Annotated in this window: 37 protein-coding genes (1 of these 37 only partly in view); 24 read left to right on the top strand and 13 right to left on the bottom strand. The window is 73.6% G+C overall.

Annotated features, from left to right (window positions below; genetic code table 11):
- Positions 1-14 precede the first annotated feature (14 nt).
- Positions 15-614 (bottom strand): hypothetical protein, encoded by a 600-nt coding sequence (locus tag V2S66_RS24400; protein WP_330798429.1) that lies wholly within the window; start codon positions 612-614, stop codon positions 15-17.
- A gap of 265 nt (positions 615-879) precedes the next feature.
- Between V2S66_RS24400 and V2S66_RS24395 the strand changes: the two genes are divergently transcribed.
- A complete protein-coding gene (locus V2S66_RS24395) occupies positions 880-1,134 on the top strand; it encodes a hypothetical protein (RefSeq protein WP_330798427.1) in 255 nt (84 codons plus the stop codon).
- Between the two features lie 181 nt (positions 1,135-1,315).
- On the opposite strand, the gene V2S66_RS24390 is transcribed toward V2S66_RS24395, so the two are convergent.
- Positions 1,316-2,521: a hypothetical protein gene (locus V2S66_RS24390; RefSeq protein WP_330798426.1), complete on the bottom strand. Its 1,206-nt coding sequence runs from the start codon at positions 2,519-2,521 to the stop codon at positions 1,316-1,318.
- A 585-nt stretch (positions 2,522-3,106) separates the two neighbouring features.
- On the opposite strand from V2S66_RS24390, the gene V2S66_RS24385 reads away from it, so the two are divergent.
- Positions 3,107-3,868, top strand: coding sequence for a DUF4232 domain-containing protein (locus tag V2S66_RS24385; RefSeq protein WP_330798424.1), 762 nt, complete (start codon positions 3,107-3,109; stop codon positions 3,866-3,868).
- A 114-nt stretch (positions 3,869-3,982) separates the two neighbouring features.
- On the opposite strand, the gene V2S66_RS24380 is transcribed toward V2S66_RS24385, so the two are convergent.
- Complete coding sequence (locus tag V2S66_RS24380; protein ID WP_330798422.1) at positions 3,983-5,173, bottom strand: hypothetical protein; 1,191 nt, start codon at positions 5,171-5,173, stop codon at positions 3,983-3,985.
- A gap of 261 nt (positions 5,174-5,434) precedes the next feature.
- Between V2S66_RS24380 and V2S66_RS24375 the strand changes: the two genes are divergently transcribed.
- Both V2S66_RS24375 and V2S66_RS24370 read left to right on the top strand, forming a co-directional pair.
- Positions 5,435-7,060, top strand: a complete 1,626-nt coding sequence (locus tag V2S66_RS24375) for a glycoside hydrolase family 43 protein (RefSeq protein ID WP_330798421.1) — start codon at positions 5,435-5,437, stop codon at positions 7,058-7,060.
- Positions 7,061-7,465: 405 nt separating this feature from the next.
- Positions 7,466-8,599, top strand: coding sequence for a MerR family transcriptional regulator (locus tag V2S66_RS24370; RefSeq protein WP_330798419.1), 1,134 nt, complete (start codon positions 7,466-7,468; stop codon positions 8,597-8,599).
- A 63-nt stretch (positions 8,600-8,662) separates the two neighbouring features.
- Here the strand turns inward: V2S66_RS24370 and V2S66_RS24365 are convergent, their stop codons facing one another.
- Complete coding sequence (locus tag V2S66_RS24365; protein WP_330798417.1) at positions 8,663-9,883, bottom strand: hypothetical protein; 1,221 nt, start codon at positions 9,881-9,883, stop codon at positions 8,663-8,665.
- Positions 9,880-10,293: a polysaccharide biosynthesis C-terminal domain-containing protein gene (locus V2S66_RS24360; RefSeq protein ID WP_330798412.1), complete on the bottom strand. Its 414-nt coding sequence runs from the start codon at positions 10,291-10,293 to the stop codon at positions 9,880-9,882. Before V2S66_RS24360 ends, V2S66_RS24365 begins: the two co-directional genes overlap by 4 nt.
- Before the next feature lie 222 nt (positions 10,294-10,515).
- On the opposite strand from V2S66_RS24360, the gene V2S66_RS24355 reads away from it, so the two are divergent.
- The 6 genes from V2S66_RS24355 to V2S66_RS24330 all read left to right on the top strand — a co-directional run bounded on the left by V2S66_RS24355 (position 10,516) and on the right by V2S66_RS24330 (position 19,104).
- A complete protein-coding gene (locus V2S66_RS24355) occupies positions 10,516-12,348 on the top strand; it encodes a trypsin-like peptidase domain-containing protein (protein WP_330798410.1) in 1,833 nt (610 codons plus the stop codon).
- Positions 12,349-12,351: 3 nt separating this feature from the next.
- Positions 12,352-14,526 (top strand): tetratricopeptide repeat protein, encoded by a 2,175-nt coding sequence (locus V2S66_RS24350; protein WP_330798409.1) that lies wholly within the window; start codon positions 12,352-12,354, stop codon positions 14,524-14,526.
- Between the two features lie 227 nt (positions 14,527-14,753).
- The gene (locus V2S66_RS24345) at positions 14,754-16,325 is read left to right on the top strand and encodes a vWA domain-containing protein (RefSeq protein ID WP_330798406.1); all 1,572 of its coding nucleotides are present in this window, start codon (positions 14,754-14,756) and stop codon (positions 16,323-16,325) included.
- A complete protein-coding gene (locus V2S66_RS24340) occupies positions 16,322-17,320 on the top strand; it encodes a hypothetical protein (RefSeq protein ID WP_330798405.1) in 999 nt (332 codons plus the stop codon). Before V2S66_RS24345 ends, V2S66_RS24340 begins: the two co-directional genes overlap by 4 nt.
- 71 nt (positions 17,321-17,391) lie before the next feature.
- Positions 17,392-18,639, top strand: coding sequence for an ABC transporter substrate-binding protein (locus V2S66_RS24335; RefSeq protein WP_330798402.1), 1,248 nt, complete (start codon positions 17,392-17,394; stop codon positions 18,637-18,639).
- A 42-nt stretch (positions 18,640-18,681) separates the two neighbouring features.
- Positions 18,682-19,104: a CU044_2847 family protein gene (locus V2S66_RS24330; protein ID WP_330798400.1), complete on the top strand. Its 423-nt coding sequence runs from the start codon at positions 18,682-18,684 to the stop codon at positions 19,102-19,104.
- A 206-nt stretch (positions 19,105-19,310) separates the two neighbouring features.
- Here V2S66_RS24330 and V2S66_RS24325 read toward each other — a convergent pair whose 3' ends face one another.
- Both V2S66_RS24325 and V2S66_RS24320 read right to left on the bottom strand, forming a co-directional pair.
- Positions 19,311-20,876: a glycoside hydrolase family 88 protein gene (locus V2S66_RS24325; protein ID WP_330798398.1), complete on the bottom strand. Its 1,566-nt coding sequence runs from the start codon at positions 20,874-20,876 to the stop codon at positions 19,311-19,313.
- A 200-nt stretch (positions 20,877-21,076) separates the two neighbouring features.
- Positions 21,077-22,435, bottom strand: coding sequence for an MFS transporter (locus V2S66_RS24320; protein WP_330798397.1), 1,359 nt, complete (start codon positions 22,433-22,435; stop codon positions 21,077-21,079).
- 369 nt (positions 22,436-22,804) lie between these two features.
- Between V2S66_RS24320 and V2S66_RS24315 the strand changes: the two genes are divergently transcribed.
- From V2S66_RS24315 to V2S66_RS24285, 7 genes are all read left to right on the top strand, one after another.
- Positions 22,805-24,157 (top strand): condensation domain-containing protein, encoded by a 1,353-nt coding sequence (locus V2S66_RS24315; protein ID WP_330798395.1) that lies wholly within the window; start codon positions 22,805-22,807, stop codon positions 24,155-24,157.
- A 495-nt stretch (positions 24,158-24,652) separates the two neighbouring features.
- Complete coding sequence (locus V2S66_RS24310; RefSeq protein WP_330798439.1) at positions 24,653-25,054, top strand: DoxX family protein; 402 nt, start codon at positions 24,653-24,655, stop codon at positions 25,052-25,054.
- 336 nt (positions 25,055-25,390) lie between these two features.
- Complete coding sequence (locus V2S66_RS24305) at positions 25,391-28,261, top strand: alpha-L-rhamnosidase-related protein (protein ID WP_330798393.1); 2,871 nt, start codon at positions 25,391-25,393, stop codon at positions 28,259-28,261.
- Positions 28,262-28,480: 219 nt separating this feature from the next.
- Complete coding sequence (locus V2S66_RS24300; RefSeq protein ID WP_330798392.1) at positions 28,481-28,921, top strand: VOC family protein; 441 nt, start codon at positions 28,481-28,483, stop codon at positions 28,919-28,921.
- A 1,062-nt stretch (positions 28,922-29,983) separates the two neighbouring features.
- Positions 29,984-30,457 (top strand): hypothetical protein, encoded by a 474-nt coding sequence (locus V2S66_RS24295; RefSeq protein ID WP_330798390.1) that lies wholly within the window; start codon positions 29,984-29,986, stop codon positions 30,455-30,457.
- Between the two features lie 231 nt (positions 30,458-30,688).
- The gene (locus V2S66_RS24290) at positions 30,689-31,972 is read left to right on the top strand and encodes an FG-GAP repeat domain-containing protein (RefSeq protein WP_330798388.1); all 1,284 of its coding nucleotides are present in this window, start codon (positions 30,689-30,691) and stop codon (positions 31,970-31,972) included.
- 151 nt (positions 31,973-32,123) lie between these two features.
- Entirely contained in the window at positions 32,124-34,715 is a 2,592-nt protein-coding gene (locus V2S66_RS24285; RefSeq protein WP_330798386.1) for an FG-GAP-like repeat-containing protein, read from the top strand.
- A 165-nt stretch (positions 34,716-34,880) separates the two neighbouring features.
- On the opposite strand, the gene V2S66_RS24280 is transcribed toward V2S66_RS24285, so the two are convergent.
- The gene (locus V2S66_RS24280; RefSeq protein ID WP_330798384.1) at positions 34,881-35,381 is read right to left on the bottom strand and encodes a P-loop nucleotide/nucleoside kinase family protein; all 501 of its coding nucleotides are present in this window, start codon (positions 35,379-35,381) and stop codon (positions 34,881-34,883) included.
- 65 nt (positions 35,382-35,446) lie between these two features.
- Positions 35,447-36,085: an HD domain-containing protein gene (locus V2S66_RS24275; protein WP_330798382.1), complete on the bottom strand. Its 639-nt coding sequence runs from the start codon at positions 36,083-36,085 to the stop codon at positions 35,447-35,449.
- Positions 36,086-36,217: 132 nt separating this feature from the next.
- Between V2S66_RS24275 and V2S66_RS24270 the strand changes: the two genes are divergently transcribed.
- Positions 36,218-36,598, top strand: a complete 381-nt coding sequence (locus V2S66_RS24270; protein ID WP_330798380.1) for an MmcQ/YjbR family DNA-binding protein — start codon at positions 36,218-36,220, stop codon at positions 36,596-36,598.
- A 72-nt stretch (positions 36,599-36,670) separates the two neighbouring features.
- On the opposite strand, the gene V2S66_RS24265 is transcribed toward V2S66_RS24270, so the two are convergent.
- Positions 36,671-38,269, bottom strand: coding sequence for a hypothetical protein (locus V2S66_RS24265; protein WP_330798379.1), 1,599 nt, complete (start codon positions 38,267-38,269; stop codon positions 36,671-36,673).
- A 134-nt stretch (positions 38,270-38,403) separates the two neighbouring features.
- Here V2S66_RS24265 and V2S66_RS24260 point away from each other — a divergent pair, with 134 nt between their 5' ends.
- Together V2S66_RS24260 and V2S66_RS24255 are read left to right on the top strand one after the other, a co-directional pair.
- On the top strand, positions 38,404-38,898 hold the full coding sequence (locus tag V2S66_RS24260; RefSeq protein WP_330798377.1) for a WD40 repeat domain-containing protein: 495 nt from the start codon (positions 38,404-38,406) through the stop codon (positions 38,896-38,898).
- Between the two features lie 119 nt (positions 38,899-39,017).
- A complete protein-coding gene (locus V2S66_RS24255) occupies positions 39,018-39,272 on the top strand; it encodes a hypothetical protein (protein WP_330798375.1) in 255 nt (84 codons plus the stop codon).
- 61 nt (positions 39,273-39,333) lie between these two features.
- Here V2S66_RS24255 and V2S66_RS24250 read toward each other — a convergent pair whose 3' ends face one another.
- The gene (locus tag V2S66_RS24250; RefSeq protein WP_330798373.1) at positions 39,334-41,871 is read right to left on the bottom strand and encodes a tetratricopeptide repeat protein; all 2,538 of its coding nucleotides are present in this window, start codon (positions 41,869-41,871) and stop codon (positions 39,334-39,336) included.
- A gap of 171 nt (positions 41,872-42,042) precedes the next feature.
- Here V2S66_RS24250 and V2S66_RS24245 point away from each other — a divergent pair, with 171 nt between their 5' ends.
- On the top strand, positions 42,043-42,261 hold the full coding sequence (locus tag V2S66_RS24245) for a DUF397 domain-containing protein (RefSeq protein ID WP_330798371.1): 219 nt from the start codon (positions 42,043-42,045) through the stop codon (positions 42,259-42,261).
- Positions 42,246-43,484: an MFS transporter gene (locus V2S66_RS24240; protein WP_330798370.1), complete on the top strand. Its 1,239-nt coding sequence runs from the start codon at positions 42,246-42,248 to the stop codon at positions 43,482-43,484. The genes V2S66_RS24245 and V2S66_RS24240 overlap by 16 nt, the downstream gene beginning before the upstream one ends.
- Before the next feature lie 496 nt (positions 43,485-43,980).
- Here the strand turns inward: V2S66_RS24240 and V2S66_RS24235 are convergent, their stop codons facing one another.
- Positions 43,981-44,805 (bottom strand): hypothetical protein, encoded by an 825-nt coding sequence (locus tag V2S66_RS24235; RefSeq protein WP_330798368.1) that lies wholly within the window; start codon positions 44,803-44,805, stop codon positions 43,981-43,983.
- Positions 44,806-44,934: 129 nt separating this feature from the next.
- On the bottom strand, positions 44,935-45,447 hold the full coding sequence (locus V2S66_RS24230) for a SigE family RNA polymerase sigma factor (protein ID WP_330798366.1): 513 nt from the start codon (positions 45,445-45,447) through the stop codon (positions 44,935-44,937).
- A gap of 327 nt (positions 45,448-45,774) precedes the next feature.
- On the opposite strand from V2S66_RS24230, the gene V2S66_RS24225 reads away from it, so the two are divergent.
- The gene (locus V2S66_RS24225; protein WP_330798364.1) at positions 45,775-46,719 is read left to right on the top strand and encodes an NADP-dependent oxidoreductase; all 945 of its coding nucleotides are present in this window, start codon (positions 45,775-45,777) and stop codon (positions 46,717-46,719) included.
- Positions 46,716-47,010, top strand: the 5' end (the start) of a protein-coding gene (locus V2S66_RS24220; protein WP_330798362.1) for an HD domain-containing protein. The gene runs 341 nt beyond the window's last position; only the first 295 of its 636 coding nucleotides appear in the window; its start codon is at positions 46,716-46,718; the stop codon falls past the right edge of the window. The genes V2S66_RS24225 and V2S66_RS24220 overlap by 4 nt, the downstream gene beginning before the upstream one ends.

Raw genomic sequence — 47,010 nt, 5'->3', positions numbered from 1 at the left:
TGAATGTGCGGGGGTCAGAAGCCGGTGCCGTCCTGCCGTGCGACGGTGGCGGTGTCGTTGCTCTGGTCGACGTCGGTAACACCCGCGGGCAGAGAACTGACCGATGCCACCGCCGCCACGCGGTGCCAAGGCGCGTAGTGACCAACGGACCAGCGGTAGGTGACGGCTTCGCCGGGGGCGAGGTCCCTGGTGGTGATGATCACCCACGGCGGCACAGCGTTGTCGATGACCGGGGCGGGCACCGCGGCGGTGCCGTCTCCACCGAGCACACCGACGGCGTGGATTTCGCTGCACATCCGGCTCGAGTCGCCGTGCTTGCAGATCAGGGGCGGTACGGCGAGATTGCGGACGGTGAAGTACACGCTGACGCCCGCGGGGAGAGTGGTGTCCCCGGTGTTCGTGATCCAGCCGCGGCCGGCACCCCCGAGGACGGTGTTCGGCGCTCCGGGCTTCGGTGAATCCAGAACCAGGGAGACGGCGACGTCGGGTCCCGTCGCGGCGGTGGCCGGACCGCCCGCGAGCAGGGTTCCCAGGACAGCGGCCGCTGATGCCAGGGCGATCCGGCTACGGCGCCGTGCCAGGCGCCTGGCACCGGTCAGCATGTGGTGTGTCACGGGCTTCCTCTCCGCGGGAGTGTGTCGGGGCAACGATCTTGCCGCGCCGCCATGCCCCCCGGACGGAAGGAGTCACAGACTCAGCGAACCCCACCCGCACGGGTGACACTCCACCGTGGCCACCTGGCGGATCGACCCGGAACATCAGCGGCGCCACCGCGACAGCACCCGGGCGCGGACGGCCCGGACCCACCGGCACTCCCGACATCGCCGCGCGGGGGTGACGATCCCTCACCAGGACCGCCCGGACCCGTACATCATGAGCATGATCACCAACACGCGCCTACGCCTGCGCGCGGCCGTCGCCGTCCGCGCTGCGGCCACCTCTGCCGTCCTGATCTCCCCCACCGCCGCATCCGCCGCCACGCCGGCCGGCCCGGACCGCGCCGCCGAGCAGACCCTCACCCTGCCGGTCCGCGACCCCTCGCGAAGCCGCCCGTCGCGGCCGAGGACCGCACCAGACACGGCCGCACCGCGTTCAAGCACCGGACCGATTCCGACAGCGATGCGTCTTCCTTGATCAGGAGTGACACCGAACGTTTTGCAGTCCCCAGCGGTGATCCAGTACGTGACCTGCGGGGCGCCCACGACGACGGTGTCGCGGGCGCGCCGCGTGGCCAGGGCCGGGGCGGGGGCGACGTCCGGACTTGTGGGGAAGGCGGTGGCACGGCGGTCAGGTACCGGGCTGGGCGCCGTTCTCCTTACTGCGGTTGTGCCACGAGGCTCTGTGCGGTGTTGCCGGTGTAGCAGGTCACAGTCGATACCGACGGCGCGCCGACGGTGGGGCCGTACAGGATGTAGGTCTGGCCGGTCTGGTTGTTGTAGCAGGTGGCCTGGACGCGGTACTGGCCGGAGTCGCACTGGGCGCTGCCCTTGCCGTAGAAGTGGCTGCTGCCCTCGGTGACCCAGTCGGTCCAGGTGACGCAGCCGCTCGCGGGGCCGCTCGCCGGATAGGGGGCCGCCTGCACCGTCTCGGCGGTGTTCCCGGTTCGGCAGGTCGCGATGGAGGTGTTCGGGGCTCCGACGGTGGCGCCGTAGGTCAGGTACGCGGTGCCGGACTGCTGGTCACGGCAGACGATCTTGACCTGGTACTGCCCGGAGTCGCACTGGGCGCTGCCCTTGCCGTAGAAGTGGCTGCTGCCCTCGGTGACCCAGTCGGTCCAGGTGACGCAGCCGCTGGTGCCGGTCGCCGGGGAGAGGGCGGCCTGGACGGTCTCGGCGGTGTTCCCGGTATTGCAGACGGCGCTCGTCGTGGCCGGGGCGGAGACCACCTCCGTACCGCTGATCACGTACGCGGTGCCGGTCTGGTTGTTGCGGCACACGATCTTGACGTGGTACTGGCCGGAGTCGCACTGGACGCTGCCGCGGCCGTAGAAGTGGTCGGTGCCCTGAGTCACCCACTCGGCCCAGGTGACACAGCCGGTCAGGCCGGTTCCGACCGGATCGGCCACCGCCTGCACGGTCTCTGCCGTGTTCCCGGTATTGCAGGTCGCGCTGGCGGTCGCTGGCGCGTTGACGACCTCCGTGCCGTAAAGCGCGTAAGCGGTGCCTGTCTGGTTGTTGCGGCAGACGAGCTTGGCCTTGTAGCGCCCGGTGGTGCACTGGACGCTGCCCTTGCCGTAGAAGTAGTTGTTGCCCTGGACCACCCACGCCACGGATGTGGTGCACCCACTCGGATCGGCATGCGGGCTGACGGCACCAGGAGCCGCAGCCGACCCGCTCGGCGCGGTTGCGGCCGGCGGCCGGTGACCGGTGGCCGGGTCGGCGACTGAGCCGGTGGTGGCAGAAGCCGTCGCCGCCGTTGCCGTCGGCTGCTCCGCCGAGGCGGAGGCGGAGGCGGAGGCGGACGCCATGGACAGCCACAGCAGGGCCGCGCCGAGCACCGTTAACCAGCGTTGGGCCGTCACATGGTCCTCCATATGAGGATTGATCCGATGGGTCCTGCGGAAAGTAGCAGCCTGCCGGCACGGTGCACAGGATGAGGTTTCGGCCACCGCAACCGGCAGCCCGCCACTCTGCTTCACGCTGCCTCGTACGAGGCAGCGGTCTCGTCGCACCTGGTGGCGACGCCGCGTTGCCTCAGACAGGCGCGGAACCCGCGGGAGCTGTAGCCCTTGTCGGCGATGACCTGGTCGGGTGTGGAGCGGGGCCGGCCGGTGCCGGTGCGCGGGACATGGATGCGTTCCAGCGAGCCGGACGTGGCCGCGCGCTCTCAGTACCAGTCCATGTCCCGCGGCTGCAGAGCCGTGGAAAACACGGCCTGACGGCTCGTCGAAACGATCCCGACGCCCCGCCGGCCACGGGGCCACGGCCCCCCCCCGACGACGGGCCGTTGGCTGCCGCATCGTCACGCGGCGGTAGTCAGTTCGTGCGCGGGCGGTAACAGACCCGGGTGCGGGGGTGAACAGAGGACAGGCAGCGGTCACCATCGCCTGTAGAGGTTGCACACCGACCGGTCCCTGGGGTCCGGTCACGGGGGAAGAGGAAGACGCATGAACGCGAAGGCCACAAGAGCCGGTTCCGTACGTCGAGGACTGCGCGGCGCCCTGCTGGGAGCCGCGGTGGTCGGGGCCCTGCTGGGGGCCACGGCCTGCCAGTCCTCTGGGGGGGACGACGCCGCCGCCCCCTCGCAGTCCGCGTCGGCCGGGAACAGCGCGTCGAAGAGCGCCGGGCCCACGGCCGGCTCGGGCGCCTCGACCGCGGCCGGAACGGGGTCGGGCAGCAGCGGCGCCGGCGCCGCCACGAAGGACGGCGCGTCGGGGGACGGCGGTGAGACCGGCGGCGGCAACGGCACCGGCCACCAGGACTGCCAGGTCAGCCAGCTCAGGACCGGGGTCGAGCTCCAGGACCCCGCAGGGGAGACCCCCCGGCACTTCCTGCTGACCGTCGTCAACGGCAGCAGGACGCCCTGCGTGCTCAACGACGCGCCCCAGGTGCGACTCGGCGCCGGCGGCGACGCCCCGATCGTCCGGCTGCTCGAGGCGCCGCACGGCGAGCCCGTCGTCGTCGCGGGCGGCGGAACGGCCTACGCCGGCCTGTACGTCTTCGGCAACGACGAGGGCGGCGAGGCGCAGTACGACCAGTCCGACCGGTTCACCGCCACCCTGGTCGCCGGTGAGGGCACCGAGCTCAACGGCACGCTCGTCTTCGACCTGCCCCACGGCCTGCACTCCGTCTCCTACGACGGCGCGGCGCGGGTGTACGGCTGGGCCGGCACCGAGGGCCTGGCGATGCGCCCGATCACCCAGCTCTGACCCGCACCGCTCCAGGGCCTGCCGTCGGGATCCGAGCGGCGTCACGCCCAGCAGGCCCGGCCCCGCCTCGGCGGGACCGGGCCTGCGCCGTCAGGTACCCGGCCGGCAGGACGGTCAGGACTGGATGAGGTCCGTGGGGAACGGGTCGTGGTTCTTGTACGCGTTGATGTAGAGCTTCATCCACTGGTAGTAGATGTCGGAGTGCGTACCGCTCTGGTTCGGATCCATGGGCTCGATGTCGCGGCTGTAGGGCTCGTCGTAGTTGTCGACGAAGAGGGTGTTGCCCGACCCGTCCTGGAAGCGCTGGGCCATCCACTCGTTCCACCAGGTCAGCATGGCGACCTTCGGGCGTACGTCGAAGGCCCGGCTCCACTGGTCGCGGAAGGTCCTGCCGCCCTGGCGGCCGACGGCATCCGGCGCGGTCATGTAGGTGTGCTGCAGCGCCGTGCAGACCGCGAGCTGCTCCGGCGCGCCGCCCGACGTGCCGACCTGCTGCGGGTAGTCCTGCAGGAAGCTCCACTCCTGGTCCGCCAACTGCCCCTGCAGACCCCACATCTTGCGCAGGGTGAAGTGCGTGCGCAGCTCGTCGGGGAGCTGGTCGGTGGTGAGCAGCAGCGGCTTGCCCTGGTAGGCCACGAACAGGTCGTCGTAGGCGCCGGAGGCGTAGAAGGCATTCCACGTCTCGCGCCCCGGGCCTGCCGGGTCGGAGCTGGAGGCCGCGGTGCCGACCCAGGGGACGACGTAGGGGGTGGCGCCGCCGGAGGACCTGATGTCGTGCCAGGTGTCGAGCAGGACCTGCATCGGGCTGTAGTAGAGGTTGTCGCTGCCGGCGTCGCGCGCGCCCTGCACGTTGGTGGCGTCCACCACGACGAAGTCGACGCGCGCGGAGCTGAGCTGGCTCGCGTGCGTCCGCAGCACCGCCACGTCGTCGGACCGGTAGTAGCCGGTGGCCGGCCGGCCCCAGTAGTGGAAGGCGTTCAGCGGACCCCAGGCGGGAGGATTGCCCGTCGCGTGGGAGGTGTTGAGGATGTCGGTGTTGTCGTAGACCGCCACTCCGGGGCCGGCCGCCAGGTTGTGCCAGACGCTGTAGCAGATCCCGACCGCGTCGACGGTGCCGTCGAGCACCAGGGGGCCTGCGGTGAGCGCGGCCGCCGGCGTCAGCGAGGCCGCGGAGGCCCGGCCGGCGCCCAGGGCCACGGCAGCCGCGGCTCCGGCCGCGCCGAGCACGGCCCTGCGACTCAGCGCGGGGGCCTGTGCCACCGGCCGGGGGGCGGCCGGAGTGTCGTCGAACGATGAGAACGCCACGATTTGTCCTTTCACCGAACACAAGCGGGGACATCCGGGCGGGGCGCAGACCGCGGGAAGCCGTCGGGCGCCCGCCGCGGACACCCGCCGGTAGAGCGGTCCCGATCCGCCGCCACGGAGTTGAAACGAATTGAAACGTACCAAACAGCGCAAAGAACGCCACAGGAATCTGCGGTTTCCATCTGCCATGATGCCGGTGAGGCGTGATTAAATCCATTCAATCACTTGGTAAATTTCGACCCGTTCAAAGGAAGCACGCCCATGACAGGTCACCTCGGCGTCGGCAGCCGGCTGATCACCAATCCGGTGCTGCCGGGCTTCCACCCGGACCCGTCGATCCTGCGGGTCGGCGACGACTACTTCCTGGCCACCTCGACCTTCGAGTGGTACCCGGGGGTGCGCATCCACCACTCCCGCGACCTCGTCGACTGGCGGCCGCTGCGCGGAGCCCTGGACGAACGCCGCCTGGTGGACCTCTCGGGCGTCCCGGACTCCGGCGGCGTGTGGGCGCCCTGCCTCTCCTACGCCCACGGCCTCTTCCACCTGGTCTTCACCCGGGTGGACAACTTCGCGGGCGGCTGGTGGGACGCACAGAATTACGTCGTGACGGCGCCGACCGCGGAAGGCCCCTGGTCCGATCCGGTGCCGGTGCACGCCCGCGGCTTCGACGCCTCGCTCTTCCACGACGACGACGGCCGCTGCTGGTTCCTGTGCCCCGCGGGCGACTGGCGGCCGGGCCGCTACCCGTTCGCCGGCATCCAGGTACAGCAGTGGGACTGCGCCCGGCAGCGGCTGACCGGCGCGGCGCACACCGTCTTCACCGGTACGGACGCCGGGGTGACCGAAGGCCCGCACCTCTACCGGCGCGACGGCTGGTACTACCTGATGACCGCCGAGGGCGGCACCTCGTACGCCCACCAGGCGACCGTGGCCCGTTCGCGCACCCTGCTCGGCCCCTACAGCGCCGACCCCGCGGGACCCGTGCTCACCTCACGCGGCCACCCGGAACTGCCCCTGCAGAAGGCCGGCCACGGCAGCCTCGTCGAGACCCCGGCGGGCGAGTGGTATCTCGCCCACCTGGTCGGGCGGCCGGAAAGCCCGCTGGGGCGCTGCGTCCTGGGCCGGGAGACCGCGCTGCAGCCCGTCACCTGGACCGCTGACGGCTGGCCGCGCACTCCCCACGGCGCCCCCGAGGTCCAGGTGGCGGCCCCCGACCTGCCGGCGCACCCCTTCCCGGCGGAGCCGGACCGCGACGACTTCGACGCGCCCGTCCTCGGCCCGCACTGGGCGACGCTGCGCAGGCCGGCCGCGCCCGACTGGGTGGACCTGACGACCCGGCCCTCCCATCTGCGGCTGCACGGCGGCCAGTCCCCCCGCGGCCTGCGCGCCCCGAGCCTGGTCGCCCGCCGGGCGACGAGCCACCACTGCTCGCTGGAGGCCGCGGTCGAGTTCAGGCCGGCGGACATCCGGCAGACCGCGGGCGTCACCGCCTATTACGACAGCCGGAACTGGCACTACGCCTATCTCACGGCCGACGACGGCGGGCAGACCGTCCTGTCGCTGCTCAGCTGCGACAACGGCGTCCGCATCGCCCACCCGGAGGCGGACACGGCCGTCGGCGGCGACGCGCAGGTGCTGCTGCGCGTCGGTCTGGACGCGCGGGACATCCGGTTCGAGTACCGGCTGCCGACCGGCTCGTGGACCGCACTGGGACCGGCCCTGGACGCCACGATCCTGTCCGACGAGTACGCGGGCGACCGCCAGGCGGGCAGCGGGCACGCGGAGAGCCCCGCCTTCACCGGCGCCTTCCTCGGCCTGTGGGTCCAGGACATCGGGGCGGAGGGCGGCTACGCCGACTTCGGGTACGCCACCTACCGGGCGCGCTGAACCGAGCGGCCGGACGCGTTTCCAGGAGCGGGCATCGCGCGCGACGCGTGCGGCGCCAGGTGCGGGCACGGGTCGGCGCGGACCGGCCGCGCGACGGTTGTCTGAAGCCCCCCGGCTTCCGGCCGTGCACCGGCCGTCCCCCCATGCGAATCACCGCACCCTGCAACGGCGTCACCGGACAGCGGAACGGGTCCGCGGGGGGGCTGGGGGGGCTGGGAGGCTGGGGGGGATCGGCGATCACCGTGCCTCGACATGTCGACGCGTTCTGACCGCACTGGAGGATTCACCGGCTGCCGCTTGTGCCCGGACTGGGCGGGCCGTCGTCGACCGGGCGGGCGGCTGTGCGCCCCGGCGCGACTGGCACGCGGCGGGCATCGGCACAGCGTTTGACCCTCACGCGGCGTCATGCTGCATGGTCGTGGCGTGGAAGAGAACCTCACCGTGGGACGGGTGGCGGAGCTGGCCGGCGTGACCGTCCGCACGCTGCACCACTATGACGACATCGGCCTCGTGCGGCCGTCCGCGCGGACCGGCGCGGGGTACCGCGCCTACGCGGCGGGCGATGTGGAGCGACTGCGGGAGGTCCTCGCCTACCGGCGGCTGGGCTTCGCACTGCGCGAGATCGCGGATCTGGTCGACGACCCGGCCACCGACACCGTCGCGCACCTGCTCCGGCTGCGCGGCCTGCTGCTGGAACAGCGTGACCGAGCCGCCGCCATGGTGACGGCCATAGACAGAGAACTGGAGGCACGGGCGATGGGCATCGAGACCACACCGGAGGACCAACTGAAGGTGTTCGGCGCGCAGTTGTACGAAGTCATCGGGTCCGCCTACCCGGCGACCCGGCGCACCGAGCCGCGGATCGCCGCGCAGATCTGGGACGCGCTCGGAGACGCACGGACGGTACTGAACGTCGGGGCGGGCACCGGGTCCTACGAGCCCCCCGACCGGGACGTCACCGCGGTGGAACCCTCGGCGGTCATGCGCGCACAGCGCCCCGCCGGCGCGGCGCCCTGCGTCGCCGCCCGCGCGGAGAGCCTCCCTTTCGAGGACCGGTCCTTCGACGCCGCGATGGCCTTCAGCACCGTTCACCACTGGCAGGACCCCATCGCCGGGCTCCGCGAGATGCAGCGCGTGGCCCGCCGCGTGGTGGTCTTCACCCACGACACCACCGACTCCGGCTGGCGCCACCGGTTCTGGCTCACCCGCGACTACCTGCCCGACGTCGCCCGCCTCGTCGCCGGCCGCCCCTCGCTGGACGAGCTCGCCGACGCGATCGGCGCCCGCACACAACCGGTACCCATCCCCTGGGACTGCGCCGACGGATTCCTGGAGGCACACTGGCGCCGACCCGAGGCATACCTGGAGCAACACGTGCGCCGCGCGGTGTCGGTGTGGACCAGAGTCGGACCGAAAGCCGAACAACGCGCGGTCGACAGCCTCCGCGACGACCTCTCCTCCGGCCGATGGACCGACCGCAACCACCACCTCACCGACCTCGACACGGCGGAACTCGGTCTCCGCCTCCTCGTCGGCTAGCAGAGGGGCTGTCGCCGGAGGAGTCGGCGTGACGCCGGCGCCGGCGGTCCCGGGGCACAGGTGCTAGTCCCGCCCGGCCTCACCGACGTCCAGGCGTTGCAGCACCTCCCGGCGCCGCCGCTGCGTGGCCTGCTTGCCGTACATGTACAGGAAGGGCCATTGCGGACCGTCGAACTGCGCGGGAATCCAGCCCAGGCGCTTGCCCAGACCGTTGCCGACGTCGTACGCGCAGGTGAGCATGCCGAGGACACCCAGGGTGTCCTGGGACAGGGCGACGCCCAGGGCCGCCGTGCTCACTCCCACCGCTGCCGTGGCGAAGTCGAGCGTGGGTGCCAGCCGCCGGCCGAGCCCGGCGGTGGAGAAGCCGTCGAAACGCCCACCGGCCAGGCCGTCCCGCAGGGCGCGGCTGGCCTTCTCGTCGACCCGGCGCGGGTCCTCGCGCTTGACCTCCTCCGCGAGCGCGGCGAACCAGGCCACCAGCATGGTGTGGCCTTCGTGGCCGATGAAGTCGGCCAGATCGGCCCGGCGCGGTTCGAGCCTGCCCAGGTCCTCCACCAGGGTCCGGGTGAGGGTGCCCAGGTTGTGGTGGGTCCTGGCCAGCCGCCGCTGTTCCCCGATCCGCGCGGTCGGGCCACCGTCCGCGGGGATGGAGCTGATGATCTTCAAGAAGCGCGCGTCGGAGGGTGCGAGCAGCACGGGGCACTCCGCGTCCGCGTCGATGATGGCCTGCCCGTGGTTGTAGGCGTCCCGCAGGACCGCGCAGGCGACCTTCCGGCGGTCGTCCGGCAGCCGCTGAACCGCCTCGTGGGTGCCCGCCGGTATGCGGTCGCCTGCCCGGCTGCCGTGGCCGATCCGGTACCAGCGATCGACCTCCCCCGGGTGCGAGTCGACATACTCCCGCGCCCACCGCGCGCCGTCCTCCTCCCTGGCGGCCAGCACCCTGCGGCGCCGGGGATCGGGTTCGCTCTCGTCGTTCTCGAAGATCGCCTTCAGCGCGTCGTCGACCGGCGGGCACCAGCGCGCGCCCTCCCAGGGGTGGTCGTCGCGCTTGCGGCGGTCGGTCAGCCACTCACGGCGGGCGATGATGCGCAGGTGGCCCTGCTCCACGTAGCGCAGCAGTTGGCCGACACTGATCGGCCAGCGCCCGGAGGCCAGCTCCACGCTGGAGGGCGCCCAGACGTTGAGCGGGCTGCTCACGGCCAGCATCCGGTGGAGGTTCTCGTATCCGAGCTGCCCGTACTGGCTGATGTGGCAGAAGGTCGGGAAGGAGCCCGGCTCGCTCATGCCCGACTCACCGGGCGGGGGAAGACGTCGGGCGCGGCCGGATCGTAGGGTCCGTCGGTCATGCCGATGATCCGCAGCTGCGCGGCGCCCTCGTTGACGACGGCGTGCGAGCTGAGCTGGGGAACCGTCACCAGCACGGCGCCCGTCCCCTCGAACCGGCGCCGCCGGACCGCGGTGCCCTCCCCGTCGTCCCAGTGCAGCGACCATGCCTCGCAGTGCATCACCAGGAGCAGCTCGCGGCGCGTCATATGGAAGTGATCGCCGCGAACAGCCCCCGGCACCAGGGTCGTCGCGTGCACGTCGGCGACGGCCCCCAGTGCTCGCAGGGCTTCTGGCGGGAGCACGAAACTGCTCCCGCGCACATCACCGTTGTCCTTCAGGACCTCGACCGACAATCCGGAGCGCGTCATGGTCGGATTGTCCCCGCACGGTCTCCCGCCGGGCAGCGGTTCCGCCAACCTGTGTCCCGGCGAAGGGCCGCGGGCCGCCGCACTCGCTCCCGCCGGGGTGCGCCCGGCCTGCGCGCGGGCAGCCGTACGCCGGCTCGGGGGGCCCGGGGCGCCGGGGCGCCGGGAACGCGCCCGTACCGGCAAGCCCGCCCGCACGGCGGCCGGCGGCATTACCGTAGGCGTATGGCGAGCCATCACCACAGCGAGAATCCCTGGCGAGTGAGGGTCGACGACGCGGATGGCTCGCCGTGCGGGGCCGGGGTGCTGCTGGACGAGCGGCATGTGCTCACCTGCGCGCACGTCGTGCGGTACGCCGGGGCCGCTCCGGAGGGCAGCGTGCCGCACGTGCGGATCAGCAGCGTCGCCTGCCACCCGGAGTGGAGCCGCACCGCGCGGGTCGCCCCGGAGTCCTGGGTGCACCGCAACGGCACCCGGCGCGGTGACGTGGCGCTGCTCGAACTCGACGAGCCGACGGACTGCGGGACCCGCACGGCGCTGTGGCAGGCGCCCATCTCCGGCGGCCGGGTGCGGGTGTACGGCTTCCCCGCCGCCGAGCCGTACGGCATCGGGACGGACGCCGAACTGGCCGGCTCCGGCGGCCGTGAGGGCGAGTGGGGTCTGCTGAACCAGGTGCACGCGGGCGGTCCGTGGATCGAGCGGGGCTACTCGGGCGCCGGAGTGATGGCGCTGGGCGGCGAGTTCGACGGGCGCGTCATCGGCATCGTGGTCGCCGACTACGTCAACGGCGGCGCCAGGGCGGCCTGGATGCTGCCGACCGAGGCGGTGCTGGCCTACCTGCCGCAGATCGGGCCGGCCGGCGGCGGCCGCGCCAACCGGCTGGGTCCGGCCGGCGCCGACTGGCCCGACGACGTGCTGGGCGACACCTTGCGGCTCGCGCTGACGCAGGAACTGACCCGGCTGCTCGACGGCGGCTGGTCGGGAACCGTCGTGGTCCGCACCGGCGGGGCGACCGGTACCGGCGACTCGTGGCTGGTACGCCTGGTGCGGACCGCCGATCCGGCGGCCCGGGCCACCGTCACGGACGCCGAACTCACCGACGCGCCCGGGGACACCGTCCTCGGGCTGGGCGCGATCGACGCGGCGTTCGACGCGCGCGGCCGGTCCGCCGCCGAGGTGCGGGGCTATCTCGCGGACCGGTTCGGGCTGCGTCGGGACGATCCGGGGTTCGTCCGCCAGTTCCTTCGGCTGCGGCCCGCGCCCTGCGTGGTGGTGGCCGGCATCGACCGGGCCACCGACCCGGACGTGCTGATGGCCGAGGTGCTGGGGCCGCTGGCCGCCCGCGCCCGCTCACGCGGCATCAGGCTGGTCCTGGGATTCGAGGGGCCGCCGCCGGCCGGGCTCGCCCACGAGGTGTCGCTGGACCCCGAACCGCTGACCGGCGGCTCGCCGGCGGGCTCCCACGGGGTGGTGAGCGCGGCGGCAGCCGCGGCAGCCGTCGAGCGGCTCGCCGCGGAGGAGACCGCGGCGGCCCGGTTGCAGACCGAGTGGGGACTGAAGTTCTTCGCGCCGCCGCAGCTGCCGCAGAGCCTCGCGCCGCGCCTGCGGGTGCGATTAGCCGTCGCCCGCGGCACCGAGCCGAACGGCGAGGTCACCGCGGTGCACGAGCAGGCGGTCGCGGCGCGGGCCGCCGTCGCCCGCTACGACCGCGACCTGCGGCGGCTCGCCGACACCTGTGAGGACCTTCGGCAGAGCCTGGAACTGCAGCGCATGCGGGCCGCGCGCTACTACGGCGACGAGGACCGGCAGCTCGCCGTCCTGCACGCGCCCGCCGCCCGCGGACTGCGTACGCCGCCCATCGACCTGGTCGCGGCACGCACCCTCGTCGAGCGGTACACAGACGAGGTCAACCGGCGTATCGGTGCGCAGGACCGCGCAAGGGGGCGGGGCGGCGACGCCGGAAGCGGTGGCAGCGGCGGCGGTGGCAGCGGCGAGGCGAGCGACGGCGACGGCCCGGGGCGCGAAGGCCACGGGGGCGCGCGGGGAGGCGAGGGGTGACGGATGAACCGCTGTGATCGCCCGGACTGCGGGCGCGGCGTCATCGACGAGCAGGGCTTCTGCACCGACTGCGACCGGCGCCCGCTGGGGCTGCCGGCCGGCGCGTCCCGGCTCCCGGCGCCGGACGGCGGCCGCCCGGCGGCCGGACCGAGGCAGGCCCCGCAGGGCGCGAGTGTGGGGGTGGCGAACGTACGCCCCGACCCCTGGTGGGTCCTCGAACTGGTCGAGGCCGATCTGGCGCCCGAACTCCCCGACGAGCCGCCGCCGGATGCCGGGCCGGTCGCCGAGGAGCACCGGTTCTGCGCCAACACCGCCTGCGGGGAGCCCGTCGGGCGCGGCCACGACGGCGAGCCGGGCCGAATATCGGGTTTCTGCGCCAACTGCGGCGACCCCTTCGACTTCGGCCGGTCCCACGCCGACCAGGTCATCGCCGGACGGTACGAGGTCGAGCGCGTCCTCGGCTCGGGTTCGTACGGGGCTGCGTACCTCGCCCACGACCGCAACCTCGACACCCGGGTGGTGCTCAAGGCGCTGCGCAACCGGTCGGTGGCCGAGACCGCCCGTACCGAACGGGACGCGCTGGTCGGCCTGCGGCACGACAGCATCGTCCGCATCCTCAGCTACGAGAACGAGGGCCCGCACCTGGTCCTGGAGTACATTCCCGGCACTCCCCTGTCGGCGCGGCCCGGCGACCGGCTGGAGGTCCTGCTCGCCCACGGGCTGCGCATCCTCCAGGCGCTGGACTACCTGCACGCCAAGGGGCTGCTGCACTGCGACGTGAAACCCTCCAACATCATCCGGTTCCGCGAGGAGAGCACGGCCGGCGCCCGCGACCGCGTGCGGCTCATCGACTTCGGCTCGCTCAGGACCCGGGACGACATCCGGCCGCTCGTCGCCTACACCAAGGCGTACGCGCCGCCGGACGACGCGGCCGGGCGGCCGGACCCTGAGCACCTGCGGCCCACGGCCGGCTTCGACCTGTTCTGCCTCGGCATGACGCTGGCCGAGGTGTGCAGCCGCCACCTGCGGGACCGCACCGCGCCCGGCGTCGACTCGCTGCACCTGCTGCTGGACCGCGCCACCGACGTCACCGCTCCGGAGCGCAGGTTCGTGTCGGCCCGTCAGTTCGCCGAGCAGGTCGGCGGCGTGATCCGGCAGATCGTGGCGGCGCCGCCGACCGGCCTGCGGGTGAGCAGAGCGTCGGGGCTGTTCGGCTCGGTGACCGAATCGCTGCACGGCGGGCTGGGCGCCGCCCGGCCGTTCGGCCACTGGGCCGCGGCGGGGCTGACCGCGGACGGCCTGCTGACCCTGTCGGCGCCCTTCGCCTCCCCGCTGCCCGAGGACATCGCGGTGGCGCTCCCCGCCCCGCTGGCCGATCCGGAGGAGCCGGTCGTCGCGGAGCGGGCGGCGAGCGGGCTCGCCGCCTGCCGGCTGGCGCTGCGGCACGGTGACACGGATCTGGCCCGGCTGGCGCTGGATGACGCGCCGCTGCCCGCGGGGCACTGGCTGCGCTCCTGGTACCGGGGGCTGATCGCCCTGGCGCGCGGCGACTGCGAGGCCGCGACGGGCCAGTTCATGGCGGTGCGCCGGACACTGCCAGGCGAGCTGGTCCCGCAGTTCGCCCTCGGCCTGTGCGCCGAACTGGGGGGTGACCTCCAGGTCGCCCAGTCGCACTACGACACGGTCTTCGACACCGCGCCCGCCCTCGGCGCGGCCGGTTTCGGCCTGGCCCGGGTGCACCTGCTGGCGGGCAGGCGGGCGGCGGCGGTGGCCACCGCGGAGCGGCTCGCGCAGGAGTTCCGCTACGAGCGCGAGGCGCGGATCGCGGGCGTCCGCCTGCGGGTCAGCGTCATCGCCGGCCCGGATCTGGCCGCGCCGACCGCCGACGACCTGGCGCGGGCGCGGGCGGCCGTGGACGAACTCGACCTCGACGGCGCCGCGGCCGCCGGGCTGATCGCCGAGATCCGGTACGCCGAGTGCGTCCTCGCCCACGACCGCAGGGAACTCTCCGAGGTGGTGCGGGAGGTGGCGCGGTACGCCCCGACCGAGCGCGACCACACCACGGTGGTCGATCTGGCCAACCGGCTGCGCCCGGCGCTCACCTGGCGCTGGCCCGGGCGGAGCGGCCGGGCGGGGACGTCACGTTCCCCGGAGCGGTCCGGGGCGCTAAACTCCTAGCCCGCCAAAGGGCGGGCTTGTGACGCGGTCGGGTGGTGTCGGTGGGGGACGAGTCGCCGTCGGGGTGGTTACCGCAGGAGCGGTCGCCGTCGGAGGAACGGCCGCGGGGGCGGCCGTCATCGCCGGGGGGAAGTTCGGCCGGATCGGCGGCCGGGTCGCCAGGGGAGCGGCCGCCGGGACAGGATCCGCCGGAACGGGCGGTGGACGGCCACGCGCAGTCCCCACCCATGGGGTTGGCCTTCTCCGTCGAGGTGGACGCGGCCTCTGACCTGGCGGCGGACGTCACGCGGACCGACGCGCTGATCACGGTGGAGGCGCTCTCCGCGGTGCGGTCGGGCCCGGCTCCGCAGTCCGTCGAGGTCCTGATCATGGACCGGTCGCTGTCCATGGCCGGCCGGGGGAAGCTGGACGAGGCGAAACGCGCCATGTGCGCGGCCATCGACACCCTGCCGGACGGCACGTACCTGGGGATCGTCGCGGGCAACCACCGCGCCGAGGTCGTCCATCCGGTCGACGGCGGCGGTGTCGTGCGGATCGACGCCGCCGGGCGGGAAGCGGCCAAGCGGCGGGTCGTCAGCCTGCTGCCCGAGGGCGGCACGGCGATCGGCACCTGGCTGGAGTGCGCCGACCGGCTCTTCGCGGCGACCGCGGCGGAGGACGCCGTGCGCCACGCGGTGCTCTACACCGACGGCAGGGACGAGCACGAAACGCCCGAGGCCCTGGACAGTGCGCTGGCCGCGTGCGGCGACCGTTTCGTCTGCGACGCGCGAGGGCTCGGCGACGACTGGGAGTACGGCGAACTGCTGCGCATCACGCAGCAGTTGCACGGCACCGCGAAGGCCGTCGTCAGCGCCGCCGACCTCACCGAGGACTTCACGGAACTCATGCGGCGGGCCCGGCGGATCGTGGTCCCCCGGGTGTATCTGGGACTGCGTCTCAACAGCCGGTTCCGGCTGGGTTTCGTGCGGCAGACCCGTCCGGTCGAGGCCGACCTGACCGGCCAGCGGCAGCAGCACGGCGACGAGGTGCACATCCCGCTCGGCGCCTGGTCACCGGAGGTCCGCCAGTACCACCTGTCGTTACGGTTCGACCCCGACGCGCTGCCCGTCGACGAGGACCTGCGGGCGGCCAGGATCACCCTGCGCGCCGAGCGTCCCGGCGGGGAACGCCCGCCGTACGCCGACACCCGGGCGGTCGTGGTGCGGCGGCGGGCGACTCCGGGCTTCAGGACCGCCCAGCCGGCGGACCTCACCCGGGTGGAGAGCCAGCGGGAGCTGGGTACGGCGATGCGGGCCTGCGCCGACGCCTGGCAGCGCGGCGATCTGGCGAGGGCCGACCGGGAACTGGCGATCGCCGTGGAGCTGGCCGAACGTCTCGGTGACGCGAACCGGTTGGCGCTGCTGAGGTCGGTGCGGGTGATCCGCGGCGGGCAGCCGGCGCTGCGCCGGAACGTGACCAGGGGCGAGATGCAGCAGCTCGGACTCGACTCGACCAGGACCGGCGCACTGCCCGCCACCGGTGCGGCGCCGCTGACCGGGGCGTTTCCCGGCCGTCCCGCGGACGACGGCGTGCACCGCCGTGTCTGCCCGCACTGCGGCACGACGACCACGGCGCGGCTGCTCAAGCACTGCGAGACGTGCGGCAACCGGTTCGACGCGCCGTCGCCGGACGGCCGCAGCCGCGGCGACGGCCTTCCGGCGGTCGACCGGCAGCCCGGCCCCGGCGGGCACCGCGTGGCGGACGGTGGTCCCGCGCCCGGCGCCCGGGGCGACGACGGCGAGCCGAGGGACGCGGTATGACGGCGCCCACCGCGTCGCCGCCGTACGGTGGGGCAGCCCGGCGGCCGGGTCCTCGTTCGACCCGGCGGCGCGGACCGGCCGGCTGGTACGCCCGGTTGCGGGCCACGCACCCGGTCCGGGTGCTGCGCTGGCTGCGCACCGGCGTCCTGGTCCTCGTCGCCGCCACCGCGCTGCTGTATCTGACGGTGTCCGTCCAGGCGGGCCAGGAGCTTCGCGCGGCGCGCCGCACCGAGCAGGCGGTGGCGGACGTCAACCTGGCGGTGACGGCCGCGGGCAACGCGAACGCGGCGCTGATAGACGCCTTCGCGGGCGGGAACGTCGCTCTGATCGGGACGGGGACGGAGTTCGCCAATGCCACGGCCGAGGTGTACAACCACGTCACGACGGCGGCGGCCGGCAATGCCGCCGGGCGGCGGGGGCTGGCCGAGATCCAGTTCGTGCAGGGCCAGTTGACCAACTGCGTGCAGTTGGCGGAGATCTCGGCCGGTGACTTCGCCCGTGACAGGGGCGACCGCGAGGTGGCCGCGGCCTATGACGCGCTGAACGCGCTCCAGGAGGTCGATCCGGACACCGGAGCGTCCATTCCCGACACCGGCGGCCTGATCTCCTCGCTCAGGGACCTGGCGAATCTGGAGACGGCGGCGCGCGACGCGCAGCTGCGCTCGCACTGGCTCGATCCCGCCTGGTCCTGGTCGCTGCTCACCGGGCCCGCGGCCCTCATGCTGCTGCTGGTCCTGGCGACCGGCTGGGTGCTGGCGCGGCACTTCCGGCGGCACGTCGATCCGCTGCTGCTGGGCGCGTTGCTGGCCACGGCGGCCGTCGGGGCCGCCGTCGCCGTCCTCGGCGGAGTGGACGTGCACCGGCAGGCCGGGGACCCGCGGGCCGGCCACCCGCTGACGATGACGCTCGCGCTGTGCCTGCTGGCCGCGGCCGGCGTCTGCGCCTACCTCGCGTACCGGCCGCGGCTGGCCGAGTACCGCTTCCCGCCGACGTGAGGGCGGGCACGGCGCGGGAGGCGCCGCGGACGGGGAGGAGGCGCCGGAGGACGGCGCCGGGAGCGTCGAGGGTGACGCGGGCGGTGTGCGGGGCGCTGGTGCTCGCCCTGCTGCTGGCGGTGGCCGGCTGCGGCGCCGGACCGCGGCAGCAGCGCGTGACGATCATGGTCCCGTGGTCGGACGGCGAGTTCCAGGCGTTCTACTCGGTGGTCAAGGAGTTCGAGTCCGCCACCGGTGTCCACGTGGACATCGAGGTCGCCCGGGCGATGACCCAGCAGCTCGACGCGGCGGCGGCGGCCGGCGTGCCGCCCGACCTCGCCGTGCTCCCGAGCGTCGGCGCGATCGACCAGTACGTGCAGGCTCACCGGCTCCAGCCGCTCCACCTGTCCACGGCGGACTACGCGCAGCCGTTCGGCGGCCTGGCGTCGGTGCGGGGGACGGTCTACGCCCTGCCGGTCAAGGCCGACGTGAAGAGCCTCGTCTGGTACAGCCCCTCGGCTTCGCGTGACGGGCCGCCGCCGACCGGGCCGGCCGCCCTGGAGGCCCGGTCCCGGAAGGACCCGGCGTACTGGTGCCTGGGGTTGGCCTCAGGGCCCACCTCCGGTCTGCCCGGAGCCGACTGGATCGCGGACATCATTCTCGCCCAGGGCGGCGTCGGCCCGTACGAGCAGTGGCTCTCGGGCGGGCTGCCGTGGACGGCGCCGCAGGTCGTCGACGCCTGGCAGACCTGGCGCAAGCTGGTGGGGCCCAGCATCTCCAGCACGGCGGCCCGCCTGTTCGCCAGCGCCGGGTCGGCGATGACCGCGGACCCGCCCCCGTGCCGGCTCGGCCAGGGCACGATGGCCACGATGGGCTACTCGGCCAACCTGCGCCCCGGCACGGACTACGACTTCGTGACGCCCTCGGCCGGCCACCGGCTGGAGGTGTCGGCGGACTTCGTCGGCATGTTCACGACTGACAACCCGGCTGCCCGCAGGTTCCTCACCTACCTGTCGGGCCCGGGAGCGCAGCGGGCCTGGGTGGGGGCGGACGAGGGCTACGGGTTCTCCGCCCTGCGGCAGGTGGCTCTGGACGCGTACCGCAACCCCGTCCAGCGGCGGATCGCCGCGATGCTCCAGCCGGGGTCCGGGTGGACTCTGTGCTTCGCCGCCGCCGACACGATGAGGCCCGACGTCTCCGCTGCCTTCTCCCGGGCGGTCCTCACCTACACCGCCGACCCGACGTCCCTCAAGGATCTCCTCGGCGGTCTCAGGACCGTTCAGGACAACCGGGGGGACACCCCCGTACCGCAGGACAAGCTGTGCGCGGTGGCGCGCTGACGCCCCGCGGCGGTTCGCCCGCGTCCTCTCGAAGGAGATCCCATGTCCGATGCCGTCCAGTTCGCCCTGTCCGACGGAACCGTCGTCCTGGTGGCGCCCACCGCCCGCGCGGGCAGCGGCGCCGTCGGGCTCGGCGGGCGCCTGGAGACCGCTCAGCGGACCCTGCGGACGGCGTTGGCGCCGATCACCGCCGCCGCCGCCGAGGTCATCGACGAGTTCCGTGGGCTGGCGCACCGGCCCGACGAGGTGGAGGTCAGCTTCGGCGTGGTGCTCGACGGCAAGCTGGGCGGGATCATCGCGAGCGCCAACGGCAGCGCCCACCTCGACGTCAGCCTTCGCTGGCAGCGCGCGGACTCCGACCGGGGCGCGGCCCCGGAGGCGGAACCGCTCCCGGCCGCGCACTCCCCGGAGGGCCCGGACCCGGCCGCCGCCACCGGGGAGGTGCAGGGTCCGGACGGCGGATGACGGTGCCGGTGCCGGTGCCGGTGCGGGCGGGGCGTCCCTGCTGAACCGGTCCGCCTCGGGACCGAGCCGGACGGCCTGCCTCCCGCGCCGTGGCCCGCGGCTTGGCCACCTGTCTGCAACTCCCCGGCATCCAGGCGCGGATGGGCCGAGCGTACGCGCAGCGTCTACCTGACGCTTGCGCCGCGCGGTGCCGTGCCCCAGGGGCGTCAGAGGGCGACGAGGTCGAACTGCTCCCACGTGCCGATGACGGGAGCGCTCGCGATCAGCGCGGAGGCTCCGGCGGCGGCTGCCGTCACGTACTTGCCGTTGACCTGTGCGCGCAGGCTCACCGAGCCGTTGGGGTTGGAGACCAGGGTGAAGGTCTCCCAGCCCTGGGCGGTGGCGCGGTTGGCGATCAGAGGGGAGGCGCCGGCGTTCGCCGCGGACACGAACAGGTTGTTCGCGTGGGCGCGGAGCGTCGTGCTGCCGGTGGACGACACCGTCAGGTCGAAGGTCTCCCAGCTCTGCGCGGTGGCGCGGTTGGCGATCAGAGGGGAGGCGCCGGCGTTCGCCGCGGACACGAACGCGTTGTCGATCCGGGCGCGCAGCGCGTACGTTCCCGGCGCCGGCAGGCCGGCGCCGCCGGGGGCGGCGAGTGCGGCCAGTTCGGTGCCGGCCAGCAGGAAGCCGCCGACTCCGAAGTCGGCGGTGCTGTCGTAGGTGACCGGCTGGCTCGAGTCGGGGCGGTCGCCGACCTTCTGCACGTACCCGAGCACGCCGTCGGGGTGCACGGCGGCCGCCACCAGGCCGTTCCACGCGCGGGCCGCGACTGGCAGGTACGCGGCCGGGTCGACCAGGCCCGCACCGACCGCGTAGGCGGTGCCGTAGGTGAAGAAGGCGGTGCCGCTCGTCTCGGGGCCGGGAAAGTGGTTCGGGTCGGCGAGGTTCACGTTCCAGAAGCCGTCCGGGCGCTGGACCTTGGCGACCGCGGTGATCAGCCGGGTCAGTGCGGTGCGGTACTCCGGCACGTTCGCCTGGCCCGCGGGCAGCGCCTTGAGCACCTTGGTGTGGGCGGCCACCGCCCAGCCGTTGCCGCGCGACCAGACCACCGGCTTTCCCGACGGCGAGACGATCCCTCCGGGCAGGAAGTTCTTGTCGCGGTACCACAGGCCGGTCGCCGGATCGAGGAGGCCGGGGCCGCCCTCGGCGTTCTTGGTGTGCGAGTAGAGCTTGTACAGCTTGTCGAGGTAGCCGCTGTCGCCGCGCATCACGCCGAGCCGGGCGAACTGCGGCATCGCCATGTGCAGGGCGTCGACCCACCACCAGTCGTCGTTCTTGCTCACCTGGTTCACGTACGTCATGTTGTGCAGGCACGCCTCGATCGCGGCGATCTTGTTCGCGGCGGGGGCGATGTCGTAGAGGTCGAGATAGACCTGGCCTGCTGTCTGGCTGTCCGCGTCACGGGTGGTGGTGCCGCCGGTGAGACCGTAGGCGTGGTTCTGCGCCCAGCCGGTCACGTAGTTCAGGTACGTGACATCCGAAGTCAGCCGGTACAGCGCGACGAGACCGCTCATCAACGTCGAGTCCGCCCACTGGCTGTCGCCGCTGTCGGGGTGGGCGCCGATCCACTGGTCGGCGACCCGCCGCAGAACGTCGACGATGTCCGCGCGCGGCGGTGTCGTCCCGGCGGGCAGCGCGGCCGTGTTCGCGGCGTGCGCGCTCTGCGCGGTCCATGCCGGTATGCCGAGCGCGGCGAGCGCGACTCCGCCGGCCAGGAGACTTCGTCGTTCCATGGTGGTGCCTCTCACGTGGGGGGAGCAGGCGGATGAGCGCACACGGTGGTCACAGGGCCGAATGGCGAACATGTACGTGATCGGCCATGAGGACCATAGGACTGGGCCGTTCCTCGGGTCAACCACGCCTGCCGCGCGCCGCCGCCGCGGCTTCGGCGGTCGGGCCTCTCGCGGCGGGAGTCGCGACCCCGCCGCTCCCGTCAGGCCGGGTCGCCGACGGGTGAGTTCGCGGCGGGCGCGGTCGCGGAGGCCGGGAGGCCGGTTCCGTCGGCGGTGTCGGCCGGGCGGGTGCGGGCGCCGAAGCGGGCCAGGGCGGGGCCGGTGAGTCCCAGCAGCACCATGATCGCGCCGAGGCCGAGCCAGCCCAGGCTGCCGAAGCCGAGGACGACGCCGAGCAGCAGGACCGGCGCGCCGGCGCGGGCCGCTCCGGTCACCGTGCCGGACACTCCCTGGTACTGGCCCTGGGCGTACGCCGGCGGGAGGCCGTACTCGAACGCGAAGGTGCCGGAGGCGTACCAGATCTCTCCGAGGGTGAGCAGCACCATGCCGGCGACGAGCACGAGCAGGGCCGCCCAGGCCGGCACCCCGGCCATCACGCTGAGCGCGGCGCAGCCGAGCATCACGGCGATGCCCGCGCGGCGCAGGGCCACTCCCCCGTCGGCGAGCGTCTGGACGCTGCCGCCGAGCCGGACCTGGAGGAGCACCACCAGGGCGGTGTTGATGACGAAGGCGAGGGTGACCGCCCAGGACGGGGCATCGGTGCGGTCGACGATCCAGACCGGGATCATGATCTCCAGGATGAGCGCCTGGACGGCCATCACGCCCCCGACGAGCGCGTAGGCGAGGAACGCCCCGTCCCGCAGCGCGAGCCCCTTGGGGACGGGCGCTTCGCCGGCGCCGGTGACCGGGACCGGGCCGGCGCCGTCCGCCGGGAGGGGATTCTTCGCCGGGCGGGGCAGCGGCCGGTAGTCGGGGACCCTGAGCAGGAGGAGCACCGCGGCCGACTGCGCGCCGGCGAACAGCACGATGAGGACGTGGTACGCGGCGGCGCTGCCGATCTGGATGCCGACGCCGCTGACGAGGGACCCCAGGGCCACCCCGATGTTGGCGACCGCCCGGGACTGCGAGCGGATGGTGACGGTCTGCTCGCCGCCCACCCGGCGCAGCAGGGCGCCGACGGAGGGGAAGTAGGCGGCGAAGCTGATGTTCATGGCGGCGTTGACGGCCAGGAGGGTCCAGAAGTTGTGGACCAGCAGGTAGGCGAGCCCGGAGGCGCCCAGGACGGTGAGCGATCCCATGACCACCCGGCGCGGGCCGACGCGGTCGGCGAGCGCGCCGGCCGGTGCGGACATGAGGATGGCGACCAGGCTGGACACGGTGAAGGCGAGTCCGACCCTGGCGGAGGAGAGGCCGACGATCCTGGTGAAGTACAGCACGCTGATCGGCATCATGATGCCGCCGCCGACGGTACTCACGAAGGACGAGGTGACGTACATGCGCGGCGCGCCGGCGTCGGGGATGAGGCTCTTGACGAAGGTCAAAGGACTGGGTACGGACATAGCCTGCCTCCTGTCGTCCGAGCGCCGGCGTCTCAGGGCGGCGACGCGTCTCGCCGGGGCGGGCGGTCGCCGCGCGTCCTGTCCTTCCGCTCCGGTGTGCCGTGACCGCTCCGCTGGATGGAAAACTAGGGTCACCCGGCCGGACGGGCATCTCCCCACGTGCGCAGCCGGGCGGCCGGCGCTCGGCCACCTCGGCAACCTCGGAGCTGTCCGGCGGCTCGTACGGCGCATAGCGTCGGTATCCCGAGCACGGCCTTCGGTGCGCATCCGGTCCGTACTCGCGGGGGCTTCCCGCGTGCGGCGGACCGTCCGTGCCGCCGACTGCCGTGCCGCTGACGCGCGACAGGGACGAGGAAGGGGCGTTGCCGCATGCCAGACGCCGAGGAAGTCGCCCGGTACCCGCTCTCCGCGCAGTTGACGATGTGCTGTAACAACGAGCGGGACGGCTTCGACATGTCGAAGTTCATCGCGCCGATGGCGCTGAGGATCCGGGGCGCCGTGGACTCCTCGGCGCTGCGCAGCGCGCTGGACGACGTGGTGTCCCGGCACGAGTCGCTGCGCACGGTGCTGGCCTGCGGGTGCGAGGACGACGGCACCGCGTACCAGTCGGTGCTGCCTCCCGCCCCCGTGCCGTTCACCGAGCACGTCCTGGTGCCCGGTCCTGGTGAGACACGGGAGGACATCGCCGAGGAACTCCTCGTCAAGCTGCACGCGCAGACGATGCCGCGCACGCTGACCCCCCTGCTCAGGGCGGAGCTGCACCGGTTCGACGACCGGGACGCGGTGCTGACGATCCTCTCCTCCCACCTCGCGGTCGACGCGTGGTCCGCCGGGCTCCTGCGCCGCGACCTGGCGGCCTGCTACCGGGCCCACGCACGCGGCGAGGCCGCCGAGCTGCCCCCGGCCCGCCAGTACGGGGAGTACGCCGCGCAGCAGCAGGCCGGGCTGGCCGGGGACAAGGCCCGGGAGGCACGCGACCTGTGGAGCGCGCGGCTGGCCGGCGGCCAGGTCTTCGCGCCGGCCGCCGATCAGGTCGGCGGCGCCGCGCCGGGCGCGGGCGCGTACGGCAACGCCGGCTTCGACCTCGATCCGCAGGTGATGGACGCCGTCCGCGCCATGGCTCGGAGCGTGCGCAGCACGCCCTGGCACGTGCTGGTCGCGGCGGGGGCGCTGCTCGCCGCGCGCGTCACCGGGGTTCCTGACGCCGCGCTCATGACCCAGACGGCCGCCCGCGACGACCGGGAGTTCCACGACACCGTGGGGTTCTTCGCGGACGTACTGCCGCTGCGGGTGGACCTGAGCGGCTGCGTCACCTACCGCGACGTCCTGCTGCGTGCGCGCGGGACGTGCCTGGACGCGTCGCGGAACCCTCTGCCGAACCGGGTGCTCGAACTCGACAACCCCGAGTTCATGCGGCCGCGCGCACAGCCGGAGAACATGCTGTTCCTCTTCAACTACGCCCGGCCCGCCGTGGCGGACGAGGACATCCAGTTCGCCGAGCACGTCGAGCACGTCACCATGCGGCAGGATGTTCCCCTGGATCGCGGCGGGTTCTGCATCTGGGGCATGTGGGACCTGCCCTCCGGCGGCCTGCGCGGCCTCTTCGAGTACTCCCCCGACCGGCTCAAGGACAGCACGGCCGAGCGCTGGACGGCCGACTTCGCCGCCCTGGTCTCCCACATCGCCACCCACCCCGACCGGCCCTGGGCTGACGGCGTGTGACCGCCGCGGCCGACGCCGCCGCACCGCGCGGACGGGCACGGCGCGTACGGGCAGGGCGCGTACGGACGGCTCTCGGCGCGAGGCTGTGGCCGTGACCCGTGGCTGTCGGCCGGGCTCGGCGGCGTGTCCGTCGGCCGTCAAGCGGCGTCGGTGTCGGCGTCGGTGTGCAGGGCGAAGGTGCGGGCGGGACGACCCGCGGCACGTTCTCCCGTGACTCCCCCGCGACGGTTCCGGCCGGCTGCGCCCCGCGGCGCGATCCGGCTCCCAAGGTTGGCCGGATTTCACTTCCGCCTTCTTGAACACCACTGGTTTCGCGCGCGTATCCCCTGGGGCACGGACCGTGACCCGCGGACAGAGGCGTCCCCGGCCGGTAGTCCCACCGCCCGAGCCAGTCCCCCCACCGATTCGCAGGAGAATCCCGTGTCCTCATCCCCCCTGCTCGACCTCGGCAAGAAGTTAGAAGACGCGAACCCGTCCGTGGTCTCGCTCTTCCGCATGGTGATCAGTCTGCTGTTCGCCTGCCACGGCGCCGCGACCGTTCTCGGCCTCTTCGGCGGCGACGACGGCAACCGTCCTTCGGCCGGCCAGTGGCCCGGCTGGTGGGCCGGCGCCATCCAGCTCATCGGAGGTGTGCTCGTGTTCCTCGGCGTCGGCGAGATCGGCACCCGGGTCGCGGCGCTGCTCAACTCCGGCTCCATGGCCTACGCGTACTTCACGGTGCATCAGAAGCACGCCGTATGGCCCATCCAGAACGGCGGCGAGCTGTCGGTCCTCTTCTGCTGGACCTTCCTGCTGCTGGCCATCACGGGCCCCGGCGTCTGGACGCTGTCCTGGCTGATGGCCAAGGCGACGACGGCCGCCTCGGCCGGGCCCGCGCCCGGCACCGAGACCACCTGACGGCGGCCTCCCGGCCGTGCGGTGCCGCCGACGGCGTCGGCACCGCACGGCCGACGCCGCTCCGGCCGCGCTCCGGCGCCCGCCGTCCGCGGGCCGGTGCCCGCCGTCCCTGGGCCGGCCCGGTGCCGTCTGCCCGCGGGTGGGACGGGCCGGTACGCCCCTGCTCTTGACGCGCGTCACATCCTCTCCTACGGTCACGTACGTACCGCTGGACTGAATCGTTCCAATTCACCCGATGTGCCCTCCGCCCCCAAGGAGTGTCGCGCTGTGAACGTATTCCGCTCATCCGTACCACCGCGGGTTCCGCGTCGCGGGCACCGCACCTGGATCGTTTCGATGGTCACCGCGGTGGCGGCGGCCCTCTGCCTGGCGTCGCCGACGTCCGTCGCGTCAGCCGTGCCGGCCGCCGCCGGGGCGCCGTCGGGGCGGTCCGCGGGCGACGCGTACATCCTCGCGCCGAGCAGCCGGACGGTCGCGCCGGTCGCGGTGCAGAGCACCTCGGGCTCGGTGAGCGGGGCGTCGAGCGTCCTGTCCGGCGGCTCCACCCGGATCTCCGGCGCGAACTCGTACCTGGTGCTGGACTTCGGCAAGGAGGTCGGCGGCCTGGTCACGCTGCGCTTCGCGGGCGCGAGCGGCGCCGGGCAGCGGGTCGGCCTGGCGTTCACCGAGTCCGCGCAGTACGTCGGACCGGTCAGCGACCTCAGCAGCGGCGCCGCGTTCTCCGGGACCGGCACCGACGGCGCGCTGTACGCAACGGTCGGCGGCGCCGGCACGTACACCATGCCCGCCGACAAACTGCGCGGCGGCTTCCGCTACTTGACGCTCTTCCTCGGCTCCTCCGGCTGGGTCGACGTCAACGGCGTCTCGCTCTCCTTCACCGGCGCCGCCGGGATGGGCGACATGCGCGCGTACGCCAACTACTTCTACTCCAGCGACCCGGAGCTGAACCGGATCTGGTACGCGGGCGCCTACACCGTGCAGATGGACACCATCGACCCCCAGCAGGGCCGGGTGTGGCCCGCGCCGTCCTCCGGCTGGGAGAACAACGGCGTGGTCGGCGTCGGCTCCAGCCTCCTGGTCGACGGGGCGAAGCGGGACCGCTCGGTGTGGTCGGGCGACATGGGTGTGTCCCTGCCCACCGCGTACGTCTCCACCGGCGACCTGCTCTCCACCCGCAACTCGCTCGCCACGCTCTACCAGCACCAGAGCGCGTCCGGCGAACTGGAGTACGGCGGGCCGGAGTTCAACTTCTACGGCTCGGACACCTACCACACCTGGGCGCTGATCGGGACCTCGACGTACTACGCGTACTCCTCCGACAAGGCGTGGCTGGACTCGGTCTGGAGCCAGTACCGCCGGGGCATGGACTTCATCACCGCGAAGATCGACGGCACCGGGCTGCTCGACGTCACCGGGACCAGCGACTGGGCGCGCGGCGGCCAGGGCGGGGAGAACATCGAGGCCAACGCCCTGCTCTACCACGCACTGCTGGGCGGCGCGGTCCTGGCGTCCGCCGAGGGCGACAGCGCCGACGCCGCCGCCTGGCAGCAGCGCGCCGCGGCCCTCAAGTCGGCGGCGAACCAGCGGCTGTGGAACGCCTCGATCGGCCTCTACCGCGACAACCCGAGCAGCGGCCTGTACCCGCAGGACGGCAACTCCCTCGCCGCCTGGTACGGGTTGACCGACAGCGCGGCCAAGGACGCGGCCATCTCCCGTGCGCTGAGCGCGCGGTGGAACGACCACGGCGCCAACACCCCCGAGAAGGACGGCGCGATCGGCACCTTCCCCGGTTCGATGGAGGTACAGGCGCACTTCACCGCGGACGACGACCTGGGCGGGCTGACCCTGATCCGGCGTCAGTGGGGGTACATGCTCGACAGCCCGGCCGGTACCGGCAGCACCTTCTGGGAGGGGCTGCGCTCCGACGGGTCCTTCGACTACGGCGGCACCTACATGAGCCTGGCGCACGGCTGGGGCACCGGCCCGACCTCGGCGCTGACCTTCTCGGTCCTGGGCCTCGCGCCGTCCGGCGGCGCCGGCTACGCCTTCGCGCCGCACCCGGGGGACCTCGCCCACGCCGAGGGCTCGATCACGCTGCCGCAGGGCACGGTGACCGGCGCCTGGGACTACGACGCCGCCGCGGGGACGCTCGCCGAGACCCTCAGCGCGCCCGCCGGGAGCGCCGGCACCCTCGGCGTCCCCACCTACGGCTCGGCCGGAATCACCGTCGCGGTCGACGGCCGCACGGTGTGGAGCGGTGGCGCCTTCCACTCCGCGCCCGGCGTCACCGGCGGCTCCACGGACGGCAGTTACGTCCGGCTGACCGGCATCGGCTCGGGCTCCCACACGGTCACCGCGACCGCGGTCGGCGCGCCGGCGCCGTTCGCCACCTCGGTCAACGGCGCGGCCGCCGGCAACCCGCTGCCGCCCGGCTACAGCCTCTGCGCGGCGGAGGGCGGCAGTTGCACGCCGTCCGGCTCCCAGGTGCTGGCCTACGGCGCGGGCTCGTACCTGTTCAAGGCGGTGAGCGGTGCGACCGTCTGCGGCGCGGCGGCCTTCGGCGGTGGCGACCCGGCGTTCGGCGTGCTGAAGTCCTGCTATCTCGCGCCCGCGGGCGGCCCGGCCGGCTGGACGCGCTGCGCCGACGAGAAGGGTTCGTGCGCGGTCTCCGGGACCCGCGAGGTCGCCTACGGCGCGAACGGCGCCTTCCACTTCCAGACCGTCGCCGCAGGCCATGTGGCGTGCACCAACGACGTGTTCGGCGGCGACCCGCTCCACAACACCGCCAAGGGCTGCTACGCCGCGCCGGACGGCCCGCCCGCGGGCGGCGGCTGGACGGCGTGCGCGAGCGAGCACAACGCCTGCGCCGCCACCGGCGTGCAGCCCGTCGCCTTCGGCGCGAACGGCTCGTACTGGTACGGCACTTCTAACGGGTCGACGACGTGTGACGCCTCGACGCTCGGCGTCGACCCGATCTACCTGGTCGGCAAGAACTGCTCCACGCGCACCGGCCCTCCGCAGGGGTATCCGGTGACGTGCGCGGCGGAGAAGGCCACCTGCGCGGTCGCCGGCACCCGCACGGTCGCGTACGGCGCCGACGGCGACTTCGTCTACCGGACGGTCACCGGCTCGACCGCCTGCACCAACGACCTCTTCGGCCGCGACCCGCTGCCCAACGTGGCGAAGGCGTGCTATCTCACGTCGTGACGGCAGGGGAGGCAGGGAAGGCAGGGGCGGCATCGCGACGTGACACGCCAAGGCGGCGAGGGCATGTCGCGGTGCCGCCGGGGACCCTGGTCGGTACGGTGGGGCCGGTGACGGGGACCCGGGCCCGGCGGGTCCTGGGGGGTCGAGAACGGGCCACCGGCTCCGTCCCAGGGCCGGCAGCGGCCACCGCCGGCCGCACGGGCAGAAGGAGAAGGCAGCATGGCGATCGTGCGGATGGACAACGTCGGCATCGTCGTCGAGGACCTGGACGCCGCCGTCGCGTTCTTCCTGGAACTCGGGATGGAGCTGGAGGGCAGGGCCGAGGTCGAGGGCCTCGTCGCCGACCGGTGCACCGGCCTCGACGGCGTCCACTGTGACATCGCGATGGTCCGCACCCCGGACGGCCACAGCCGGCTTGAGCTGGCGAAGTACCGCCGTCCCGCGGCGACCTGCGCCGACCCGCGCGACCGGCCGCACAACATCCTCGGCACGCACCGCGTCATGTTCGCCGTGGACGACCTCGAGGACACCGTAGCCCGCCTGCGCCCGCACGGCGCGGAACTCCTCGGCGAGATCGCCCGGTACGAGGACAGCTACCTGCTCTGCTACGTCCGCGGCCCGGAGGGCATCATCGTCGGGCTGGCCGAGGAACTGCGCTGAACGCGAGCCACGGATAGACCGAGGCCGGGCGCGGTGAGCATCGCTCTGAAGACCTCGGGCGATGGCCCGTGCGCCGAGGGTTTTCCCAGCACCTTCATGCCCTGGGCAGCGTGCACCGGGCGAAAGGCAGCATGGTGCCAGGCCGTTTGGTGACAGCCGTCAACTCTTCCCAGGGACTGCTCGCGGCAGCAGGATAGGAGCAGAGGGAAACGGGACACAGAAAGCCCGACACCGAGCGGTCCACAGGGAAAGGAGTAGGGGCGATGGTGTCCGATCGCGACGCTTCACCGGCGGTGGCGCGAATGCAGACGCAGGCGCACGCCGAGGGCTCGGGCGCCGCGAACGCGGACGCGGACACCGCCGCGACCGCCCGGTGAAGGTGCGCCTCGTTCGTACGACCTGATCGGGTCCTGCAGCAGGCCGGATGGGGTTCTGGGCACATCGGGCCCGAGGCCGGCTCAGGGAGCATCACCCTGTGTCCTCCGCCTCCTCGTTTCTGCGGGGCGGACCTGGCGGAACTTTCGCCGAGGGAATTCGCCGTCGTCGGCCGGCGACCGGTAGGAGTATCCGAGAACGGCTCCTTCCTGAATTGTCTTCCGCCGCTGCTTTTCCTCTCCTCTCATTTCACCGATATCCCAAGGAGGTACCGCCATGCCGCGCAGCGCAAGGACACGACATATCCGGATCACCGCATCCGCCGTGATCACCGCCGGAATTCTCGCGTCCGGTGCGGCGTATGCGGCAGCGCGTGACACCGGTGGCGGGGCCGCGGCCGACGCCGCCGGAGCGCCGGGTGCCGCGCCGGCCGCGGGAGCGCGCACCGCTCCCCGTGCCGCTCCGACTCCCGACCCCGCCGGCGTATCCGACGGACCTGCCGGCGGGGCCGCACCGGCCCCCACCCCCACGTCCCCGACGTCCACGTCCCCACCGTCGCCGTCCGCGTCGCCGAGCCGGGCGGCGTCCTCCCCCGGCGGGGCGCGGGCGCTGGCCGCGACGCAACTCGCACCCGCGCAGATCCCCGCCGACGGCACCCGCCGGTGGCAGGTCATGACGGAGCCGCACATGCTCCCCCTGACAGGGGACTTCACCCTCAACGAGTGCGCGTCGATCGCCGGCGCGACCGCCTGGCGCCAGCAGGGATTCGTCAGCGCCCAGCAGACCCCGGCGGTCCAGGACGCGCTGTCCTTCGCGACACCGGCCGCCGCGCACAGCGCCTATGCCAAGCTGCTCTCCGACATGCGCGACTGCAGTCGGCGCACCCGTGACTACCAGGCGACGTACGGCGTGACGCCCGACGCGACGGTGGCGGTGACCGCCAGCACAGCCGACGGGACGGCCTGGTCCCGGCACTGGACCGGAGTCCAGGGGATCTCCGCCGACGGCGTCCAGACCAACCACGTCTACGCCGTGCAGCGCGGCTGCGTCCTCACCCTGCTGCACGTCGACGAGTGGGCGAAGAGGGCCGCGCCGCCCTACGACACCAGCGCAGACCCGGACGTGCTCCGGAGCCTCGCCGGCAAGCTGCCGGCGAACTGACCCGGCATCGGTCGCCGACCGCAACCGCCGCACCCGCGGCACCACCGGTGGCACCGCCGGCACTGCGACCGCTCCGCGACCGCACCCGCCCGTACCACCAACACCACAGGTCCGCGGACCTGTTCCGGCCCGGCCGCATCCGGCCCGACCGGACGACGTGACCTCCGGAACGGCCGAGCCGATCCGGCGCACCTCAATCCACGTACGAATTACACCACTTTGGAGTATTCCATGTCGCTCAACCGCCCCCTCGTCGTGCGCTGCGTCACCGCGCTCCTGGCCGCCGGCCTGTCCGCTGTCGCTCTCGCACCCACCTCCGCCCAGGCCGCCTCCAGCCAGGGCGGCACGATCACCCGCAGCGAGATCATCTCCCGTGCCCAGACCTGGGTCGACCAGGGCGTGCCGTACAGCCAGTCGGCCACCCACTCCGATCCGCAGGGCACGCCGTACCGGGAGGACTGCTCCGGCTACGTCTCGATGGCCTGGCACACCACCGCCGACGGGCTCGGCTCCTACACCACCCAGAGCCTGCCCGACGTCTCCACCGCGATCAGCAAGTCGAGCGCCCAGGCCGGCGACGCCCTGAACGACATCTCCGACGGACACGTGGTGCTCTTCGGCGGCTGGCAGGACAAGTCCGCCAACACCTTCACCTACTACGCCGAGAGCAACCCGAGCGTCGTGACGAACAAGTTCAGCGGCGACTTCGACGCCTCCACCCTCGCGGGCTGGCCGGTCGGCAACTACCAGGCGCTGAAGTACGACAAGGCGGCGGACGACGTCACCCTGAACTACTCGCAGACGACGTCGGCGGACTTCAACGGTGACGGCCAGGCGGACATCATCGCCCGGGACGCCGCGGGCAACCTGCTGATGTGGACGCACAACTCCGGCGGCTACTTCAACGCCTCCCATCAGGTCACCACCGGCTGGGACTTCACGCAGACCGCGGCCGCCGACTTCAACGGCGACGGCAAGGCGGACATCATCGCCCGCGACGGCTCCGGCAACCTCAAGATGTGGCTGGGCCACGGTGACGGCACCTTCGGCGCGGCCCAGCAGGTCACCGCGGGCTGGGACTTCACCCAGACGGCGGTGGCGGACTTCGACGGCAACGGCAAGGCCGACATCATCGCCCGCGACAGCTCCGGCAACCTCAAGATCTGGGCCGGCCACGGTGACGGCACCTTCGGCGCGGCGGCGCAGCTCTCCACCGGCTGGGACTTCACCCAGACCGCCGCCGCCGACTTCAACGGCGACGGCCAGGCCGACATCATCGCCCGCGACGCCGCGGGGAACCTGAAGATGTGGACGCACAACGCCGGCGGCTACTTCAACGCCGCCACCCAGGTCACCGCCGGCTGGAACTTCTCCCAGACCTCGGTCGCCGACTACGACGGCAACGGCAAGGCCGACATCATCGCCCGCGACGACTCCACCGGCAACCTCAACATCTGGGCCGGCCACGGCGACACCACCTTCGGCAGCGCCGTCAAGCTCACCTCCGGCTGGTAACCCCGCCCCACCCCGTCCCCACCACCGCCGCCGCCCGGCACCCCCGGGCGGCGGCGGCCGACAACCCCGGGCGTCCGGCTCTGCCCCGTCCGGACTCCGGCATGCCCCGTTCCGCACCTGTCCGGCTCCGCCACGAACGAAGGATCGTCCGATGTACCACGCACTCCACCGCTTCCGGACGGGAGCCGCGGCCATGGCCGTCTGCGCCCTGGCCGGCGGACTGGTGGCAGCGGGCTCCGCACCCGCCCGCGCCACCACCCCCTACAGCAGCCTCACCGCGGCCTTCGACGACGTCGCCGTGCACAGCGGCAGCGCGACCGCCACCCGCGCCGCCGCGAGCGGCGCCTCCACCGGCGCCGGAGGCGGCGGCTTCCTGGCCGCGGACCTGGACCGGGCCGGCTGGTCCCGGGGCGCCACGGTCTCCGTCAACGGCACCCCCTACACCCTCGCCGACGTGCCCCCCGGCGCGCCGGACAACGTCGTGGCCGCCGGCCAGACCGTCGCGGTCCGCGGCTCGGGCGACGCCCTCGGGTTCCTCGCCGCCGCCGACGACGGGCCGGTCTCCGCGGCCGGCACGATCACCTACACCGACGGGACCACCTCCCGCTACACGCTTGCCGTGGACGACTGGTCGGGAACGGCCGACGCGAACACCGCCGTGGCCGTGCCGCACCACCTCGACTCCGCGGGGCAGCCGGCCGGCAGCGGCCGGCTGTCCGCGGTCACCGTGCCGCTCGACCGGACCAGGACGGTCGCCGCCGTCACGCTCCCGACGACCGGCGCCACAAGCACCACCGGCGCCAGCAGCCCCGAGCTGCACGTCTTCGACATCGCCGTGCGCGCTGCCGCCGCCGCACCCGCCGGGCAGTTCTGGGCCGGCAGTTGGGCCACGGCGTACGGCGCCGCGCCGCTGGTGCCGCAGTCACCCGACTGGTCCCGGCAGACCCTGAGGATGGTGGTCCACCCCAACACCACCGGCGGCACGGCCCGTTTCCGGTTCGCGAACACCTTCAGCCCCGACCCGCTGGAGCTCGGCCACGTGACCGTGGCGACGCAGGCGAACAGCGACACGCAGCAGGCCGACGCGACGGCGGTGCAGACCCCGGTGCCGCTGACCTTCGGCGGCGCCCAGAGCACCACGCTCGCCGCCGGGGCCGACGTCTACAGCGACCCGGTGGCGTTCCCGGTGACCGCGGGAAAGAACCTGCTGGTCAGCGTGTATCTGCCCGGCCCGGTGACCCACGCGCCCATCCACCCGCACGCGCTCACCACGTCGTACACCACCAGCCGGCTGGGCGGCGACCACACCATGGACACCGGCAGCTTCCCCGGCAACGGCTTCACCTTCTGGACGATCCTCAGCGGGGTGGACGTGGCGACCTCCAGTGACATCGGCACCACGGTCGCGCTGGGCGACTCGCAGACCGACGGCGCCCACTCGCCGGCGAACCGCGACCAGCGCTGGCCCGACTACTACGCGCAGGACGTCAACAGCAAGGGCCAGGTGACCGGAGTCGTCAACGAGGGGATCTCGGGCAACTACCTGCTGACGGACACCACCACCGAGAACGGCCCGAGCGCCCTGCACCGGCTGGACCGCGACGTCTTCGGCCAGACCGACGTCCACACCCTGGTGCTGTACGAGGGCGTCAACGACATCGCGCTCTCCGGTTCCTCCGCCACCGCTGTCGAGGCGGGCATCAGCAGCATCGCGCAGCAGGCCCGCGCGCGGGGCATCCGCGTGGTGATCGCGACGATCCCGCCGTTCGGGGGCTACTCCGCCTACACGGACGCGAAGGACACCGTGCGGCAGCAGGTCAACGCCTACGTCAGGACCACCGCGGACGCGGACGCCCACATCGACTTCGACCTGGCCACCCGGGATCCCGACATGCCCGACCGGCTGCTCCCGGCCTACTTCGACGCGCCCGACGACCACCTGCACTTCAACGAGGTCGGCTGCGCGAAGCTCGCCGACACCCTCGCGGCCGCCGCCGACGGCCCGGCGACGAACATGTCGCAGACCGCCGCCGCGGACGTCAACGGCGACGGCCTGTCGGACCTCCTCGCCCGCAACGACGCCACCGGCGCACTGCAGTTGTGGCTGCGCAACACCGGCGGCACGTTCGGCGCCGCCGTGACGGTCACCGGCGGATGGCGCCCGTTCAGCCAGACCGCGGCCGCCGACTTCAACAGCGACGGCAAGGCGGACATCATCGCCCGCGACGGGTCCGGCAACCTCAAGATGTGGCTGGGCCACGGTGACGGCACCTTCGGCGCGGCCCAGCAGGTCACGTCGGGCTGGGACTTCACCCAGACGGCGGTGGCGGACTTCGACGGCAACGGCAAGGCCGACATCATCGCCCGTGACAGCTCCGGCAACCTCAAGATCTGGGCCGGCCACGGTGACGGCACCTTCGGCGCGGCGGCGCAGCTCTCCACCGGCTGGGACTTCACCCAGACCGCCGCCGCCGACTTCAACGGCGACGGCCAGGCCGACATCATCGCCCGCGACGCCGCGGGGAACCTGAAGATGTGGACGCACAACGCCGGCGGCTACTTCAACGCCGCCACCCAGGTCACCACCGGCTGGGACTTCTCCCAGACCGTGGCCGCCGACTTCGACGGCAACGGCAAGGCCGACATCATCGCGCGCAGGAACACCACCGGCGACCTGGACATGTGGGCCGGCCACGGCGACACCACCTTCGGCAGCGCCGTCAAGCTCACCTCCGGCTGGTGACCGCGGGGCGGCGGAGCGCCGGGAAAGCAGCCGCGGCGCGGCGCTCCCCCGGCCTCCCCCGCCCCGCGGCCCGCGCCCGCCCGGCGCAGCCCGTGCACCCTCGCGAGGGTGCCGGCCGCGGCGGGCGGGACGGCGCTGTCCGGGGCCGCAGGCAGTTTCGGGTCCTCAGGTGGAGGACTGCACGACGACCTGTTCGCCCTCGCCGTTCGGGGCCTCGAAGATGGCCAGGTAGCGGTGGAAAAGCGTCTCGTCCACGGTGACGGAGTTGGCGCCCTCCACGCTGTTGCGCCGCCCGAGGCGACGCTCCAGCGTGCTGCGGTCCGCCGTGAGGTGGACCAGCTCCCAGCGGCAGCCGTGGCTTTCGACCAGTGCCTTGTAGTCGTCGCGGGCGGCGCGACTCCAGAAGCTGTAGTCCACCACCACGTCGCGCCCGGCCGACATCAGCTCGACCAGTTCCCGCCGCTGCTCGCGGCGGACCTCCTCCTTGAGCCGGTCGAACGCCTCGGCCTCCAGCACCAGGCCCGCGTCACGCCGCCCGAGCCGCCGCCAGACCGCCTCGTCGATCGACAGCCGAGCGTAGCCCCGTCCCACCAGGCCCATCGCGTAGGTGGTCTTGCCCGCTCCCGGCAGACCACACATCAGCACCACCGTGCTCGCATGCGTCACAGAGCCAGGCTAGACCCGGGAACGGCTCGCCTGGGAGGCGACGGGGAGGAGGTGCGGCGAGGTGCTCAGTGCTCGCGCGGCCGTGGCGACCGCGGGGGCGGGGGAGCCGTCTGGAGGGTGTGGCCGTGGGTGTGCGCCAGGTCGCTCAGGTCGGGCTCGCCGAACTCGGCGCGCAGCGCGGCGAAGGCGGCCGCCTTCTGCTCGCCGAAGCGGCGGACGTGGACCGCGTAGGCGTCCGCGGTCAGGAAGCGCGGGGGCGTGCTCTTGCTGTAGAACTTGTCGGCGTACATGACCAGCCGCTCCTCCGTCGTGACGGCGACGTAGTCGTCGGGCGGCAGCGGGAGGTGCTGGGTGCGGATGTCGTCGCGGGTGAGGCCCACGCCGGTGTGGCGGGAGCAGAACCGGGACAGCACGTCGGGCAGGCCCGCGCCGGCGAGCAGTTCGTGGCCGAGCACGCCGTGCAGCAGGTAGCTGTCGTGGACCCGGCGGCCTGCCGCGTCGTAGAGGCGGTAGACGCCGATGTCGTGCAGGAGGCATCCGGTCCGCACCAGGTCGCGGTCGGCGTCCGCGCCGGACGCCTCCAGGAGCCGGTCCGCGATCGTCGCGACGATCACGCAGTGGGTGTGGACGAGGTCGAGCATCTCGGCCGAGGGGGCGTGCCGTGCGTGCAGGGCGCGGATCTCGGACGGGGTCGGCAGGCGCATCCCGGACACGCTACCTCGTGTGTCCGCTGCCTCGTGGGTCCGCCGCCTCGTGGGTCCGCCGCCCGCCGTCCGGCGCGAGCACGTGTCCCCCGCTACGGCTCCCCGCCGGTGCCGCACGGCACACTGGCCTGCATGACACCCGACGCGCTCAAAGCCGTATGCCTGGGACTGAACGGTGCCGCCGAGACCTTCCCGTTCACCGCGGAGACCTCCGTCTTCAAGGTCGGCGGGAAGATCTTCGCGATCTGCACCCTCGACGCCGACCCGCTGACGGTGAGCCTGAAATGCGATCCCGAGGTCGCCGTGCAGCGGCGCGCTGCGCATCCGGAGATCACCGCGGGCTGGCACCTCAACAAACGGCACTGGAACAGCGTGCGCCTGGACGGTTCGCTGCCCGACGCTCTCGTCCACGAGATGGTCGAGGACTCCTACGACCTCATCGTCTCCAAGCTCCCCCGCCGGGAGCAGCTGCTGCTGGACTGGCCCGGTGTGCGCCGACCGGAGGAGCACTGACACCGACCTCACCCGCGCGTCGAAGGCCCGCGCCTCCTGCGGCTGGGCGGCCGCGGGAGGCGCGGGGGCGGGTCAGGCGGCCCTGCGACGGCGTGCGAGCACCGCGGCCGTGCCGGTGAGGAGCAGGATCGCGGCCGCGCCGGCCGCCGGCAGGGCGGTGCCGGGGCCCGTGGCGGCGAGCGCGCCGTCGGGGGCGAGGCCGCCCGTGGACGAGGACCCGCCGGATGTGCCGGCGCCGCCGGTCGCGGCGGCTCCCGGCCTGGCGACGGTGAGCGGCGCGACGTCGTTCGCCGGGTGCTGGTCGTGCGTGGGCGCCTGGACGGAGGGGACGACGCGCACACTGCCCACCGCCCCCTTGGCCGTGGCGGGGACGAGCCGGTCGATCCGCAGGGAGAAGCGCAGCACGAACCGGGCGTGCACGGTGAGGGGTTCGCGCATCACGCAGCGGTGGACGCCGTTGGGCCGCAGCACGCACAGCGGGTCGGGGCCCGGCGAGGTGCCGGGCGGCTGCGGGGCCACCCGCTCGGTCCTGACCAGGCTGACGCCTGCGGGCAGGGTCACGTCGAAGGCGCCGTCCGCGCCGCTCTGGGTGAGGCTGCCGGGACCGGCGTTGCGGACGCCCAGGTCCAGACGGACGACGTCGCCCCTCTTGCCGTGCAGCGTGCCGCCGATCGCCTGGTAGTCGGCGTGCTGGTCGGCCACGACGTGCAGCCAGCCGGCGTCCAGCTCGGTCTCCTGGGCGCCGGTCTGACGCAGTGCCAGTGGCGGGCCGTCGCCGGTCACGTAGTGCGCCGGGTCGAAGTCCTGCGACGGCTGGACGCTGGCGGCCGGCCTGATGTCGTAGGTGATGTAGCCGTCCATCAGCGGCGCGCGGGTGCGGTACGCGAGCGGCCGGTCGGTGGTCCACACCTGGCCCGGGGCGATCTCGTCGGGGAAGGCGCACCAGAAGTCGTCGCGCGGCGCGGGCGCGTAGTGGCAGTTGTCCGGCCGGTCGCCGGCCGGCGTGAACGCCTGGTCGTCCGGAGGCGTCCCGGTGGGGTCGGAGGTCCGGAAGTGCAGGACGAACCCGTGCCGGGGGCTCGCGTCACCGGTGTTGCCGATGACCGGGGAGAAGGGCAGGACGGTGCCGGGCGGCACTCCTGTGCGCTCGGGCAGCACCGCGGTGAGCAGTCCCGGCGTCCCGATCACCGCCCGTACGTGGGCTGTCGCGTCCGCGGCGCCTGCGGTGGACGCGGTCACCGGCACGTCGGCCTCGAACTGGGCGTCCGCGTTGTGCGTCGCCAGCAGGTGGAAGGGGCTGAGCTGGACGACCGCGGGGTCGAGGTCGCAGGTGACCACCAACTCCGCGGCGCTGCAGCCGTCCCGGGTGTCGACGTCGGTCATCAGCACCTTGCCCGCGAGGGCCGACGCGTCGACGACCAGGTGCCGCGGCCCGTCCGCGGCGTCGCCCACCACGCCGATCCCGATGTTCAGCGTCGACGTGAACCCCCCGTCGCCGGCCTGCGCCTCCACGTAGAGCGTGGGCGTCACGTCCAGCGTGAGCGCCGACGCCGCCGCGTGCGCGGGCGACGCCCCGCCCGCCCCCGCCGCGATCCCCCACGCGGCGCACGCCAGCGCCGCCCCCAGGGCGGCCCGCCGCCGCCGCGATCCGATCCCTCTCGGGTCTCCCATCGACTTTCCCCCTCCTGTGGGTGCACCGGCCCGCAAGGGCTCGTACTCACCAGACAGGTGACGGGACGTCAGGGTTGCCCTGTGGTGGCGCCGGGGTTTCCGCCCGGTGACGACAGGGGTGGTGGCGAGGGGAGGTGCGCGGGTACGGGCGTTCGCCGCCGGACGCGAACGCGCCTCCCGCGCTGAGCTTCGCTCCCGACGGCCGCACCCTGGCCACCGGCTCCTTCGACGGCAGCATCGAGGTGTGGGACGTGGCCGGGCGGCGGGTACGGCAGACCCTGAACGAGGGCACCTCGCGCGTGACGGCGCTGGACTTCGCCCCTGACGGCCGCACGCTCGCCGTGGGCCGCACCGACGCGAGCGTCCAACTCTGGGATCTGGCAGGGCACTTCGTCAGACAGACGCTGCAACCCGGCACGGCGCCGGTCACCTCGGTGGACATCGCGCCCGACGGGCGCGCGCTCGCCACCGCCGGCGACGACGGAGTCGTCACCTGGCGCCGCCTGGCGCTGCCCGGCCCCGCGCAGGCCGTCGCCCTGCTGTGCGCGGCGGTCGACCGGCAGCTCACCGCGGCGGAACGGGCCCGCTACGCCCCCGGCTCGGCGCCCGCGTCCGCCTGCGGTTCCTGAAAGTCGGCAGCGGTGGCGCGGCAGGGCCGTGCGTGGAGTGGAGGCTTGTGCATGTATCGCGTCACATGGTCAACTATGCCCTGATTGACGAAGGATTCACCGTTAAAGGAGGAATGTTCGTGCTGGACAGCAGTGCCGGGCTCTTGGTCGAGGAACGGCTCCACCCGCGGCCGGTGGGCGAAAGCCCCCGGGACGACGGCTGGTTGGCGGAGCCGTTGACGGCGGCGCAGGTGCGCGTGTGCGCGAACTGCTCGTGCTGCGTGGACGGATTGTGCCGGCCCGGCCAGTGGAGCGGCTGCCCCGACGCCCTCGACAGCCGGTGGCCCTATCCCTGCCCGTGCACCAGCAACACCATGGACGCGCCGCTGCCCTGAGCCGCGCGGCGGCGGCGCGGCCCACGGGAGGCGGGGGTGGGGACTCGCCGGCCGCGGCGTCTCACTGCGCCGCGAGGCGGCTCTGCAGCCGGGTGGCGCGTTCCACGTCCAGGTCGTGGGGGCCGTAGATGGCCTCGGCCGGGGGGAGGTTCTCCCGCAACAGCCGCGCCGCCCGGCCGGGGTGACCCGCTTCGGCGAGCCGCTCGGCGTAGAGCACGCGGGCTTTGATGGTCAGCGGGTGCGAAGCGCCGAGTACGCGTTCGCGCCCGTCCACCGCCTCCCGCATGAGGGCGAGCGCGGAGGCGTGTTCGCCGGACAGCGACCTGGCCCAGCTGAGGACGAGTTTCGCGGAGTGGACGAGCGGGTGCCCGCTGCCGTAGAGGTGGACGCGCGCCTGGAGGGCGCGTTCCGCGGCGGCGACCTTGACGTCCTCGGGGGTGTCGGTGCGCAGCAGGCCGTACGCGTAGTTGCTGTAGGCGATGGCGGTGACCACGTGGTCGGCGCCCAGGCTGCGTTCGGCGTCGGCGATGGTCGCGGGGCCGTCGTGCAGGAAGGTCTGCGTGTGGCCGGAGTGGGCGAGGAACTCCAGGGCGTAGGCGCGGCTCCGGAGGGTTTCGACGTGGTCGTTGCCGAGCGTGCGGCGCTGGCCGTCGATGGCCCGCTGGATCCAGCTCAGGGACTCCTCGGGCCGGCCCAGCAGGTAGAGCGTCATGCTGAGCGCCGCCGCGGTTTCCAGGGACTCGCGGTGGCGCGCTCCCAGGGTGGCCGCGCGCCGGGTGTGCACGCGGCGCAGGACCTGTTCGGCCTCGTGGTAGGAGCCGAGCCGGCGGAGGTAGTCCCCCTGGTGGTGGCGTGCCGTCATGGTGTCGTGGTGGTCGGGGCCCTGGAGGCGCTGCGATATGTCGCCGGTCAGCGTGGCGAGTTCGACCGCGGCCCGGTAGTCACCGGCCTCGCAGACGAGTTGGGCGGTCCGTATGCCGAGCGCGGCGGCCTGCGCGCACGTCTGGGGGCCGGTGTGGTGCAGCACCGCGGCGGTGTGCGGGACGAGCAGCCGCAGCCGGGTGACGTGGTCGGGCGAGGCATCGGCGGGGAGGGCGGCGTCGAGCAGCCGGATGGCGGTGTCCAGGTACCCGGGGCGCTCCTCGGGCTCGATGCCGGCGTGGACGCTCTCCAGCACCAGGCCGTGGACCTGGAGGCAGGGCGTCGGTCCGGCGTCCGGCGAGGGCCCCGCGTAGGAGTGCGCCGAGACCAGGGAGTTGTCGATCAGCGCGCGCAGGGCCGTCTCGGCCCGGTTCCAGAAGCGCACTCCCATCCGCTGTCCGCTCGCGGGTTCCGCGCCGGGCAGCGGCGGGTGGTCCGACAGGACGGCGCGGGGCACCGGGGTGGGGCTCCAGCAGGACAGCAGGCGCATGAGCGTGGTGGCTTCCGGCAGTCCCCGGACGTCCAGGTCGTCGAGGGTGATCTGCCAGGTCCAGGACAGCCGCTGGCGCAGGTCCCCCTCGGTGGCGGTGGCCCCGGCGTCCTCGACGAAGGGGAGTTCCGCGCCCTGGTCGGCCAGCAGGGTGCCGTCGCGTTCGAACCGGGCCCGGTAGTCGTTCAGCGACCACGACTCCAGCGCCTGGCGCTCCAGATAGCTGCCGGCGAGCCTCAGCGCGAGGGGGAGGCGGCCGAGGCGGTTCGCCAGGTCCAGCGCGTCCTGGCGGGTCCCGCGTCCGGGGGCGAAGTCCGTGATGACGCGGGCCGCCTCCGCCGGGGACAGCACGTCGAGGTGGTGCAGCGTCGCGTACTGCCACTGCGGGGCGCGTGCCCGGCGGGTGGTGACGAGTACGACGCCGGTGCGGCCGGCGCGCAGCCAGCCGTCGAGGAGTTCGGGGTTGTCGGCCTTGTCGATGACCAGCAGCCAGTCCCGCGAGCGGGCGAGCTGCCGCCAGACCAGGTCGGCCGCCGCGAGCCGGCCGGCGTGGGCGGCCTGCACGTCGACCGGGTCGGCGCCGAGTTCGGCGGCCACGGCGAGCATGCCGCGCCGCAGCCCGGTGCGGTCGGCGGCGACCACCCACAGGGCGGTCAGGCCGGCGGACTCGGCGGCACGGAAGACCTCAGCGGCCAGCGCGGTCTTGCCGCTGCCGCCCATCCCGTACAGCACGTGCGGGGGGCCTGGCCGGTGCGCGGCGGCGACGAGGAGGGACCTGATCTCCTCGCGGCCGCGGAAGACCCGCGGCGGGCTCTCCACTCGGGGGGTGCGGACCGACTCCTGCCACAGGCCGGTGTCGTGGGCGGCGGAGTTGACGTAGGGATCGCCGAACGCGTGGGAGTGGTCCCTGAAGGCGGACCGGGGTCCGCCGGTCCGGAATCGCTCGCGCCCGGCTCGCGCGGAGGCCTCCCGCCCCGGCTCCCCGGCGGATTCCGGATCGGCGCCGCGTCCGGCGGGCTCCCGTCCGGCCGGCAGGCCGGTGGCGGTGGCGGCCCGGTTCCGGCCACCGCGCACACGGCGCACGAGCGTCCTCGCCGCGGCGCGCCCCCGGTGCCACACCGCGGTGACCGTCAGGGTGACCAGCGTCGTGCCCGCGGTGACGGCGACGGTGGTCAGTGCCGCGTCCATCACGCCTCACAGCCATCACGACGTTTCACCAACAACAGGAGTATAGATGCAAATTCACCTCCCGCGCGTGGTCAATGGCCAGTATTCGACGGGCCCTCTTGCCGCTTCGCCGAGCCGCTGGCTTCATGACCCCAACCCCCCGACGGCCACTCTCCTTACCTGGAGGAATCCGTGTCCGACTCCACATTTGACGGCGCGTTCTGGTTTAAAGCGAATGGAAGCGGTGAAGGCGGCTGCGTAGAGGTGGCCGTCACCCCCGAAGTGATCGGGGTGCGCGACACCAAGGACAAGGGCGACGGCCCCATTCTCAGCTTCGGCCGGCCGGCCTGGACATCGTTCGTCCAGGACCTGCACCGCGGCGAATTCGCCCCAGAGTGGCTGTCTCTCTGAGGTCCGGCTCCCGCGCGGTGGACCTGGCCACCGCGCGGGATGCCGCCTCCCTCACTCCCCTGCTGGCCGCCACCGGTGTCTCGGTCACCGGGGACGGCGCGTTCCAGGTGGCCGCGCCCCTCCTCGCCGCCACGCTCACCCGCGATCCGCTCGCCGTCTCCACGGTGACCGCCGCCTTCTACCTGCCCTGGCTGATCGCCGGGCTGCCCGCGGGAGCGCTGGCCGACCGGTGGCCGCGTCGCCGGGTCATGCTCACCGCCGACCTGGTACGGGCCTGCCTGATCGGCCTGCTCGCCGTCCTGGTGTTCACCGGCCACGCCGGCCTGCTCCTCCTGGTGGCGGTCATCCTGCTCACCGGCATCGCCGGCTGCTTCTTCGACGCGTCCTCACAGGCGGTCATCCCGACCCTGGCCGGACGCGACAAGGAGGTGCTCGCCAAGGTCAACGGGCGCTACTGGTCCATCGACACCGTCGGCCGCTCCCTGCTGGGGCCGTCCGGCGGCTCGCTGGCCTTCGCCGCAGGCCGCTTCCTGCCCTTCTTCGGCGACGCGCTGTCCTTCGCCGCATCCGCGCTGTGCATCGGCCGGCTGCCGAGGATGCCGGCCGCCGGGAAGCCGCAGCCGCTGCTGGCCGCGATCCGCGAGGGCCTCGCCCACCTGCGCGGCAGCGCCCAGCTGCGCGAACTGGCCGCCACCATGGCCGCCTACAACTTCGCCTACAACGTGGCGATGGCCACCTTCGTCCTCTACGCCACCGGCCCGCTGCACATCGCCGACTCGCGCTACGGGCTCCTGCTGGCCCTCGGGGCCCTCGGCGGCATCGCCACCGGGTGGCGCGCCGCCCGCATCACCCGGAACCTGAACCACCGCCAGACCATGGCGCTCGCCACCGCGCTCCAGGCGCTCGCCTGGCTCGGCATCGCCACCGTCCACGCGCCGATCGCGATCGCCGGCTTCCTGGGGCTCATCGGCGCCGCCTCCACCCTCATCAGCGTCGCCGCCAGCTCCGCCCGCGCGGCGCTCACCCCGGATCATCTGCTCGGCCGCGTCGTGTCCGCCTTCCGGCTCTTCGGAATAGGCGCCGCGGGACTGGGCGCCCTCACCGGCGGCCTGGTGGCCCGGCAGAGCGACCTGCGCACGCCGTTGTGGGCCGCCGTCACGCTTCTCGTCCTCACCGTGGCGGCGCACCGGCCGTGGCGCCGCCTCGTTCCCTCCCCGCTTTAGGGGGTTTACCGGGCCGATAGCGACGGCCCCGCAATAGGGCGGATCCCGAACTCCGCCTGTATTCAGCCAATTGCGCGATCAATTCCCGAGCGGCATTACCGCGACCGCCGGGACCACCGTCCGCCGAGTGCTCTCGCGGATGCAACAGCCGTGCGGCCGAAGGCCATCGGCCGACGTCCGGGGCGGACCGCCGCACCAGCGCGGCATATTCGGCTGCGTCTTGCCAAGAGCATGGGGTACGTCCGCTTCGTTCTCCTGCGCGCGGTTCGGAATTCATCATGCGAGGGATTTCCGCCCGGTTCGCCGCCGGTTCGCCGCCGCTTTGCGGGCACGGTGCGGAATTCCGCTTTCCCGAAAGCGGCGCCCGCCGACGGGTGGTGCCCACCGACGCCGGGGGCGGCGCGCCCGTTCCGTCCTCCGGCGCCGCTCGCCACGGCAGGTGTGCCGCTGGGCACTTGTGCCGTGGCGAGCGGGCGGCCCTGCCGCCGGGGCGTGGCTACTTGACGCCGGGCGGGATAGCGGCGATGACCTGCGCCCAGCTCCGGTCGGTGGCGATCGCGGCGAGGCGGGCCGTACTCAGCGGCGGTGCGGGGCGGCTGACCGGGGCGTCCTTCTCCGCGGGGGCGTTCCACTCGCTGACGGAGACCAGCGAGCCGTCGTCCCGGACGAATTCGGCCAGCCACTCCTTGGTGTCGGTCCTGTGGTCGGGGTACTCCCAGGTCTTCAGGATGGTCAGGGTGCCGCCGTGGACGTGGTTCTGCGTGCAGGAGTCGCCCGCCGCGATGATGGGCGCGCAGTCCTCCAGCCCCTCGCCCTCGGCCTGGACCACGACCTCGACGGCCGCCGCGCCGTGGCCGTCGTCGTAGACCACGTGGGCGTACGGTGCGACGTCGTCGGTGCCGCGGCCGACCCGGCCGGAGATCTTGCCGTGCGGCAGCTGCGAGATCAGCAGGTCCTCCACCTGCCGTGCGGTGAACGAGCGCGGGGCGGCCGCGGTGGTCGCCGACGCCTGCGCCACACGGGTTCCGCCGGACAGGTCGGGGGCGGCGGCCACCCCGGTTCCGGTGGCCCCGGTCCGGGCGCCGCCGTCGTGGCCGGAGACGGCGGCCAGCACGCCGCTGGTCCCGGCGATCGCGAGGACGGCCGCTCCCGCGGTCAGCATCGCGGTCCGGCGGCGGCGCAGGGTGCGGCCGCGGGAGAAGCCGGCGGCGGCCAGCGCGCGGCTGTCGGCCGGGGTGAGGCCGTCACCGGCCTGGTGGAGTACGTGGGTGAAGGCTGCGGCCTCGGTGGGCTCGGGGGTTTCGTCGGAGTGGAAGGGCATGGCGGGTCACGGTCTCCTTCGTCGGGGTGGGTCGGGGTCTGCGGGGGCCGGGATCGGCGGGCGCTGCGGGGGACTCGGCGCGGGCGGAGCCGGCGGGGATGGAGTCGGCGCGAGAGGAGTCGACGCCGCTCAGCCGGTGACCAGGTCGGCGTGGCTGCCTTCCAGGTGGCGGCGGAGCTGCGCGAGCGCCCGTGTCGACCGGGTGCGTACCGCGCCGGCGCTGGCCTGCAGGACCGCTGCCGTCTCCTCGACGCTGCGGTCCTCCCAGTAGCGCAGGATCAGCACGGCCCGGTCCTTGGGGCCGAGCGCGGCCAGTGCGGTCAGCAGGGCCACCCGGAGTGCGGCGTCGCCGCCGGAGTCCAGGGCGGCCTGATCGGGCAGCGCGGCCGCCGGGCTCTCCCGGCTGCTCTGCCGCCGCTGGTGGGTGAGGAAGACGCGCACGAGGGTGGTCTGGGCGTAGCCGGCCGGGTTGTCGACCTCGCTGACGCGGCCCCACACCACGTATAACCGCCCCAGCGTCTCCTGGACGAGGTCCTCCGCCAGGTGGGTGTCCCCACCGGTCAGCAGACACGCGGACCGGAACAGGTGTCCCGTCCGTGCCGCCGCGAACTCCTGGTATGCCTCTGTCGCCGCTCTGCGCATCAGGCTCGTCCCTCCCCGTCGACCACACTTCAATGACGCGGTGGGAGCCGGGAAACGTTACACACCGGTCGGTGCGGAGCGCTGGAGCACGGCGCGGCGCGGCGCGGCGGCGAAGTGGCCCAGCCGCGCGGGGGGGAAATGGCCCACCTGGATGGACGGGGTGGGGCGTACGGTCGAGATCGCGGCGGATCGGCGGCGCGGCCGGGCCTGGCGGGCATCCGTCCACGTGACCACCGCCGCCGGGCCGGACGCACGCCCGGCCCGGCGGAGGAACCGGCCCCACCGGGGACCCGCCCGCCGAAGACCCAGCCCACCAGAGGAATCCGCATGCAAGCCATCACCGTCCGGGATCGCGACGCCGGTGTCAGCGGGCTCGCGCTGACCGAACTGCCGCGCCCGCAGGCCGCCGAGAACGACGTCATCGTGCGCGTGCACGCCGCGGGCTTCACTCCCGGGGAGCTCGCCTGGCCCACCAGCTGGACCGACCGGGCGGGCCGTGACCGGACGCCGAGCGTGCCGGGGCACGAACTGTCCGGGGTGGTCGAGGAGCTGGGGTACGGCACCACCGGCCTCACCGTCGGCCAGCGGGTCCTCGGCATGGCCGACTGGGCCCGTGACGGCTCGCTGGCGGAGTACACCGCGGTGGAGGCCCGCAACCTGGCCGCGCTGCCCGCGGACGTCGACCACACCGTGGCCGCGGCGCTGCCCATCTCCGGGCTGACCGCGTGGCAGGGCCTGTTCGACCACGGGCGGCTCACGGCCGGGCAGACGGTCCTGGTCCACGGCGCGGCCGGCGGCGTCGGGTCGATCGCCGTCCAGCTCGCCCGCGAGGCGGGGGCCCGGGTGGTCGCCACCGGCCGGTCCGCCGACCGGGACACCGCGCTCGGCCTGGGGGCCGAAGCCTTCGTCGATCTGCGGGCGGACCGGCTGGAGGACGCCGGGGAGGTCGACGTCGTCTTCGACGTGATCGGCGGCGAGGTGCTGGAACGCTCGGCGGCGCTGGTGCGCGCCGGCGGCACCCTCGTCACCATCGCCGCGCCGCCCACGGTCAGGCCCGCGGACGGGCGGGCGGTCTTCTTCGTCGTCGAACCCGACCGGGTCCGGCTCGCCGACCTCGTCCAGCGGGTGAGGGACGGACGGCTCAAGCCGGTCGTCGGGGACGTGCGCCCGCTCGCCGAGGTGCCGGCCGCGTTCGCACCCGGCCGCCGCCGCTCCGGCAAGACGGTCATCCGCGTCGTGCCGGACGACTCCGCGCAGGCGGGCCGGCGATGACCCGTACCGCCACGACCGTCGACGACGTCGTCGTGCCCGGCAGTGCGGCCTCGGCCGCCGCCCTGGGGGTGGCGAGCGCCTACCTCTCCCCCGCGCTGCTCAACCACTCGCTGCGCGCGTACCTGTGGGCGGCCGCCCGCGGGGCGGCGGAGGGCGTCGCCTTCGACGCTGAACTCCTCTACGTGGCGGCGCTGTTCCACGACCTCGGGCTGGCGCCGGCGTTCGACAGCCACACCGTCGCCTTCGAGGAGGCCGGCGGCCACGTCGCCCGGGTCTTCGCGGCCGGCGCCG

It is taken from the genome of Actinacidiphila polyblastidii, from assembly GCF_036353415.1.
GTDB lineage: Bacteria > Actinomycetota > Actinomycetes > Streptomycetales > Streptomycetaceae > Actinacidiphila > Actinacidiphila polyblastidii.
Note: the sequence above shows the minus strand (reverse complement) of the source record. Positions and strands in the feature narration are given on the sequence as shown.

Excerpts from the sequence above, each read along its gene's own strand:
- V2S66_RS24375 (WP_330798421.1), top strand. The coding sequence starts at position 5,435 with ATGACAGGTCACCTCGGCGTCGGCAGCCGGCTGATCACCAATCCGGTG.
- V2S66_RS24395 (WP_330798427.1), top strand. The coding sequence starts at position 880 with ATGATCACCAACACGCGCCTACGCCTGCGCGCGGCCGTCGCCGTCCGC.
- V2S66_RS24365 (WP_330798417.1), bottom strand. The coding sequence starts at position 9,883 with ATGAGCGAGCCGGGCTCCTTCCCGACCTTCTGCCACATCAGCCAGTAC.
- V2S66_RS24285 (WP_330798386.1), top strand. The coding sequence starts at position 32,124 with ATGTACCACGCACTCCACCGCTTCCGGACGGGAGCCGCGGCCATGGCC.
- V2S66_RS24325 (WP_330798398.1), bottom strand. The coding sequence starts at position 20,876 with ATGGAACGACGAAGTCTCCTGGCCGGCGGAGTCGCGCTCGCCGCGCTC.
- V2S66_RS24360 (WP_330798412.1), bottom strand. The coding sequence starts at position 10,293 with ATGACGCGCTCCGGATTGTCGGTCGAGGTCCTGAAGGACAACGGTGAT.
- V2S66_RS24295 (WP_330798390.1), top strand. The coding sequence starts at position 29,984 with ATGCTCCCCCTGACAGGGGACTTCACCCTCAACGAGTGCGCGTCGATC.
- V2S66_RS24310 (WP_330798439.1), top strand. The coding sequence starts at position 24,653 with ATGGTGATCAGTCTGCTGTTCGCCTGCCACGGCGCCGCGACCGTTCTC.
- V2S66_RS24370 (WP_330798419.1), top strand. The coding sequence starts at position 7,466 with ATGCTGCATGGTCGTGGCGTGGAAGAGAACCTCACCGTGGGACGGGTG.
- V2S66_RS24300 (WP_330798392.1), top strand. The coding sequence starts at position 28,481 with ATGGCGATCGTGCGGATGGACAACGTCGGCATCGTCGTCGAGGACCTG.
- V2S66_RS24270 (WP_330798380.1), top strand. The coding sequence starts at position 36,218 with ATGACACCCGACGCGCTCAAAGCCGTATGCCTGGGACTGAACGGTGCC.
- V2S66_RS24265 (WP_330798379.1), bottom strand. The coding sequence starts at position 38,269 with ATGGGAGACCCGAGAGGGATCGGATCGCGGCGGCGGCGGGCCGCCCTG.
- V2S66_RS24290 (WP_330798388.1), top strand. The coding sequence starts at position 30,689 with ATGTCGCTCAACCGCCCCCTCGTCGTGCGCTGCGTCACCGCGCTCCTG.
- V2S66_RS24340 (WP_330798405.1), top strand. The coding sequence starts at position 16,322 with ATGACGGCGCCCACCGCGTCGCCGCCGTACGGTGGGGCAGCCCGGCGG.
- V2S66_RS24355 (WP_330798410.1), top strand. The coding sequence starts at position 10,516 with ATGGCGAGCCATCACCACAGCGAGAATCCCTGGCGAGTGAGGGTCGAC.
- V2S66_RS24315 (WP_330798395.1), top strand. The coding sequence starts at position 22,805 with ATGCCAGACGCCGAGGAAGTCGCCCGGTACCCGCTCTCCGCGCAGTTG.
- V2S66_RS24275 (WP_330798382.1), bottom strand. The coding sequence starts at position 36,085 with ATGCGCCTGCCGACCCCGTCCGAGATCCGCGCCCTGCACGCACGGCAC.
- V2S66_RS24225 (WP_330798364.1), top strand. The coding sequence starts at position 45,775 with ATGCAAGCCATCACCGTCCGGGATCGCGACGCCGGTGTCAGCGGGCTC.
- V2S66_RS24345 (WP_330798406.1), top strand. The coding sequence starts at position 14,754 with ATGGGGTTGGCCTTCTCCGTCGAGGTGGACGCGGCCTCTGACCTGGCG.
- V2S66_RS24385 (WP_330798424.1), top strand. The coding sequence starts at position 3,107 with ATGAACGCGAAGGCCACAAGAGCCGGTTCCGTACGTCGAGGACTGCGC.
- V2S66_RS24250 (WP_330798373.1), bottom strand. The coding sequence starts at position 41,871 with ATGGACGCGGCACTGACCACCGTCGCCGTCACCGCGGGCACGACGCTG.
- V2S66_RS24230 (WP_330798366.1), bottom strand. The coding sequence starts at position 45,447 with ATGCGCAGAGCGGCGACAGAGGCATACCAGGAGTTCGCGGCGGCACGG.
- V2S66_RS24320 (WP_330798397.1), bottom strand. The coding sequence starts at position 22,435 with ATGTCCGTACCCAGTCCTTTGACCTTCGTCAAGAGCCTCATCCCCGAC.
- V2S66_RS24330 (WP_330798400.1), top strand. The coding sequence starts at position 18,682 with ATGTCCGATGCCGTCCAGTTCGCCCTGTCCGACGGAACCGTCGTCCTG.
- V2S66_RS24305 (WP_330798393.1), top strand. The coding sequence starts at position 25,391 with ATGGTCACCGCGGTGGCGGCGGCCCTCTGCCTGGCGTCGCCGACGTCC.
- V2S66_RS24350 (WP_330798409.1), top strand. The coding sequence starts at position 12,352 with ATGAACCGCTGTGATCGCCCGGACTGCGGGCGCGGCGTCATCGACGAG.
- V2S66_RS24235 (WP_330798368.1), bottom strand. The coding sequence starts at position 44,805 with ATGCCCTTCCACTCCGACGAAACCCCCGAGCCCACCGAGGCCGCAGCC.